Origin of the sequence: Nostoc sp. TCL26-01 (assembly GCF_013393945.1) — a bacterium.
GTDB lineage: Bacteria > Cyanobacteriota > Cyanobacteriia > Cyanobacteriales > Nostocaceae > Trichormus.
This window is the reverse complement of record NZ_CP040297.1, coordinates 1,921,100-1,978,770: the sequence shown is the minus strand read 5'-3', so window position 1 is coordinate 1,978,770 and position 57,671 is coordinate 1,921,100. Positions and strand designations below refer to the sequence as shown.

General features: G+C 41.2%; 51 protein-coding genes and 4 pseudogenes (2 of these 55 running past the window's edge). 24 read left to right on the top strand and 31 right to left on the bottom strand.

The genetic code is table 11. The features are described from left to right. From FD725_RS08430 to FD725_RS08375, 12 genes are all read right to left on the bottom strand, one after another. On the bottom strand, positions 1–68 hold the start of the coding sequence (locus FD725_RS08430) for a hypothetical protein (protein WP_179047706.1). It extends 94 nt beyond the left edge of the window; only the first 68 of its 162 coding nucleotides appear in the window; it begins with the start codon at positions 66–68; its stop codon lies beyond the left edge, outside the window. A 265-nt stretch (positions 69–333) separates the two neighbouring features. Beyond that, complete coding sequence (locus FD725_RS08425; RefSeq protein ID WP_179047705.1) at positions 334–888, bottom strand: pyridoxamine 5'-phosphate oxidase family protein; 555 nt, start codon at positions 886–888, stop codon at positions 334–336. 69 nt (positions 889–957) lie between these two features. Further along, complete coding sequence (gene trmB, locus FD725_RS08420; RefSeq protein WP_179047704.1) at positions 958–1,596, bottom strand: tRNA (guanosine(46)-N7)-methyltransferase TrmB; 639 nt, start codon at positions 1,594–1,596, stop codon at positions 958–960. Positions 1,597–1,777: 181 nt separating this feature from the next. Next, positions 1,778–2,320: a hypothetical protein gene (locus FD725_RS08415; protein ID WP_179047703.1), complete on the bottom strand. Its 543-nt coding sequence runs from the start codon at positions 2,318–2,320 to the stop codon at positions 1,778–1,780. A gap of 336 nt (positions 2,321–2,656) precedes the next feature. After that, positions 2,657–4,306: a mucoidy inhibitor MuiA family protein gene (locus FD725_RS08410; protein WP_179047702.1), complete on the bottom strand. Its 1,650-nt coding sequence runs from the start codon at positions 4,304–4,306 to the stop codon at positions 2,657–2,659. 279 nt (positions 4,307–4,585) lie between these two features. Then, positions 4,586–5,536, bottom strand: coding sequence for a LysR family transcriptional regulator (locus FD725_RS08405; protein WP_179047701.1), 951 nt, complete (start codon positions 5,534–5,536; stop codon positions 4,586–4,588). A 292-nt stretch (positions 5,537–5,828) separates the two neighbouring features. Further along, positions 5,829–6,617, bottom strand: a complete 789-nt coding sequence (locus FD725_RS08400) for a carbon dioxide-concentrating mechanism protein CcmK (protein WP_179047700.1) — start codon at positions 6,615–6,617, stop codon at positions 5,829–5,831. 46 nt (positions 6,618–6,663) lie between these two features. After that, positions 6,664–7,422 (bottom strand): transferase, encoded by a 759-nt coding sequence (locus FD725_RS08395; RefSeq protein WP_179047699.1) that lies wholly within the window; start codon positions 7,420–7,422, stop codon positions 6,664–6,666. A 271-nt stretch (positions 7,423–7,693) separates the two neighbouring features. Continuing rightward, positions 7,694–9,340, bottom strand: coding sequence for a ribulose bisphosphate carboxylase small subunit (locus FD725_RS08390; protein ID WP_179047698.1), 1,647 nt, complete (start codon positions 9,338–9,340; stop codon positions 7,694–7,696). Positions 9,341–9,437: 97 nt separating this feature from the next. Next, positions 9,438–9,740: a EutN/CcmL family microcompartment protein gene (locus FD725_RS08385; RefSeq protein ID WP_179047697.1), complete on the bottom strand. Its 303-nt coding sequence runs from the start codon at positions 9,738–9,740 to the stop codon at positions 9,438–9,440. 6 nt (positions 9,741–9,746) lie between these two features. Then, on the bottom strand, positions 9,747–10,091 hold the full coding sequence (locus FD725_RS08380) for a carbon dioxide-concentrating mechanism protein CcmK (protein WP_179047696.1): 345 nt from the start codon (positions 10,089–10,091) through the stop codon (positions 9,747–9,749). Between the two features lie 90 nt (positions 10,092–10,181). Then, entirely contained in the window at positions 10,182–10,490 is a 309-nt protein-coding gene (locus FD725_RS08375) for a carbon dioxide-concentrating mechanism protein CcmK (protein WP_010995042.1), read from the bottom strand. 655 nt (positions 10,491–11,145) lie between these two features. Here FD725_RS08375 and FD725_RS08370 point away from each other — a divergent pair. The 3 genes from FD725_RS08370 (at position 11,146) to FD725_RS08360 (ending at position 15,922) form a co-directional block, all read left to right on the top strand. Further along, positions 11,146–13,002 (top strand): NAD(P)H-quinone oxidoreductase subunit F, encoded by a 1,857-nt coding sequence (locus tag FD725_RS08370; RefSeq protein ID WP_179047695.1) that lies wholly within the window; start codon positions 11,146–11,148, stop codon positions 13,000–13,002. Between the two features lie 167 nt (positions 13,003–13,169). Continuing rightward, positions 13,170–14,672, top strand: a complete 1,503-nt coding sequence (locus FD725_RS08365; protein ID WP_179047694.1) for an NADH-quinone oxidoreductase subunit M — start codon at positions 13,170–13,172, stop codon at positions 14,670–14,672. 119 nt (positions 14,673–14,791) lie between these two features. Continuing rightward, entirely contained in the window at positions 14,792–15,922 is a 1,131-nt protein-coding gene (locus tag FD725_RS08360; protein WP_179047693.1) for a CO2 hydration protein, read from the top strand. 14 nt (positions 15,923–15,936) lie between these two features. Here FD725_RS08360 and FD725_RS08355 read toward each other — a convergent pair whose 3' ends face one another. The 9 genes from FD725_RS08355 to trpS all read right to left on the bottom strand — a co-directional run bounded on the left by FD725_RS08355 (position 15,937) and on the right by trpS (position 23,298). Continuing rightward, positions 15,937–16,638 carry a Uma2 family endonuclease gene (locus FD725_RS08355; protein ID WP_179047692.1) on the bottom strand — a complete coding sequence of 234 codons (702 nt, stop codon included), beginning with the start codon at positions 16,636–16,638 and terminating at the stop codon, positions 15,937–15,939. A 102-nt stretch (positions 16,639–16,740) separates the two neighbouring features. Next, a complete protein-coding gene (locus FD725_RS08350; RefSeq protein WP_179047691.1) occupies positions 16,741–17,160 on the bottom strand; it encodes a type II toxin-antitoxin system VapC family toxin in 420 nt (139 codons plus the stop codon). Next, complete coding sequence (locus FD725_RS08345; protein WP_179047690.1) at positions 17,157–17,411, bottom strand: hypothetical protein; 255 nt, start codon at positions 17,409–17,411, stop codon at positions 17,157–17,159. Before FD725_RS08345 ends, FD725_RS08350 begins: the two co-directional genes overlap by 4 nt. A 70-nt stretch (positions 17,412–17,481) precedes the next feature. Continuing rightward, positions 17,482–17,658: a hypothetical protein gene (locus tag FD725_RS32395; RefSeq protein ID WP_256871988.1), complete on the bottom strand. Its 177-nt coding sequence runs from the start codon at positions 17,656–17,658 to the stop codon at positions 17,482–17,484. A gap of 7 nt (positions 17,659–17,665) precedes the next feature. After that, positions 17,666–18,625 (bottom strand): hypothetical protein, encoded by a 960-nt coding sequence (locus FD725_RS08335; RefSeq protein ID WP_179047689.1) that lies wholly within the window; start codon positions 18,623–18,625, stop codon positions 17,666–17,668. Between the two features lie 3 nt (positions 18,626–18,628). Continuing rightward, entirely contained in the window at positions 18,629–19,792 is a 1,164-nt protein-coding gene (locus tag FD725_RS08330; protein WP_179047688.1) for a DUF3696 domain-containing protein, read from the bottom strand. Further along, positions 19,789–21,018, bottom strand: coding sequence for a DUF262 domain-containing protein (locus FD725_RS08325; protein ID WP_306296896.1), 1,230 nt, complete (start codon positions 21,016–21,018; stop codon positions 19,789–19,791). Before FD725_RS08325 ends, FD725_RS08330 begins: the two co-directional genes overlap by 4 nt. A gap of 68 nt (positions 21,019–21,086) precedes the next feature. Beyond that, the gene (locus FD725_RS08320; protein ID WP_179047687.1) at positions 21,087–22,016 is read right to left on the bottom strand and encodes a methylenetetrahydrofolate reductase; all 930 of its coding nucleotides are present in this window, start codon (positions 22,014–22,016) and stop codon (positions 21,087–21,089) included. Positions 22,017–22,290: 274 nt separating this feature from the next. Further along, positions 22,291–23,298 carry a tryptophan--tRNA ligase gene (gene trpS, locus FD725_RS08315; RefSeq protein WP_179047686.1) on the bottom strand — a complete coding sequence of 336 codons (1,008 nt, stop codon included), beginning with the start codon at positions 23,296–23,298 and terminating at the stop codon, positions 22,291–22,293. A gap of 337 nt (positions 23,299–23,635) precedes the next feature. On the opposite strand from trpS, the gene FD725_RS32960 reads away from it, so the two are divergent. The 3 genes from FD725_RS32960 (at position 23,636) to FD725_RS08300 (ending at position 26,460) form a co-directional block, all read left to right on the top strand. Further along, entirely contained in the window at positions 23,636–24,595 is a 960-nt protein-coding gene (locus tag FD725_RS32960) for a CAP domain-containing protein (protein ID WP_306296895.1), read from the top strand. A 106-nt stretch (positions 24,596–24,701) separates the two neighbouring features. Next, positions 24,702–25,652: a prolyl aminopeptidase gene (gene pip / locus FD725_RS08305; RefSeq protein WP_179047685.1), complete on the top strand. Its 951-nt coding sequence runs from the start codon at positions 24,702–24,704 to the stop codon at positions 25,650–25,652. Positions 25,653–25,722: 70 nt separating this feature from the next. Next, complete coding sequence (locus FD725_RS08300; protein WP_179047684.1) at positions 25,723–26,460, top strand: DUF429 domain-containing protein; 738 nt, start codon at positions 25,723–25,725, stop codon at positions 26,458–26,460. 209 nt (positions 26,461–26,669) lie between these two features. Here FD725_RS08300 and glgP read toward each other — a convergent pair whose 3' ends face one another. Together glgP and FD725_RS08290 are read right to left on the bottom strand one after the other, a co-directional pair. Beyond that, positions 26,670–29,237, bottom strand: a complete 2,568-nt coding sequence (glgP, locus tag FD725_RS08295) for an alpha-glucan family phosphorylase (RefSeq protein WP_179047683.1) — start codon at positions 29,235–29,237, stop codon at positions 26,670–26,672. Positions 29,238–29,637: 400 nt separating this feature from the next. After that, positions 29,638–29,946, bottom strand: coding sequence for a hypothetical protein (locus FD725_RS08290; protein ID WP_179047682.1), 309 nt, complete (start codon positions 29,944–29,946; stop codon positions 29,638–29,640). A gap of 766 nt (positions 29,947–30,712) precedes the next feature. Between FD725_RS08290 and FD725_RS32385 the strand changes: the two genes are divergently transcribed. From FD725_RS32385 to FD725_RS08275, 4 genes are all read left to right on the top strand, one after another. Continuing rightward, the gene (locus FD725_RS32385; RefSeq protein ID WP_255449162.1) at positions 30,713–30,841 is read left to right on the top strand and encodes a hypothetical protein; all 129 of its coding nucleotides are present in this window, start codon (positions 30,713–30,715) and stop codon (positions 30,839–30,841) included. Positions 30,842–31,275: 434 nt separating this feature from the next. After that, positions 31,276–31,971 (top strand): DapH/DapD/GlmU-related protein, encoded by a 696-nt coding sequence (locus FD725_RS08285; RefSeq protein WP_179047681.1) that lies wholly within the window; start codon positions 31,276–31,278, stop codon positions 31,969–31,971. A gap of 443 nt (positions 31,972–32,414) precedes the next feature. Then, a complete protein-coding gene (locus tag FD725_RS08280; RefSeq protein ID WP_179047680.1) occupies positions 32,415–32,531 on the top strand; it encodes a photosystem II reaction center protein I in 117 nt (38 codons plus the stop codon). A 203-nt stretch (positions 32,532–32,734) separates the two neighbouring features. After that, the gene (locus tag FD725_RS08275; protein WP_179047679.1) at positions 32,735–35,263 is read left to right on the top strand and encodes a DUF3769 domain-containing protein; all 2,529 of its coding nucleotides are present in this window, start codon (positions 32,735–32,737) and stop codon (positions 35,261–35,263) included. A gap of 14 nt (positions 35,264–35,277) precedes the next feature. Here FD725_RS08275 and FD725_RS32955 read toward each other — a convergent pair. The 3 pseudogenes from FD725_RS32955 to FD725_RS32945 all read right to left on the bottom strand — a co-directional run. Next, positions 35,278–35,712 (bottom strand): annotated as a pseudogene (locus tag FD725_RS32955) (FAD-dependent thymidylate synthase); the annotation flags it as partial. A gap of 3 nt (positions 35,713–35,715) precedes the next feature. After that, positions 35,716–36,876: pseudogene (locus FD725_RS32950) on the bottom strand (HNH endonuclease); the annotation flags it as partial. 195 nt (positions 36,877–37,071) lie between these two features. After that, positions 37,072–37,359 (bottom strand): annotated as a pseudogene (locus FD725_RS32945) (FAD-dependent thymidylate synthase); the annotation flags it as partial. Between the two features lie 117 nt (positions 37,360–37,476). On the opposite strand from FD725_RS32945, the gene FD725_RS08265 reads away from it, so the two are divergent. Then, entirely contained in the window at positions 37,477–37,692 is a 216-nt protein-coding gene (locus FD725_RS08265) for a chlorophyll a/b-binding protein (RefSeq protein WP_179047678.1), read from the top strand. Between the two features lie 243 nt (positions 37,693–37,935). After that, positions 37,936–38,517, top strand: a complete 582-nt coding sequence (locus FD725_RS08260) for a thioredoxin family protein (protein ID WP_179047677.1) — start codon at positions 37,936–37,938, stop codon at positions 38,515–38,517. Positions 38,518–38,568: 51 nt separating this feature from the next. Here the strand turns inward: FD725_RS08260 and FD725_RS08255 are convergent, their stop codons facing one another. Further along, positions 38,569–39,084: a hypothetical protein gene (locus FD725_RS08255; protein ID WP_179047676.1), complete on the bottom strand. Its 516-nt coding sequence runs from the start codon at positions 39,082–39,084 to the stop codon at positions 38,569–38,571. Positions 39,085–39,992: 908 nt separating this feature from the next. Next, the gene (locus tag FD725_RS08250; protein WP_179047675.1) at positions 39,993–40,436 is read right to left on the bottom strand and encodes a pyridoxamine 5'-phosphate oxidase family protein; all 444 of its coding nucleotides are present in this window, start codon (positions 40,434–40,436) and stop codon (positions 39,993–39,995) included. Positions 40,437–40,937: 501 nt separating this feature from the next. On the opposite strand from FD725_RS08250, the gene FD725_RS08245 reads away from it, so the two are divergent. Together FD725_RS08245 and FD725_RS33105 are read left to right on the top strand one after the other, a co-directional pair. Then, a complete protein-coding gene (locus FD725_RS08245; RefSeq protein ID WP_179047674.1) occupies positions 40,938–43,904 on the top strand; it encodes a cation-translocating P-type ATPase in 2,967 nt (988 codons plus the stop codon). Beyond that, a pseudogene (locus tag FD725_RS33105) lies at positions 43,901–43,981 on the top strand (S-adenosylmethionine synthetase N-terminal domain-containing protein); the annotation flags it as partial. The gene FD725_RS08245 and the pseudogene FD725_RS33105, both read left to right, overlap by 4 nt. Before the next feature lie 20 nt (positions 43,982–44,001). On the opposite strand, the gene FD725_RS08235 reads toward FD725_RS33105, so the two are convergent. Continuing rightward, positions 44,002–45,071 (bottom strand): ISKra4 family transposase gene (locus FD725_RS08235; RefSeq protein WP_179047673.1). Its coding sequence is split into 2 segments (ribosomal slippage): positions 44,002–44,915 and positions 44,915–45,071, totalling 1,071 coding nucleotides; the frame shifts between segments, so codons are not numbered across the junction. Here FD725_RS08235 and metK point away from each other — a divergent pair. The 3 genes from metK to FD725_RS08220 all read left to right on the top strand — a co-directional run bounded on the left by metK (position 45,070) and on the right by FD725_RS08220 (position 46,984). Continuing rightward, positions 45,070–46,266 (top strand): methionine adenosyltransferase, encoded by a 1,197-nt coding sequence (gene metK / locus FD725_RS08230; RefSeq protein WP_256871873.1) that lies wholly within the window; start codon positions 45,070–45,072, stop codon positions 46,264–46,266. The two genes, FD725_RS08235 and metK, sit on opposite strands and share 2 nt — an antisense overlap. Before the next feature lie 189 nt (positions 46,267–46,455). Beyond that, positions 46,456–46,641, top strand: a complete 186-nt coding sequence (locus FD725_RS08225) for a hypothetical protein (RefSeq protein ID WP_179047672.1) — start codon at positions 46,456–46,458, stop codon at positions 46,639–46,641. After that, positions 46,622–46,984, top strand: coding sequence for a type II toxin-antitoxin system PemK/MazF family toxin (locus FD725_RS08220; protein ID WP_179047671.1), 363 nt, complete (start codon positions 46,622–46,624; stop codon positions 46,982–46,984). The genes FD725_RS08225 and FD725_RS08220 overlap by 20 nt, the downstream gene beginning before the upstream one ends. 49 nt (positions 46,985–47,033) lie before the next feature. On the opposite strand, the gene thrS is transcribed toward FD725_RS08220, so the two are convergent. Beyond that, positions 47,034–48,878: a threonine--tRNA ligase gene (gene thrS, locus FD725_RS08215; RefSeq protein ID WP_179047670.1), complete on the bottom strand. Its 1,845-nt coding sequence runs from the start codon at positions 48,876–48,878 to the stop codon at positions 47,034–47,036. Between the two features lie 344 nt (positions 48,879–49,222). On the opposite strand from thrS, the gene FD725_RS08210 reads away from it, so the two are divergent. The 4 genes from FD725_RS08210 to FD725_RS08195 all read left to right on the top strand — a co-directional run bounded on the left by FD725_RS08210 (position 49,223) and on the right by FD725_RS08195 (position 50,984). Then, positions 49,223–49,540 (top strand): DUF2605 domain-containing protein, encoded by a 318-nt coding sequence (locus FD725_RS08210; protein WP_179047669.1) that lies wholly within the window; start codon positions 49,223–49,225, stop codon positions 49,538–49,540. Between the two features lie 238 nt (positions 49,541–49,778). Beyond that, complete coding sequence (locus FD725_RS08205) at positions 49,779–50,108, top strand: DUF2973 domain-containing protein (RefSeq protein WP_179047668.1); 330 nt, start codon at positions 49,779–49,781, stop codon at positions 50,106–50,108. Positions 50,109–50,357: 249 nt separating this feature from the next. Continuing rightward, a complete protein-coding gene (locus tag FD725_RS08200; RefSeq protein WP_179047667.1) occupies positions 50,358–50,609 on the top strand; it encodes a hypothetical protein in 252 nt (83 codons plus the stop codon). 6 nt (positions 50,610–50,615) lie between these two features. Continuing rightward, a complete protein-coding gene (locus FD725_RS08195) occupies positions 50,616–50,984 on the top strand; it encodes a type II toxin-antitoxin system VapC family toxin (protein ID WP_179047666.1) in 369 nt (122 codons plus the stop codon). Positions 50,985–51,207: 223 nt separating this feature from the next. Here the strand turns inward: FD725_RS08195 and FD725_RS08190 are convergent, their stop codons facing one another. Further along, on the bottom strand, positions 51,208–53,499 hold the full coding sequence (locus FD725_RS08190; protein ID WP_179047665.1) for an amylo-alpha-1,6-glucosidase: 2,292 nt from the start codon (positions 53,497–53,499) through the stop codon (positions 51,208–51,210). Between the two features lie 716 nt (positions 53,500–54,215). Between FD725_RS08190 and FD725_RS08185 the strand changes: the two genes are divergently transcribed. The 3 genes from FD725_RS08185 to trpE form a co-directional block, all read left to right on the top strand. After that, positions 54,216–56,258: a DICT sensory domain-containing protein gene (locus FD725_RS08185; RefSeq protein WP_179047664.1), complete on the top strand. Its 2,043-nt coding sequence runs from the start codon at positions 54,216–54,218 to the stop codon at positions 56,256–56,258. Positions 56,259–56,474: 216 nt separating this feature from the next. Next, the gene (locus FD725_RS08180) at positions 56,475–56,894 is read left to right on the top strand and encodes a photosystem I reaction center subunit II PsaD (protein ID WP_179047663.1); all 420 of its coding nucleotides are present in this window, start codon (positions 56,475–56,477) and stop codon (positions 56,892–56,894) included. 148 nt (positions 56,895–57,042) lie between these two features. After that, on the top strand, positions 57,043–57,671 hold the 5' portion of the coding sequence (gene trpE / locus FD725_RS08175) for an anthranilate synthase component I (protein WP_179047662.1). The gene runs 937 nt beyond the window's last position; 629 of the gene's 1,566 nt are visible here — the first part of the coding sequence; its start codon is at positions 57,043–57,045; its stop codon lies off the right edge, out of view.

Genomic DNA, 57,671 nt, shown 5'->3' with positions numbered 1-57,671 from the left:
CCCAGCGTAGCTGATCGCTCTGATTTGTTTCTAAAACACTTAAGTTGAAAATATGGTAGTTCTGCCATCAAAATAACCGGCTATTTTCCCAAACCAGTATCTATTAGCCTCAGATAATTACAGCAAATCTGCAACAGCTTTTGCTACAAGCGTATAGTTGTCTATCAATGCGCGATATACTGAAATTAGAAAGTATTTAGGTCAACAAGTAAGTGTGAATGTTCTATCATGAGGTAAAAATGTCATCAAAAACTTTGCTAGAGAAAAGGTTCATCTTCATGTATTAGTGGACGAATTACGTAATTCATACGCCCTTTTTGCTCACAATTCTGCTTAAGGTAATTTACTCAATGGAGTAGCTAAACCATCAATACTGACAACATTTTTTTGCTTTTGATATTCTCTGATTCCCTGTTCACCTTTTTTCTCTGCCCAATCAACTAAAATCTGTCTTTGACCTCGATATTCATAAAGTGGTACAGCAAAACCACAGGATGTTTGTACTCGCTCAATATCAGCAACAATTATTTGTCGAGTTCCAGGAATTTGAGGAAATACGCAGTATAAAGAATCCCATTCTGAAGAATTGGGTAAAATTGTTTTTCCTTTGCCGTAGAGACGCAAAATAGATGGTGGTTCTGCAAAAGCACAAAACATTAAAGTGATCCGCCCATTTTCTTGCAGATGGGCTGAGGTTTCATTACCACTACCTGTCAAGTCTAAATAAGCTACTTGATGAGGTGAGATAATCCGAAAACAGTCTAATCCTTTAGGCGACATATTCACGTGACCATCAGGGCTTAGGGGTGCAGAAGCCACAAAAAACAAGTGTTGGGCTGCAATAAATTCTTGCAATTCTTTGGTGATACAGTCAAAAACTTTAGCCATAAAATTTTATCAGCAGAAGAATATTACAGGAAAACATTTAGAGTTAAAGCACAAAAAATTAATTACCTATTACTCACGTTTTTCAAATAACACCCGATAAACAGGTTCACCCTTATTTTGCGTATACACTTCCCTTTCTGTAGGTACTGGAAGAGGATTTTCTGCTAACCATTCTTCTGTACCTACTTTTTGAAAAGCAGGATTTGCCGCAAAGCGATCGCGCATTTCTATCGCTACAAATTCCATATCTGATTGTAGTAATACAACTCCCCCAACTGCTAAATAATTAGCTAAATCTGCCACTAATTCTGGTTGCACTACACGACGTTTGGCATGACGAGTTTTAAACCAAGGATCAGGAAATTGAATCGTCACACGCTGCAAAATTCCTATAGGCAAAGATGATAATAGCGGCTGCAAAGAGTTATTAGCATTGCAATATAAATAATGGAGATTAGTCAATCCCAACTCACAACGCAATTGATTAGCCTCTACTACCAAAGGTTCTCGAATTTCTAAACCCAGAAAATTCCAATTTGGTTCTACCTGTGCCATCTGCAACACAAATCTTCCCTTAGCACAACCAATATCTAAATGTAGTGGTTGATGTGAACAAGCATAAATTTTTTCCCATGCCAATGGGTTCGCTGGCGTGGAGTATTTTTGAGCTAACGGGTTGACGTGTTGACGAACGCGGACAGCAGCCAATGTTGAGCCTCCTTAAATCACAATTATAAATATAGCTTATGAGTCAATAGTCAATAGTCAATAGTCATTAGTCATTAGTCATTAGTCAGTACTCTCCGACTTCTGACTTCCGACTTTCACTCAGCACTCACTCCCTCACTCCCTCACTCTCTCACTCACTCAGCACTCAGTACTCACTCACTCAAGAACATCCTTCGACAAATTCTACTTCTGGTAATTTACCGGCACGAAAGCGAGTCACACGCTTACCATCAGTCTCGAATACTACTCGATAGTTCTTGTCAGTGCGATCGCTGGGTACAAAGATGAGATAATGACCTCCTTGGACATATTGATGGGGTGTGACTTGAATTTGTCCTGGATAAAGTGATTTAATCCGCGCTTCCGTGTCGCCAATTTTTGCACCTCTGAGGGTGGTAATTCTTGTATTTCTCCAAACATCAACCCTCGCAATACGTCCTCCTGTTACCATAAATCCAAAATCTTTTTCTCCCTGGGGTCTGACGTAGTAGCAATTGTTATTTGGTGGATCACCAATTAGTCTTCTACCAGATGCTTTTGCAGCCTGGGAAACTGTCATACCAACTCTCACAGATCCTAGTCCATTAATCACTAGTTTGGACTGATTAGTGAGGGGTGGATACGCTAGAACCGCACCGATAGTTAGGGAACACAAACTAAGGGTGACTGTTGCAAAAGTTCCTAATTTAGCTTTGCTATTCATTGTTTACAAGATAAGATCGATAGATTGGTTAGATACATCTCTCAAACTATAAGTTTCGGACATTTTGTTAACTCACATCTTGCACCTAGCCCTAGCGATTAGAAATCGCGGCTATACAAACAAAGTCCGCCTACGCGGACTAACGTTAAACCAAAGTTTTAACCCGCGTAGGCGGGTTTTGCCTGTGTAGCCGCGACTTCCAGTCGCCTAGTGCAAAATATGAGTTAACAAAAAATGGCTTAATTTTAGAACTTATACCAGTTCACAAAAATCATGATACAGATTTTATCTGTTGTAGTGGCTTACAGCACAAGCCTTTACAAATGTAGATGAAACTTAAATATTTAATCCTATAATGGTTAGTTCAGGTGGATGTTCAATAGTGAATTGATAAAATAATTCCTGTTTTTCTTGGGGAAGAATATTCAAATTCCATTCTAAGATGCCCATTTCTCCTAATTGAATTTGCGGGTTACTGCGGTTGAGCCGCACTTTAATTTGTTCGTTGCGGCTGACTGGTAATTGTTCAGTTAATTGTAAATGGGTTGCTTGATTGAGTAAGTTTGTAATTACTAAGCGATAAGTATAAGTCGTTCGGCGTTGATTTCCAATCAGTTTTTTATCGACTTGACGCTCAACTAAATCACGCTCAATTTTTAAACCTTCATCAATACCTAAATTTAGTTTAAATTCTTGTCCTGGGGCAATATTTTCTAGTTGAGTTGTGCCAACAAACATATCATCACGGAAAATATTAGCGTTGCCGGGTAATAAAGTTGCGCCATCAGCACTGTTTTTGACATTGGCTTCTAAATAGGCAAAACTGACTAAACGTGGTATGGCTACATAATTAAAATTGCATGGATAATCGTCATGAAAAATAGTGATTTTATGGGGTGTGCCATCACTGGGAATATTACCGTCTCCATGTAGTTTAAAAGTAATAATACTGCCAGTTTTGGCAACTTCAGCTACTGTATTTTCCGCAACTATCAAATCATCTGTGGTTATTTCTGCTTGTGCTGCTAGTGCCATTTCTCCAGAAGCGGGAGCAGGCATAGCTGTTATGCTGGGTAGGGATGGACTAGGGGCTAGCTTTTGGCGCGATCGCAATAATTGATTTGATTGATTTGGCGGTGTTAGTGTATCAATATACCAGGGGTTTAATTTTGGTGGCAGTGTTCCCAACCCTGGTTTAGCTGTCGATAGGGTAAGCGCTACACCCAACCAATCTTCACCAGTACTTTGAGTCACTTCAGCTAGATAACTTAAATTTAAACTTTTGTGCGTGCTATCTAAGCGCAAATCATATAAGGGAGTCCAACTTGCTTGATTGACTACATAGGATGCTTCTAGCTCAAATTCACCTGCATCAGTCACCTCAATTGGCACAATCAAGCTAACACTGGCGTGGGGGTGGGGTGACTGAATAATTTGTAATGAATTGCGGAGTGCTTGAATTTGTTGATCTAATTCTTTTTGCTGGCTTTTACATTCACCAGAAGCGATCGCATATTCGCTATACTGACTACCTAAAAAGTTGAGAAAATCCAGAGTTTCACTAGGACTAAGATTTTTCCGCGATAGGCTTTGAGCAAATGGTTCTTCTGTCTTTTCTCTTAAGCCTTCGATAAACTTAGATTGTAAGCCTAGAGCATCAATTTGGGCTTGTAGATGGCGTTTTTCTGCTTCTAATTGCTGAATTTGCCTATTTAAGTGGGCAACTCTTTCTCCTACAGGTTCGGTGGTGTAAATGCGATCGCAATTTACCCCCAATAAGCGCACCCCTACTGTACCTGTACCACTAACTCTGACAGAATCTGTTTCTAGAGTTACCGGCAGTGAAGTAATTACTAGTGACTTTTCTGTACCAATTAACGCAACCTTTCCTTTGCGTGTAACCAAAGCTTTGTCACTGTACACCGTCACAGCCACAATCTGACTTTGTACTGTTTTTTGCCAAGAAGGTGCTTCTGGGTTAACCACTGCCAGTTCTCCCCTATCGTAAATGACTCTGCTGGTTAATTTTCAATTGTTCAAGGTCAGTCCGTCAAGTAATACCAATTCAAAATTCAAAATTCAAAATTCAAAATTAAGAAAGCCAGATATTACCAGGGTTTCTAAGTTTGGATCTATAGCATTGTTTTTTTAAATTGGTACAAGTAGTGAGTGGTGTTAGCGGTAGTGGGGCGATGAGCCGCGTGCTGAGTAAAGAGTATTATTTTACATTCTCTTGTCACCTGTCCCCTGTCACCTATCCCCTTCCTACTCCACTCTACTGTACTCAGGCACAGGTAAAGAACTACTTAAAAGCTCTGTTTGCTCAACAAATTTCTTGGCTGCATCTAGGAGATATTCGTAGTAAGTACGTGCCACTATAGATAGTTGTTTGCCAGATGGATGAACCATATACCAAGACCGTTGAATGGGAAAGTGTTCTACGTCTAAAATGCTGAATTCTGCGGTATCGGTTAATAGGGTATGGCGAGATAATACAGAAATACCTAAACCACCTGCGATCGCTTGTTTAATTGCTTCATTAGAACCTAATTCTAGCTTGACTTTCACAGAAATACCTTGTTCTTCTAGGAGTTGTTGCACTGCCCGGCGAGTTCCTGAACCTGGTTCCCGCATGATAAAAGGTTCATTAGCCAAACGTTGAATGGGGATATTTTTTTCTTTTGCCAACGGGTGATTTGCCGGAGCAAATACTACTAAGGGGTTGTCTAAAAATGCTTGGCAATTCACATCTAAATGCTCAGGCACTTGACTCATAATATACAAGTCATCCATGTTGCTGGTCATGCGTTCTAATATCCCTTCGTGGTTTGTCACTTGCAGGGAAATATCAATTCCTGGATAAAGTTCGCAAAAAGGCCCCAACAAACGTGGTATAAAATATTTTGCTGTTGTAATAACTGACAAACGCAATTGTCCTTGTTTTAGCCCCTTTAAATCTGCTACTTTCATTTCAAATTGGGCTATTGTCTCAAATATTTGCCGACACGTAGCAAATAATTCTCGTCCTGCTTCCGTTAAATATAAGCGTTTGCCTACCTGCTCAAATAACGGTAAACCTACTGATTTCGTCAGTTGCTTAATTTGCATAGAGACGGTGGGTTGGGTGAGAAATAATTCCTCAGCAGCACGAGTAAAACTACCGTGCCGTGCCGCCGCCTCGAACACCTTCAACTGGTGTAACGTTGCTTGGTTCAAGGTGATTCTCCTCTAATAGCGATTTCTTTCAGATATAAAACTAGTATCACTGAATACTTACAAATGAAATAGCTTCACTCATACGAAAATCATGCGTCTATTATAGATAAAACTCTATTCTCGCTATTAGAAGAAAATTAATCTATTTATGGTTGAAGAAGTTATTATCAAAAAAACAAGCAAAGCGTAAGATGCCTTCCATCTGCAAGATGAATGTTGAATACTTAATTCTGAATCGTTGAATCAAGATTTTTCCTAATTCATCATTCTAGAGTTAGTAATTCATCATTCATCATTCATCATCCCAAACTTCCTCAATAACTTTGACGGGTAGAGTGGCTAAATCTGGCAATTGCAACACTTCCCTTTCTGCAACTTGCTCTCTAATGTTTACAGGTAATTTTAATGGCTGACGTTCTTCAATCCAACAACTAGCTATTGGCAGAGTTTGTTCCAATTCATCTAAGGGTCGAGGAATCACCATAACTGCGTTCAATTCGCCAATCCGTTCTGCTTCATACATTCCTGCTTCCACTGCTACGGCAACGTTAGCAACTGAACCACGAATAATGGCTGTACACAAACCCGCACCGATTTTTTCATAGGATGCCAACTGGACATCAGCTGATTTGAGCATCGCATCACACGCACCCACCATTGCGGGAAAGCCTCGTGTTTCTACTAAGCCAATGGCTTGGTTACTCAAGCGGCTTTGTTGCCCCTCCGCCATAATTTGACTGAGGCGATTGGTGATGGGTAGAACGACATCCAAATTGGGAAAAGGTCTGGGAATTACTAGACTAGAAACCAGCTGTCCGAATTGTTCAGCTGTCTGTACACCAGATTCTACAGCTAAACGGACATCAGCAATTCCACCCCGGACGATCGCCGTACAGTGTCCACTGCCAATTTTCTCGTAGCCGACTAGATGAACACCAGCCGATTTCAACATCATATCAGCCGTCCCAACGATCGCCGGAAAGCTGAGGGTAGATACTAACCCCAAGGCGGTATCGCTGAAATCGTCTCGACGATTGGATCTCTGGCTGGTGCTAAAAGAGCGTTGATTATATGTCTCCATGTGAATTACTCCAGGATACTCACAACTTAACACTTACTCAGAGCGATCAGCTACGCTCGCTGGGCGGAACGCCATCGTCAGAGACAGGGTTATTTAGGGCTTGTCTGTGGGGAAACAATGTGACTAAAAGTCGTTGAATGCTTCCTTGCCCATAAATTTGAGTCCCGAAGCTATTAGATGATTCTGTGGCAGGTTGACCAGATTCTGCATTTTCTGGATTGGGTTGTGTCAAGTTAGAGTCAGTCTGATCAGTGTTGTCTCCTACAGTAGCAGAGTCACTCTCAGCTGCGGCTGATTCTGTCACAGAAATAGACTCTTGTTTAAACTCCACAAAGGCCGAGGCAGAGAGGCTAGTGGAAGTAATGACCTTACTCTCACCTGGCTGGGGTTTTTGGGTAGAGGTGGGAACAGCATGATTGTTTGAGGATGGTGGCAGCGCGTTTGTCACAACTGGCCTACTGTCATCTCCCAAAATTGAACCTGGCGGTACTACTGAACTAGCAGCAACGGAACAGTTAAACACAGTTGTCGCTGCACCAATGCAAGCATTTATCCCAATCTTACCTTGACCAACCATCAAAAACCCAGCCCCCAAGCTGGCACTGGCTTCTACTTCAATAGTCCCCCCTTCAGCTTGGAGAATTGACCCCATGCCAATACAGACCCCCGGCCCAATGATAATTTTGCTGTTGGTAGCCGCTTGGAGTATCACCCCTGGTGCAATCACTGCACTGGGATGAATCGTCACCTCGCCACTCATGTAGGAATCAAAGTTGTTGTAGAGGCGCAGTGGCGGCACAGACATGGAAATTTTAACCTCGGAAGCCGAATATCAGTTAGGAGTGCTGAGTGCTGAGTTGTGTTAGCGGTAGCGGGGCGATGCAGCCCGTGCTGAGTTAGGAGTTGTAAGTTTCTAATAGTGAAATGTTTAGCTTGTATCGAATAATTTTAGGCTAAATCATTTGAGTATCACTTGTTCTCAACTTTAAAAGCCACTCAGCACTCACTATTCTTTACTCATTACTCATTACTCAGCACTCATTGCTAATTACTCATTACTCAGCACTCAGCACTCACTATGGACGCTGAATAATTGTTTCCAACACTCGCCGCTTGGCTTTGGGGTCGATGCCAATTAGGCGGACATATTCGCCGGCATAATCAGATAGACTAGCTTCTACGGCAGCGATCGCTTCTCTTTCCGAATTAGCTTGAATTTGCCCAGTGCTAGTCCAAGAACCAGTGCGGAATCTTCTTTGATCTACGTGTTCAATACTCAGTTTATACCCACCAGCCAAAACTTGCCGTAATTGAGCGACTATTTCCGCACTCAGGCGAGTATTTGTCGCTGTTGCTGTTGCCGATGGTGTACTCACTGCCGATTTTTGGCTACCAGAAGGAGCGACTTGACCATTGGGTCTTTGGATAATACTTTCGAGGACACGGCGTTTAGCTTTCGGGTCAATACCAATTAGCCGGACATACTCGCCTTGATGGTTATCAATACATTCTTCTAATGCCGAGACTACTTCACTAGCAGAAGTTGTTTCAATTGGTTTACAGCTAGTCCAAGAACCTGTGCGGAAGCGACGTTCATCGACGTGTTCTGTGCCAATTTTGTAACCACCTGCTAATAACTGGCGAATTTGCTCTACGGTTTCACCACTGAGCTTATGACTATTAGCCGCACCATTACTATAACCATTGCTACTACCGTTGTAACTACTCTTGGTCTGAGTAGGGGCTTTAAAGCTGGTGGAACCTGTCACTGTCCCATCAGGACGATGGATAATAGTTTCTAATACTCGACGTTTACCTTTGGGGTCAATGCCAAATAGGCGGATGTACTCGCCATCATGATCAGCTAAACAGGTTTCCAAGGCGGATAATGCTTCACCAATGGATCTGGCTTCAATCGGCTGGCAGCTAGTCCAAGAACCTGTACGGAATCTTCTTTGATCTACGTGTTCCGTACCGATTTTATATCCTTGCTCTAACAGATAACGTACCTGTTCTATGATTTCTGCACCCAAGCTGTTGCTTGCCACTTCAGTACTCCTTTCTATCCCACTAACATTATTACTTGTATAAGATTTAACTTCTTTCTCGCGTATGGGTGCAATACACTTGCTATCCGCAGCACAAAGATATCCAGCCCGTAATGCTTGATTAATGCCAATTACATGATGGGCAAAGTCCCGATCTTGCTCCTGTACGTCTGGCAAGCGATCAGCTTGCTTTTGGTTGGTAATGATCGCTCCTGAAGGTACATACTTACCAGGGGGAACTTCCACATCCTTAATTAAAGCGTGCATCATCACGATGCAACCTGCCCCTACCTTAGCGTTAAATACCGTCGAGCGAAATCCAATAAACGAATCTTCCCCAACATAAGCTGGCCCATGAATCAGTGCCATATGAGTCAGGGAAGCATTTTTGCCAACCCAAACCGAGTATTCTTGATCGTCATCACCAATGACTCGGCCTTGCTCCAAACCGTGAATTACCACACCATCTTGAATATTGGTATTCTCTCCAATATAAAAGGGTGTACCTTCATCGGCTCTAATTGAAGTCCCTGGAGCAACGATCACATTTGCACCAATCCGAACATCCCCAATAATGTTGGAAAACGAATGTACAAATGCGGTTTCGTGGATTGTGGCTTCAGTTAAACTCTTTGACCACGGGGTTGGGGGTGCCGCCGTGCTGCGGACTGCCATTGCGAGATTCCTCCTGAATTAAATGTCATTAGTCCATAGTCAATAGTCCATAGTCTATAAGTAATTAGACTGTTGACTTTTGACTGTTGACTTTTGACTACCTATACTGATCTTTCTTGCTGTAAATGAGACGATCCTCAACATGAATAGTATCAATTATCGCCACCACCGCAGCATCTAAAGGACGCTGTTCATTGCCAAGTACTTGACGCGCAGCACTGCCGCGACTGATCAGTACCCACTCATCAACCCCTGCACCAACGCTATCTGCGGCTACCTCGTATTGTGGCAGGAGTTTTCCATCTTCATCCACTAATTGCAACAAAAGTAGTTTCACACCTCTTAAACTAGGGTCTTTTTGGGTGCTAACTACCGTGCCACGAACTTTAGCAACTTGCATTAATAATTACGGTCTTCTACCGAAAGGAGGAATTGCGTTTACATTTTCCCGGAATTGTTCTACGTCTTCGGTATAACGAATTGGGAGGACATATTCTAAGTTTTCGTGGGGACGAGCAATAATGTGTGTAGATAAAACTTGTCCACCATTGACACGCTTGACAGATTCTACACCAGCAGCTACAGAAGCTTGTACCTCAGAAACATCTCCTCTGACAATGACTGTGACTCGACCGCTACCAATTTTTTCGTAACCTACCAAGGTAACGCGAGCTGCTTTTACCATCGCATCGGCTGCTTCTACCACTGCTGGAAAGCCTAGCGTTTCTACCATTCCCACTGCAATTGACATTTGTTTGCTTCCTAAATTAAAGTTTCTCGCCTGTGACTTAAATTGATGCTCAAGAAGGCAGCCCCGTTAATGACTTTGATTCATCAGCTTCTAAGTCCGGAACTGTTCCACAGCTTCTGTGTAACGAATCGGCAAGACGTACTCTAGGTTTTCGTGGGGGCGAGCAATGATATGTGTAGATACAACTTCACCACCATTAACTCTTCTGGCTGCTTCGATACCTGCGGCTACGGAGGCTTGTACTTCAGATACATCTCCGCGCACAATCACGGTAACTCTGGCGCTACCAATCTTTTCATATCCTACCAATGTCACACGCGCGGCTTTTACCATTGCGTCAGCAGCTTCTACTACTGCGGGAAAGCCCTTAGTCTCAATCATTCCAACTGCAATTGGCATCGCAGAACTCCTAAAAAATTAATCCAATCAGTACTGTGGTTTGAAAATTTGAACGGGGAGGCTCATCTTGAGCAATCAAAACACTTCCAAACTAAGCATAGAAAAGCTTGGCGTTTCTGGCAATATAAATTACTATAATAGTTTATAATAAAAAAGTTTAAAAAAACTTAACAAAAGTTTATACCAGGGTTTTGTGCAATCAAAGTTAACTAATTCCTAGAGCAACCACTTATGCTTTATAATTTTTTTATGACATTTATAAATAGATATTGATAACCAAGACAATTTTTGTCTGGGGGGAATTGTGAAAGGCTGTATATATTACTGTCTCTATCTTTCCTCGGTTTTATTGTACGGTTCAAAATTGCTGAAAAAACACATAACTTTTTTAAATGTCTTCTATAAAGTTATTTTCTCAAAGCAAAAACAGAAATTTTATTACACATAAAATGTACTAAAAGCTCATTGTTTTCAGCTAGGCAAATTATTTCTAATTAAACCTTAGTATGAGAAGTCCAGGAGAAAAGAATTATTGAAGTTTAGTGAAAAGAAAGTTAAAAAAAGCATATTTTTTTAGATAATTTATTTTTTTTGGTAAATGATTGTTTTAAGAGTTTTAAAAAAAGTTAAGGCTGAGTCATCAAGGGAAATCTAAATGAGTGAGTTTCTATTTGCAACAAGCTGGTGCGTACCTTTTTACAGCCTCATAGGAGCGATTTTGACTTTGCCGTGGGGAATCGGAATTGTCCGACGTACAGGGCCAAGACCTGCGGCTTATCTCAACTTGTTGACTACCCTTTTGGCTTTTGCTCATAGCTCATTAGTGTTTAAGGATATTTGGAGCCGAGAGCCAGAAAATTTGGTAATTACTTGGTTTCAAGCGGCGGATTTGAATTTATCCTTTGCCTTAGAACTCTCATCAATCAGCATTGGCGCAACAGTATTAATTACAATACTGAGTCTGTTGGCGCAAATCTATGCCTTGGGTTACATGGAAAAAGACTGGTCATTAGCGCGTTTTTTTGCTTTGATTGGTTTTTTTGAAGCTGCTTTGAGTGGGTTGGCAATTAGTGATTCCCTATTTCTGAGTTACGCACTGTTGGAAGTCTTGACGCTTTCGACTTACCTGCTTGTGGGATTTTGGTATGCTCAACCGTTGGTAGTTACAGCAGCTAGAGATGCTTTTTGGACGAAGCGAGTAGGAGATTTACTGCTGTTAATGACTGTAGTCACCCTTTCCACCTTAGCTGGGAGTTTGAACTTTTCTGATTTGTATGAGTGGGCGCAAACTGCGAATTTAGATCAACTGACAGCAGCATTACTATGCTTAGGGTTAATTGCTGGCCCAGCAGGTAAATGCGCTCAGTTTCCCCTGCATATGTGGTTAGATGAGGCGATGGAAGGCCCGAATCCAGCCTCAGTCATGCGAAACTCTTTAGTAGTAGCTGGTGGTGCTTATCTGTTGTATAAACTGCAACCAGTCTTGACTCTATCACCAATAGCGTTGAATGTCTTAATAGTCATTGGTGGGGTAACAGCAGTTGGTGCAACACTGGTTTCCATTGCTCAGACTGATATTAAGCGGGCATTATCTCACTCGACTAGTGCATATATGGGATTAGTGTTTCTGGCGGTGGGGTTAGAGCAAGGTGGTGTAGCTTTGATGTTACTCTTAACCCATGCGATCGCTAAGGCTCTATTATTTATGAGTTCTGGCTCAGTCATATTTACCACCCATAGCCAAGACTTAACAGAAATGGGCGGTTTGTGGTCAAGGATGCCAGCAACTACTACCGCTTATGTAGTCGGTGCAGCAGGGATGGTGACTTTACTGCCACTAGGTAGCTTTTGGGCAATGCTAGCTTGGGCTGATGGTTTGGTAAAAGTTAGCCCTTGGGTAATCGGCGTTCTCATTGTAGTCAACGGTTTGACAGCCTTAAACTTAACGCGGGTGTTTAGATTAGTATTTTGGGGTGAACCGCAACAAAAGACCCGCCGCGCCCCGGAAGTTGGTTGGCAAATGGCATTTCCCATGGTGTCATTGACAATCTTGACCTTACTGTTACCCTTGATGCTCCAACAATGGTACTTATTGCCCACTTGGGAAAGTATTGATTGGTATGTGGTCTTAGTTCTAGTTTCCTCAACGGTTGCTGGTGTCGTCATTGGCTCAACTATTCACTTGCATAAAGCTTGGTCTAGGTCAAGAGTATTAGCTTGGAGATTTATCCAAGATTTATTGGGTTACGATTTTTACATAGACCGAATTTATCGACTGACAGTAGTGAGTGCAGTATCTCTATTATCGAAAATTTCTGCATGGAGCGATCGCTATTTAGTTGATGGTCTAGTTAATCTAGTCGGCTTTGCTGCAATTCTCGGTGGGCAAAGTTTGAAGTACAGCATTTCTGGTCAATCCCAAGGCTATATGTTAACCATCCTGGCAGTAGTCAGCGCGCTAGGCTTTTTTATTAGTTGGTCGTTAGGACTACTGGATAAGTTGCCTTTTTGAGAGTGCTGAGTGCTGAGTGAGGGAGTAAGGGAGTGAGGGAGTGGGGGAGTGCTGAGTCATGAGTATTCATTAATTATTCCCCTCTGCTCCTCTGCTCCTCTGCTCCTCTGCTCCCTATCCCCTGTTCCCTATTCCTCATCCCCAATTCCCCATCCTGATGTTTGCTTATGTTGAGCGCTTTAATTTTTGCCCCGTTGTTAGGTGCGATTTTAGTTAGTTTATTACCGACTGGTGTGAATGGGAAAAACTCCCAGAGGGTAGCGTTAGTTTTTGCTAGCTTGACTTTTTTGTGGTCAATAGTTCTAGCTAGCCAGTTTAATCAAGGGGAAGTTACTCAACAGTTTAGTGAGTTTATCCCTTGGATAGATGCCTTGGGATTAAGCTACAATTTGGGGGTAGATGGTTTATCTTTGCCGTTGCTAGTACTGAATGGATTGTTAACTGCGATCGCCATTTACAGTAGCGATGAATCTCTACAACGTCCCAAATTTTATTATTCCCTAATTCTGTTGTTAAGTGCTGGAGTGAACGGAGCTTTTATTGCTCAGGACTTATTGCTGTTTTTCTTGTTTTACGAGTTAGAGCTAATCCCTTTATATCTCTTAATTGCTATTTGGGGTGGTGCGAGACGAGGTTATGCAGCCACAAAATTCCTGATTTACACAGCCGTTTCGGGAATCTTAATTCTGGCAAGTTTCCTCGGTTTAGTATTATTGAGTGGGTCTGGTAGTTTCGCTATAGCTACATTAAATACACAGTCTCTACCATTATTAACTCAACTACCACTCTTAGCCGGGATTTTAATTGGTTTTGGCATTAAGATGCCCCTTGTTCCCTTTCATACTTGGCTACCAGATGCCCACGTTGAAGCCTCCACACCGATTTCTGTATTGTTGGCTGGAGTGCTGTTGAAATTGGGGACATACGGCTTATTGCGATTTGGCATGGACTTGCTACCAGATGCTTGGAACTATTTAGCTCCTTGGTTAGCAGTTTGGGCAGTAGTGAGTGTGTTGTATGGTTCTTCTTGTGCGATCGCTCAAAGTGATATGAAGAAAATGGTAGCCTATAGTTCTATAGGTCATATGGGCTACATACTTTTAGCGGCGGCGGCGGCTACACCCTTAAGCACCTTGGGCGCTGTCATGCAAATGATTAGCCACGGTTTAATTTCGGCACTGCTATTTTTGCTGGTAGGTGTTGTGTATCAAAAAGCAGGTAGCCGTGACTTAAATGTAATCAAAGGATTACTCAACCCAGAACGCGGTATGCCTTTGATTGGTAGTTTAATGATTTTGGGAGTCATGGCCAGTGCGGGTACTCCTGGCATGGTAGGCTTTATCTCCGAGTTTATTGTGTTTCGTGGGAGTTTTGCAGTTTTCCCTGTGCAGACACTGTTATCGATGATTGGTACAGGCTTAACAGCAGTTTATTTCTTGATTCTTGTCAATCGGGCATTTTTCGGACGCTTATCTACACAGGTACTCAATTTACCACGAGTTTACTGGAGCGATCGCATTCCTGCTTTTATCTTAGCCATACTAATTGTCGTTTTTGGTATCCAGCCTGCTTGGTTATCTCGTTGGACTGAACCCACCATTACGGCGATGCTGAGTGTAGAAAATCCAGTAGCAACAGTCTCTTTGGAAAAAGCAAAAAGTAAAACTTGACAATCATCTTAGACTAAAAAGTTAAAAGTTGTCATTCAGCTTTTAACTTTTATCAATTTCCGATCATCACTTTAATATCATTCCTTAATTGTTAATTTTATTGATTAGGAGAACTAAGCATGGTAACGATTAAAAACAAACCGACGAATAACCCCTTAAATGAGTACATAGAACGCCTGCAAAATGGACAAGCCCTACTTATAGACAATCCCGAAAACGTCTTAGAAGTAGTAGGAATTCTGAAAAGCTATGGTGTAGTTTTAGATGCTTACTCAAACAATTTGATTTACATAGCTGAGAATCAATTCTTAGTATTTTTTCCATTTTTTAAATATTTTAATGGAGAATTTTCTTGGGCAAAACTCCTGCGTCACTGGTGGCATGACAGAATCAATTTTGAGTATGCCGAATACTGCATGAAATCAATGATGTGGCATGGTGGTGGAGGTTTAGACTCATATTTAGATACCAAAGAATTTCAAGAAAAAGCGCAAGCCGTTATTCAGGCAAAATTTGCTCAGAATCCACTAGTGATGGGACTTCACCAACTGTTCCCAGACTTTTTAATTGAACACTTGCGTGTGTCTGCTTACTATAGTGGATTGGGTCAATTTTGGCGCGTCATGGCTGATATTTTCCTCAGCTTATCAGACCTTTATGACGCAGGCAAAATCACCACAATTCCTCAAGTCGTAGATCATATTAAAGCTGGGTTAGTCGCAGATGCTTTAAAACCCATTACCTACAGCGTGAAAATCAAAAATAAAGTCTATGATATCATTCCTAAAAATATAGGATTGACATTCTTAGCAGACACAGCAATCCCTTATGTAGAAGCAGTATTTTTTAGAGGAACTCCCTTTTTAGGCACAGTTTCCTATAATGCTCAAGCCTATCAAGTGCCAGCAGATCAAGCTAGATTTCAGTACGGTGCATTGTATGCTGATCCTCTACCGATTGGTGGTGCAGGTATTCCACCAACTTTACTCATGCAAGATATGCGTCATTACTTGCCAGAGTATTTGCATGAAATCTATCGCCGTAGCTTGAGAGGTGAAGATGACTTGCGCGTGCAAATTTGTATGACTTTCCAAAAATCCATGTTCTGTGTGACAACAGCCGCAATTTTGGGATTAATGCCTCATCCTTTGGATACCCAAGAACCAGCAGAACAAGCAGCTAACCAAGTGTATCTAGAAAAATGGATGGATCGCTTTACAACCTCACGGTTAGTTGATGTTAACAGCTAAAGCTGTTTTGATGATTATACCTCTGGTTCAACGCCGAGCGATCGCAATTGGGCAGTCAGGCGATCAGCTCTTTCCTCACCAGTAAGTAATAAATTACCTTGCAAATCCCACCAACGCAACCAAGGTAATTGCATATTTTGGTATTCTCCCTGCCATATACCCAACTCAACCCCTAAAGGATCTATGGTATAATGCCCTCTCTCATTGGCTGGTAAGAGCTGATATTTTCCACCAATTAATTCATAAACTTCCACACTGGCTTTATTTACTTCATAGATGCCATAAAAGGCTGGATGAATTACTTGCTCATAAATCCAAAATTTGCCTTTCCAAGGAGTTTTGTCTCGCTCCTCGCTACCATCGCCAGAGACAAATTCTAAAGCAATCGACGGCGCAATAAACTCTCGCCACAACACATAAGACCTGCGTGTTTGTCCATCGAGCGAGGGTGGTACATTTCCTACATAGAACCAATCCGGTGCTACTGCACCTTTCTCTAGGGGGTCAGTCAAGCGCCAGTAAATACCTAAGTCCTGACCAATACAATATTGACCATCAGGATGCAACTGTTTGAGGATAGGTTGAATTGAGTCTGTTAGTAAGATGCTTTGGGGATGTTCTTGCCAATTTTTCACGAAAGTACCATCAGACTCTGGTAGCTGCGTATGGTCGGGAAATGGGGTGAGTTCGGTGGCTGGATTGGTTGCAGAGGTCATAAAACGCCTTTGCAGGATGTAAGGGTTATTGTTTAGTTTAGCAATGAAGGGGAGAAAAAGAGCGATCGCACCTTCTTTCTCTAAAACTCAAGCGATTACTTTCTAAAGATTCTCAACCCACAGAAGATGGCTTATATAGGTAGTATTTTTTAGTGCGTTGTAAAACTTTTCGTCTGCTGTTATCATTTGGCATTGTTGTGTAATAGCTAGAGCTAAGTAAAGACTGTCATAGACAGCACAACCTGTCTGAAGAGCAATATCTAAAGCAAGCGATATCAATGCCTGAGATAAGTACACTTCCACAGGGACAGCATTCAAATCTGCCAAAGTTTGCTTTGCATTCTCAGCAGTATCCTCGCCACGACGGACTCGTTTCCAAAAGACATTAGCTACTTCTCCAAAGAAGAAATCTGGAACTAAAAAAGTATGGTTACTTGCTAGTAAATGTCTAGCTAAATTAGAGTAAATTTCAGGCACGAACCATTTTATAGCAATACTGGCATCTAAAACATACCTACTCACCGTTCTCTGTCCTCGCGGATGAGTTCAGTACTGTCACTAAAAGTTTTTTCGGCATATCTTACCTGCGCGCGTGCCACTGCATCTCTGACCTGTTCGATGTTACCACCAGTGTGGTAGTGTGTCGCCATGTCTGCTGCTTGTTGTAGGATATGTTTCAATTCTTCTTGCAAAGACCTACCGTGTTGCTTGGCAAGAGTTTCTAACTTTTCTAGAAGAACCGGATCTAAATTATCAACTAAAATTTGAGCCATCTTTGACTTCAATTGAGATAGTCATTTGTGGAGATTATAGCTTGGAGCGCAATGATAAAACGAGTTGTGCCTAAACTAGACTCTTCATTTTCACGAAAGTACCATCGGATTCTGGTAGCTGCGTATGGTCGGGAAATGGGGTGAGTTCGGTGGCTGGATTAGTTGCAGAGGTCATAAAACGCCTTTGCAGGAAGTAAGGGTTGTTTTTTAGTTTAGCAATGAATGGGAGAAAAAGAGCGATCGCCATGTTTCTGCTAAGTTCTATATTTCACAGTCGGAAGATGACGACCGATATAGCCAATAAAGACTTTTCCTGGTTCTTTTGGTAAGAAGTGAATTCGCCAGTTACAAAATTTTAATTTAATATGTCTATCAAATAAACGCTTTTCACCATCGGGACAAAGAAACATCCTTTCATTTCTATATTTATTAAGAGTTGGTTCACTTTCTCCAGACTCCTCAATAGCATAACCTTTTACATTGAATGATCCAGTTTTCCAGTTTTCTGTACATTGCTGAAGCTCACGCAATGTTTTTAATACAGGCTGAAGCTCTAACTGTCTAGTCCGAATATTTTTTAACTGCTTCCCCACAACTTCACAAAATTCTAAGTTGGGAAATAATTCTTTTTTCCGATCCCACATATCTTCCCCATCAAGAACGATGTCACGAATACGCTTTTGTATCCATTCTTTATGTTCACTAGCATGATGGCTGTAGCTAGAGTGTAGAATATCTAAAATTTCATGAACTATTTCCTCATTTTCATTAAGTTGTATTGTATCAATTTCTATATTGCTACAATTCCAGCATTGCTCTGAGTTAAAACTTACTGATATGGTATCAAGTAAATGAGCAATACCAAGTCCAATTGCTAGTTCTCCCTGATAATAGAATTCAAATAAACCAATATTATTTTCAATATCTTGAATATCAGAATTGTCTATATCTATCGATAAGGGAGCTTTTGTTGCAAGAGCTTTTATAAAACCTCTTTCTATTTGATCAGCATCATTAAACCAACGACCTACAGGATAATTAGGTGCAAGCATGATTGTATGAAACTTATCTTTAGAGCGAAGGCTAACCTTAACACCCTGTGCCGTAAAAGCTTTAATAGTTTTAATTAATTCAGACATCCATTGTTGTGCTATTCGCTCATTTGATGCTAGATATCGTAGGGATAGTTCATTTAATATTAAGTCAAGCTCCACACACTAATCTCCGGCAGCAGGTTCTAACAAAGCATCTAGAATTTTTTCCCATTCATCAAAAAATCCATCAGGGCATCGGTCAATTCTACCGTCCCGATCAATACGTGGTGAAACTACTTTTGTGTAGACCTGTCCCTGTTTTTCTTCACGTTGACAGTAATGTAATTGCACGTCTTCTGGTTTAAGCTTACCATCATGAACAGCAAGACGAATCCCATTTAAAACATGATCACTATGAGTTTCTATCACCACTTGAACACCGCAACTAGCGGCAAGTGCTAGTAATTCACCCATTTTAGTTTGTCCTCTAGGATGAAGATGAGCCTCTGGGTTTTCAACTAGAATTAGTGTATCAGGTTCAGAAGCGAGAACCGCAACAATGATTGGCAAAGTATAAGTAATACCAAAACCAACATTAGTTGCACGGTAAGGGTTACTATCTCCATACGCGCATTGCAAATTTATCAAATCCATATCTGGGTTTGATTTTATCCTGATGCGTGTACCTGGGCTAATTTCTCCCATCCATGCTTCCACTTGATCTATTAAAGCTAGTGATTTTTCTTTCGGATCATCGTATTGTGGTTGTGAAATTTTTACCTCCGGGTGACTTAATTTTTGATTAGCAATAGGTTTCTTCTCATTAACTGCAAGAAAATTTAATGTATATTCACATCTAGCACCCAGTGTTCCAAGTAATTGAACTTTGTCATATGACATTTTATTAAATGCTCTTGGCCCTATTCGCTCTGCCTCAATGTAATGAAAATTTTGATTAAAAAGGCTGGAAAATTCATATACTTTATCATCTACAAATTCTGAAGTAAGATGTAAAAAATTTGCTCCTATATCTTCTTCTTGATTTTTAAATTTCCATATACTTTTCGTACCATTTTTCCAATGAATTTCAAATACTAACTCATCTTGTTTAGATGCACCTTCAAAAATAGCATCTTTAGCTGTACCAATATTAATTAAATCACCATTAAGTACCAAACCTTTTTTTAATAACGAGCCTTTTTGATAAGATTGCCTTAATAATAATAATGCTTGTAGAACAGACGATTTACCAGTGCTGTTAAGTCCAGATAAAAGTGTAAGTGGTCTGAATCTAAGAGATTGATTTTGAAAAGGCTTAAAATTTGTGATCGTCAGGGAATCAATCATAGAAGTACCTTCTGAATAATCGTCTCTATAGTACTAAATCTATACTGTACTCTTTCTGCTGCCTGAGATATGGATTCTAGAAATAATTTATCATTACTTACATATTCCTTAAATATATTGATTAATTCTTGTTTTTTTTCTATCAAAACTTGAATTTCTTCGTCACTTAAGTTACTCAAAATTACTGACCAAGATTCAAATAGAGCTTTATTTATAGGGAACTGCTTCTTTTGGGAATTAGATATTTTACGAAAGGCATTTTTACCAAATATGTTCCAAGCCGCTACCATTGTTCTTCTAAAATTATTTTCAATTTTATTTAACTCTGCTTCAGAGAGTTTATTTGTCTTAGATAATGCTTTAGTCAAAAAAGTATCTCTATTATCCGCATAATTTTGATAAGGGGTTAGAGTAAAGGCTAAAAACCCTAGTATAAATTCCCGATCATCCATACGCATTTTCCGGTTATTCCCTAGCTTAACTACCTGCTGAAATTTTGAATCTGCCGCCAGGTGAGTTAGAAATTTTGTTCCCTTACCAGGATTAAGTGCATGACGTAATTCTTGAGGAGATAAAGCAAGACCTCCTGTATTAATTCGTTTAAAAATATTATATTTAATTTCTGGAGGTGTCCCTTTTTCGATCAAATATACCGTTAGTTGAGTTTCTTCAAGACGGCGTTGGTATCTGCGCTCAATTTGATCGAAAGTTTTATCTTCCAGATTGGTAAGATACTCTAATCCAGATAGTTTGAGTTTTTTGTCAAGAATAAAGCGCTTTAGTGCAAATAGACGCTGTAATCCATCGACTACTAACCATTTATCTTCATTCGTAGCATCTATATAAAATGCTGGTATGGGGATGCGAATAATAATAGATTCTATCAGCCTACTTTGAGCATCTTCTTTCCATACGTTTGCATGACGTTGGAAATCAGGTGCTAAATCAAGGGCTTCTTCATTGATTCTTTTTAGCAATAGCTCTATTGTAGGTTCCCTAGTTACAATGTTAATTTTTTCAGGATCATACTGGAAAGTAATTTTTTCCTCTTGCTCTTCATCATTTTCTTCTTCATCTAAAATTTCTTCATCAGCTAATTCTGGGTTGTGGTTATTAAAATCTGCCACTTCGGTTACTCCTTGGAACGGATATCTATTCATCCAGCTAGTATTTATTTTTGGTATTATTACATTAACAAATGGGTATTTTAAACTTAGCTGTTTCAATCTTACTATCTCCCTAAATAGTAGAGACGCAAAATTTTACGCCTCTACCTACCTAGTCTGTTACTGGCCTACTTCACCAACACCTGATTCACCGGCTCAACTCCCGCTAAATCCAGAATTTTGGCAATCAAATCTTCTCGTTTGACGGCCATGATATGCACACCTTGACACAATTGCTGCGCTATTTGTACTTGTTCGGCGGCAATTTTTACACCTTCTTCTAAGGGGTCTTTGGCTTTGGCTAATCTATTAATAATATGCTCAGGTATATTGACACCGGGAACGCATCTATTAATAAATTGGGCATTTTTTGCTGATTTCAACAGAAAAATTCCTGCCAAAATTGGTTTCTTATGAGTAGAAGCTATCTTGTCCATGAACTTTTCTAGTCTTTCAAAATCGGTGATTAATTGACTTTGAAAAAATTGCGCTCCGGCTTCTATTTTGCGTTCAAAGCGACTTTGCAAACCTGACCAACTGGCACATTGCGGGTCTACAGCTGCACCGACAAATAAATCCGTTGAACCATCTGTCAAGGGTTTATCGTTGCAATCGACACCTTGATTCATTTTCCGAATTAGTTGCAGTAGTCGTACAGCTTCTAAATCAAAGACGGCTTTGGCTTCGGGATGATCGCCTGCTTTTACTGGGTCGCCAGTTAAGGCTAAGATATTACGGATACCCAAGGCATGAGCGCCCATGAGGTCGGCTTGTAATCCGATACGGTTGCGATCGCGGCAAGCTATTTGACAAACTGGTTCAATCCCGTGTTGTAATAAAATTGCTGATGCGACTAATGAAGACATCCGCAATACGGCACGGCTACCATCAGTAATATTGACAGCATGAACTCTCCCCTTAAGAGTCGCTGCCATTTCAATCATATGTGCGGGATTTACCCCTTTTGGCGGTGCTACCTCGGCGGTAACTAAAAAATCACCCGCTTGCGCTGCTTTACTAAAATAATTCAAAGGATTATGGCTATGGTTATCGTCCATAATGTGAATATGTTTGTTCTTTTCAAGGGTATAACAGATTACACTTTAAAGAACAAGGGATTGGGGATTGGGGACTGAGGATTGGAGATTGGGGACTGGGGATTGGGGAAGAAGAGAAAAAATAATTTTTGACTCATCACTCCCCAATTACGTAGCTTGCTTCTCGCCTTTGGCGAGAATTAATTACGAATTACGTTAGCGTAACGTTAGCGAGTCTTCTCCCAAGGGGAGACGCTAAGAGCGAACGAGCGTCATTAAGAATTACGAATTATTCTCACACAGGCATTGAGTATCCCAGAGCAGCTTTCACGTCTGTTAGAGTTTGGTTGGCGACAGCTTCGGCTTTTTCGCGTCCATCGCGTAATACAGACTCTAAATAACTTTTGTCTGCGGTGATTTCTTGGTACTTGTCTTGTATGGGTTTCAAAGCATTGATGACTGTTTCGGTGAACAATGGCTTGAATTGTCCCCAGCCCATATCTTGACATTCGGTGGCTACTGCTTGTTTGGTTTTGCCAGACAACAGCATATATAGAGTTAACAAGTTATCACACTCTGGACGTTCTGGGTCATCAAAGGTTAAACCGCGAATTGGATCAGTTTTACAGCGTTTAATCTTGTTAGTGATCTGATCTGGTGTATCTAAAAGATTAATCCGGCTTAACTCTGAGGGATCTGATTTGGACATTTTGCGTGTTCCATCTGTCAGACTCATTACCCTAGCACCTTCTTTGCTAATTAAAGGCGCTGGTAATTTCAATACAGGTTGATCTTTGGCAAATTGGTGATTAAATCTGTTGACAATATCCCGTGTTAGTTCCAAGTGTTGTTTTTGGTCTTCACCTACGGGTACTTTATCAGCTTGGTACAGCAAGATGTCCGCCGCCATGAGTACGGGGTAAATCAACAAGCCAGCACCAACGTTTTCCCCTTGTTTGACGGCTTTTTCTTTAAATTGGATCATGTCTTGGAGCCAATTTAGGGGGGTAATGCAGTTGAGTAACCAAGCCAGTTCACTGTGGGCTGAGACGTGGGATTGGACAAAGATATTGGAGTGGTTTAAGTCAATACCACAGGCTAAATATAGCGCAGCGATCGCATAAGTGTCTGCCGCTAATGTAGCTGGATTATGCGGTACAGTAATTGCGTGTAAATCCACTACACAGAAGAAATTATCATACTGGTCTTGGATTTCTACCCAGTTGCGAATTGCGCCTAAATAGTTACCTAAATGTAGATTACCAGTTGGTTGAACTCCCGACAGAACGCGCTGCTTACCCATAAATCAATAAATTAGTTATCTCAAATTTCCACTGTGTTGAGTGGCAATAGCAAAACACATTTCATTTTGACATTTTCCAGGATAACTCGCAGTCTAGAGGATGAGAAATTGGGGGATGGGGAAAAAAATAGCATTGGGTGACTGTATATTTTAGTTTTTGGAAGTCCTTGAGTTGTCGAGTTGAAAAATTAGCAATTTTGATGATGATTGGCTGTTTATCAAAAGAATGTTTCATTTTACACTAAAAAACTACCCAATCACGTATTTGTCTAATAAAGATGAGTCTGCTTAGATGTTATGGAAGTTCCCCGTCTAGGTCTTTAAGACTACCCTATTAATGATTCGCTCAAAAATCAATAACTTTGTTTTGGGGGCTTTGGTTGTGCTGGGTGGCGTAATCGCTATTTCTGAGCCAGCGCACACTTACATACCAAAGTCTTTGCACAGATCAGTATCTAGTCGTCATCTACTAGCACAGTCTACAATTGACATTGCTAATGTAGAAGCATCTGTGTTTCAGCAAATCAATCAATTCCGTACCTCCCAAGGTTTACCAGCCCTAACTCGCAATGCGTCCATAGACAATCAAGCCAGAATTCATAGTCAGAATATGGCGAATGGTACAGTTCCCTTTGGTCATTATAATTTTGCCCAGCGAGTCCAGGCGATCGCTATTCCTTACCAAGCTGCGGCGGAAAATGTCGCCACAAATCGCGGATATAGCGATCCTGCTACCCAAGCAGTCCAAGGTTGGCTTAGGAGTTCAGGACATCTCAACAATATTCGAGGTAACTACAATCTCACAGGGGTTGGTGTCGCCGTCAATAGCAAAGGCGAAGTTTACCTGACGCAAATATTTATCCGGACATCAAGTCAAACTTCTACTCCCACTAATCCCCAATCGACAATTAACATCGCCAATGTAGAAGCATCTGTGTTTCAGCAAATCAATCAATTCCGTACCTCCCAAGGTTTACCAGCCCTAACTCGCAATGCGTCCATAGACAATCAAGCCAGAATTCATAGCCAAAATATGGCGAGTGGTACAGTTCCCTTTGGTCATTATAATTTTGCCCAGCGAGTTCAGGCGATCGCTATTCCTTACCAAGCTGCGGCGGAAAATGTTGCCACAAATCGCGGATATAGTGATCCTGCTACCCAAGCAGTCCAAGGCTGGCTGAGGAGTTCGGGACATCTCAACAATATCAAAGGTAACTACAACCTTACAGGTATTGGTGTCGCCGTCAATAGCAAAGGCGAAGTTTACTTAACGCAAATATTCATCCGCAAGCCGTAGGAAATATTTGTTTTTTCTGAGCAAAAACTATATTCTTAAGTTACCTACATTGTATCTCATATACGGTGTAGGATTTTTAATAAATAGAAAATTATTAAACATAAAAATGCGTGAACTTTATCCACCGATTGAACCTTACCAAGAAGGAAAATTAAAAGTTTCGGAATTACATACAATTCATTTTGAAGAATCAGGAAATCCCCAAGGTAAACCCATAGTCCTACTACACGGTGGCCCCGGTGGTGGCTGTCCACCAGTTTATCGACAATATTTTCATCCTGATAAATGGCGATTAGTCATGTTTGATCAACGTGGTTGTGGTCAAAGTTTACCCCATGCCGAATTACGAGAAAATACAACATGGGATTTAGTAAATGATATTGAAAAATTGCGAGAGTATTTAGGAATAGAAAAGTGGGTGGTTTTTGGTGGTAGTTGGGGTAGCACTTTATCATTAGCTTATAGTCAAACTCATCCTGAGCGATGTTTGGGGTTAATTTTACGCGGTATATTCATGCTGCGACAAAAGGAGTTACGCTGGTTTTATCAAGAAGGTACTAGCTATATATTTCCTGATGCTTGGGAAGAATATCTCAAACCAATTCCTGTAGATGAGCGTGATGATTTACTCAATGCTTATTACAAACGTTTAACTAGTCCAGACTTACAAATCAGACTAGAAGCAGCGCGTGCTTGGTCGATTTGGGAAGCTAGTACGAGTAGATTATTTCCTGATACTCAGCTAATGCAAACTTTTTGTGATAATGACTTTGCTGAGGCTTTTGCTCGAATTGAATGTCATTATTTTATTAATAAAGGTTTTTTTGAAGTTGAAGATCAGCTACTATTAAATGTTCCGCGAATTCGACATATTCCAGCAGTGATTGTCCAAGGTCGTTATGATGTCGTCTGCCCCATGATATCAGCTTGGGAATTACATCGTGCTTGGCCAGAAGCAGAATTTATTGTAGTTCCTGATGCTGGTCATTCCATGAGTGAAGTAGGAATCTGTAGTGCATTGATTGAGGCGACGGATAGGTTTGGTGAGAGGGGCTAGAGGCTAGAGGCTAGAAAAGAAAATTTGATGATTCTAGCTTGTGTATTGAGGAATTTTTATTTTTAAAAAGATGAAATTTATTGGTGTTGATTTAGGGTGGAAGTCTCAACCAAGTGGCTTATGTTGCTTACAATTAACTGAGGGCAAATTAGAGATACTTGATTTAGATCGTCAAGATGCGATCGCTCACATTTTCACATGGCTAGATACCTGGGTACAACCAACTGAACCAGCCCTCATCGCTGTAGACGCACCAACCCTAATTCCCAACCCCACAGGTAGCCGTCTTCCTGACAAACTCACCCATAAATATTTCGGTAAATATCACGCCGGTTGTTATCCTGCAAACCAAAACCTCCCCTTTGCAGAACGTACCATCAATTTTGGTTTAGAGTTAGAATCTCGTGGCTTTGTTCACGCACCCACAATTGAACCGCAAAAACCAGACAGATATCAAATCGAAGTCTTTCCCCATCCAGCGATAGTCCATTTATTTGGCTTAGAACGCATTCTTAAATATAAAAAAGGACGCATTAGTGAGCGTCGCTTAGAATTAATTAGACTTTATCAATATATTATTGATATGCTACCTAGCTTTGAACCTGCTTTGTCTGTCAGCAATTTGTCCTTAATTGAAATTCCCCACACAGGTACAGAATTGAAAGCAACTGAAGATAAACTGGATAGTTTAATTTGTGCTTATGTAGCTGCACACTGGTGGTATTGGGGAGAACAGCGTAATCTTGTATTAGGCGATCGCACTACGGGTTATATTGTTATTCCTAAAGCAGGGCTGAGTGCTGAGTGATGAGTAGTGAGTAGTGAGTAGTGAGTGAGTAGTGAGTAGTGAGTGCTGAGTAGTGAGTGAGTAGTGAGTAGTGAGTTGATTTCTACTCAGTATTTATATACTAAATAGAAGCCCGCCTCCTTGTGTAAGTTCTTTTAACTCCTAACTCAGCACTCATCACGGGCTAAACGCCCCGCTACCGCTAACAGCACTCATCACTCCCTCACTCTCTACTCCTCCGCCCAAGCAATCAAGCGAGGTTCATAAGGACTAGATAGATGTGGGTGTTTTGGTAACACGCGCAAAGACAAGCCTTGCAAACCAGAGGTGCTGTAGATGATATTGGCGGTGTAAACACTCAATCCTTCCGTATCTTGTCCTTGATAGTCCATGACTACGGGGATAGCGTTGACAATATCGCCATTAGCATCGATGGAACCTTGATATAGTTCCACTTGCACATCATCGTTATTTAAAGTTGCTAAGTCTACCTTAGCTTTAACGGCAACAGTTTGATTAACTTCAATATCTGCGCCTACGGATACGTCAATATCTTTGATTTTGATATTAAACCAGTGGTCACTCAGTTTTGCTTTCCAAGTTGCTAATTCTTTCGCTGGGGCAAAGTTATCAGAGATCAGGGTATGATAGCGATCGCTGGCTGGGAAGTAAGCCCTGAGTGCATATTCTCGCACCATTCGCGCGGTATTGAAGAATGGACAATTCAGCCGAATTGCGTCCTTCATTTTGGCAACCCAAGGACGTGGTAAACCATCGACATCGCGGTGGTCATAGAATAAGGGTACGACTTCTTTTTCCAATAAATCGTAGAGAGCATTGGCTTCTACTTCATCCTGGTAATTGGGATCTTCGTAATTTTCTCCATGTCCTATCGCCCAGCCTGTGCGGACATAATCAGCTTCATCCCACCAACCATCTAAGACACTGAGGTTAGGTAGTCCATTCATGGATGCTTTCATCCCACTAGTACCGGAGGCTTCTCTGGGACGACGGGGTGTGTTTAACCAGATATCACAACCTGCAACCATGAGGCGGGAAATATGAATGTCGTAGTTAGGAACAAACACTATCTGTTTTTCTAAGTGTTGTTCGCGGATAAAGTGGTTAATATCGCGGATCAGTTCTTTACCGGGAATGTCTTTGGGGTGGGCTTTCCCAGCGATAACAAATTGTACCTTGCGGTCTTTGTCACCTAGTAAAATACGCTTGATGCGTTCAATGTCCCGCATCCACAGGGTAGCACGTTTGTAGGTAGCAAAACGACGAGCAAAGCCAATGGTCAAGACATTGGGGTCGAGAACTTCTTGCGCTTGGGCAATTTCTGAACTTGAAGCACCGCGATCGCGCAAATGTTTGACTAAATGATCACGGACATACAATACCATGTCCAGGCGACAGCGTTCATGATTGCGCCATAATTCTTCATCGGGGATTGCATCCATGCGTTCCCACAATTGGTTATCTGGTGGGACTGATGACCAATTTGGCCCTAGATAGCGATCGTATAACTCCTGGGTGGATTTGGCAACGCAACTCCGGGCGTGAACACCGTTAGTAATTGCGGCGATGGGTACTTCTTCTACGGGAACTTTCTTCCATAACCCTTGGAACATTTGTCGTGATACCACACCATGCAGTTGGGCTACTCCATTAGAAAATGTTGCCATCTTCAAAGCTAGCACCGCCATACTGAAAGGCCCAGACAAATCTCCCGTATTTTCTCGCCCCAGTCCCAAAAATTGCTCTTTGGGTAAGCCAAAGATATCTGCATAATATCCCAGATAATGCAGAATTTTTTCAGGGGGGAATAAGTCAATACCTGCGGGTACTGGGGTGTGAGTGGTAAAGATATTGCTGGAACTGACTAGCTGTTTAGCTTCTGCATAACTCAACCCCTGTTCTTGAATCAACAGGCGGATACGTTCTAAAGCCGAGAAGGCAGCATGACCTTCATTCATGTGATAAGCCGTGACTGTATAACCCAAGGCTTTCAACAATTGTACACCACCAATACCCAGCATAATCTCTTGGTGGATACGCATATCGATATCACCACCATAGAGTTGGTCTGTAATATCGTGATCGTAGGGGTTGTTGGGTTCAATATTTGTATCTAGCATATACAGGGGTACTGTTCCCACCTGTACACGCCACACCCTAGCGTATACCTTGCGTCCGGGATAGTCTACCGCAATCCGCAGTTCTGAACCATCAGCATTGCGCTCCAGGTGCAAAGGCATATTATAGAAATCGTTAATGGGGTAACGTTCTTGTTGCCAACCATCGGCGTTGAGATACTGGGCAAAATAGCCTTGTTGATACAGTAAACCTATACCAACTAAGGGTAAACCCAAGTCACTGGCAGATTTGAGATGATCTCCCGCCAGAACGCCTAAGCCACCAGAGTAGATGGGTAGACAATCTACTAGTCCAAATTCAGCCGAGAAATAAGCGTAACATTCTTTTGGCTTTTGAGAGCGCTGTTTCTGATACCATGTACGCTCTTGGAGATAGTCCTCTAACTGACGGTTGGCACGATCCATTTGTGCCAGGAAACCTTCATCTTCCACCACTTCTATCAGTCTTCCTTGACTGATTGTACCCAGCATTAGTACTGGGTTGTGATGAACAGATTCCCATAAATCTGGGTCTAAGCGACGAAATAAGTCTTTAGTCTCAACGTTCCAATCCCAATGTAAATTATACGCTAGTCGCCGCAACGGTTCCAGTCGCGGCGGTAGAGACGGAGATACATTGAATGTGCGAATTGGCTGCATAGGTTAGCAACGCTCCTAGTTTAGCTAAGGCTATTGTTGACTGTCTTTACCCAATGTTGCCAATTCTTTATACTATGTTTGTAAAATTGCCATGACTTTGTTAAGGATGGAAAATCATTCTGGTTGGTAGATTGTAAACTGTGTACTGTCAGTCTTTGTTTTACGTCTCTTGTTCTTCATAAGGAAACTCAAGATATACAAATTTAAAGATTTTCTTAAAGATTCGTTGGTATTAAATCTTGCACAATACTGAAATTTATGAGAGTAGTAATAATTAATGGGTAAGAACTTGGGCTAAGATGAGCAATTGAGCGATCGCCCAAAAATTGTAGCGATATTTTCAGGTTTAATTACCCTAAATTCTCTCAGGCGATCGCTAGTCTCAGTTATCATCTTCTAGTCAGCCTAAAGATGGTTGATCATGATGATTTTTTTGCCTAGTCAAGGCGACAGCTGCGGCAAAAGTCATTTCTGCAGCTATTTGATAAGCGCGTTGAATACTAGATTTATTGTCTCTACCACTAGATGATAAGTAGGATGACTCTCGCTTGACATCACCGGCGGCGATCGCACGCTGTAAAATAATCAAGGCATCTAAATCTTCTGAATCAAAATTAGTTTTCAGTAATGCCTGGATTTGGTTGTAGTCTGAATTACTTAAATAACCTATATTTATAGCTTTTTGAGCAATATTTTGAATTAGAGCCATAATTCTCGCCCAGTGAGGGAGTTAACAATAATACCTTTGAGATATCATCAAGTGTTGATGAATGCAAAGTGATATTTAGATAGAATCTACGCACTAAACACCAGCCAACTGATGAGGGTTGTCAAAAATCAAGCCACAAGGCGAAAGGAACGCACTATTTCACTCTTGACAATTGACTATCGACAAAACAGCATGAAAAATCTGTGATACTGCGTAAATCTTATTCGATTGTTTCCAAAATTTATAATGACTGACACCAAGTACACATCCCCCAATTGGCTCACCTGATTGGGGGATTTACAAATTTTGTGTGATAGATAATAATTATTAGCCTAGTTTTTTACTTGTAATCTATTTAATAGTATCTTAAATATCATTTTGAGTTTAAATCAAGTTAAGTATAAAATATAGATGTCATATTTTGCACTTATAGCGATTCCTAGTTAAGTGAGCTACAGGGAGATTTTTTTTCAACACAGAGGGGCGAGGAGATTGCCCAGTTTTATTAGCAGGTTAATCAGGACTTCAGCAGGTTAGTAAATGCTATATTTAACCAGCCAATAATGTGAATATTTAATTAGTGAAACTCTGATAAATTAAATAATACTGAGTGACAGATTTACATAGAGTTAATAATATCAAAATAAACTTACTGCTTAGGGTTGATTCACATCAAATAATGTGTGTTATGCTGGTGAGCAATTATTGTCAAAAGCCATTCATGTAAAACAATCGTGATTTGGTTTGTAAGTCATCTGTGTGCAACATGATGAGAGCAGCATACTCTAAAAATTCGTTGCCGGAAAGTCGTCACAGCAATCGGGGAAGCGCTTACTTGTTTGCACCGATGGTTAATTTTAATGTGATGGCTGAAGTTGGAGATACTCCACCTTAACTTGGTTATATTTAGGTAAGTCTTACCAAGTAAGGATTAACATAAATTATATTTTGCTGTCCAGGCAAATCGTTGCACTGACTTTGAGTTAGCCTGTGCAAAATGTAGTTTCTTGCAATCAATTTTACAATTTCATATTCTGGGTTAGATACGCTACCTATCTAGCATATTGGCGCTGAAATAATTATCGAAAAACGCCGTTGCTAAATATGGTGTTTACCAACGTAGCTAATCATTAAAGTTGCTAGTGATTGAGATGTAATCTCTGATATTGGTAATAGCTAATTGCTCATAGGTAATCGAGAGGAAATTCTTACCAATTAGTAATTAATTCATTACCTAAATATCAGCAGAAGTATGATTACCAAAACACAGGATATAACGCCAATACCACTTCAAGATTATTAACACCATTCATCTCTTGTAATTTGGTCATGACTAACAAGCAATATTCCTCAAAATGGCACAGATTTCCAGAACTGCTAGCGATCGCTATTTTCGGTGATATCTCTACCCTCGCCTTCGGCCCAAAATTAAGAAATCTCGTATATCGGCAAATTTTTGCTCACATGGGAAACTCAGTATTTATTCAACACGGCGTTGAATTTATTAATGCTGCGAGTATGGAAATTTGTGACGGAGTACACCTATTTAAAGGTGTGCGTCTTGATGCCAAAGGACACCCAAATAATAAAATTTATTTAGCAGATGGAGTAGCAATTGAGCGTAATGTCGATATAGGTTGTTTAGAAGATACCTGTATACACATTGATATAGAAACTTTTATTGGCCCTGATGTTTGTATTGCTGGCCCTGGTGATATTAAAATTGGTAAGCGCTGTATGATAGCTGCTCATTCAGGCATATACGCGAATAATCACAATTTCACAGATACCACACGACCGATGAAAGACCAAGGTGTAACTAGTAAAGGGATTGTGATAGAAGATGATTGTTGGCTAGGGCATGGAGTCACAGTTTTAGATGGTGTAACAATTGGTCAAGGAAGTGTAATTGGAGCAGGTGCAGTAGTCAATAAAAACATTCCTGCCTTTTCTGTAGCTGTGGGTGCGCCTGCACGAGTTATTAGAAGCCGTAATGCCAAGGATTTAATTAATACTCAAGTTTAACTTAACTACGGATTTGCCAAAATCTAGATTTTGCTCTAGGCAGATAAATTGGGAAACCTCTGTCGAGAGTAAACGTCACAAGATGAACGAGTTAAGAACTTAACTGATTCAGGGATAGCTACCAAAAACTGAGCATCAGCTGGTAAATCCATAAAACCGATAAATTTGTAGTGAGGTGGCTATTAAATCAGTGAACAGTGAACAGTGAACAGTTATCAAAGTTTCAGTCGAGGATTTGACCCTAACTGTTATCTACCATTTCGCTTGAAGTGAGGGATTCTGACCCCAGGATAAATACATCACTGATAACTGATAACTGACAACTGATAACCAACGTCCTAGCCCTCTCCAAAAGGAACGAGATATGGGTAATATAAAGTAACTATCCTTTTTCTGCTTTGCAGATACTAAAAACAAAGCCCTAATCTCTGGAGATATCGCTGATGCTAACTTTAAAAATCGCTGTTTATATTGTTGTTGCCTTCTTCTTGACGATTTTTATCTTCGGATTTTTGTCTAATGACCCAGCTCGTAACCCTGGTCGTCAGGATTTAGAGTAGAAGTTAGACAAATCATCCACGACTGCCAAAAGCTGGCAAACACCAGATTTAACAGACACAAGCTGTGAAAATTTTATTTTTAGCCGCTTGTGTCTCCCTCCGGGGGCTAACTGCATACAGGCAGGAAGCGGCAGTTGGAAGGCAAAAACTAAATTCTTCCGGCTCTTAATTTGGCTATTTGTTAGGTTGATTGTGTCCAAAATATGCTCCATCCAGTTCTGCCGCCTGCACCGCCTTCTCTTGTTGAACCCATACAACCTGCAAATTCCCCTCTATCTGCTAGTGATACCCAGTTTCATTTAGTTAGTGAGATTGACTATAGTCCTCAGAAAAAACAAGAAATTGATAACTTACAACAGCAAACATCGCCCAGATCGATTGTCAAGCCAATAGATAATTTTCGGCCAGCAGCTACCCTGGGCATAACGCCATCACCCACACTATCCCAGCTAAAATTAGCCACTTCCACCCCTACACCATCCACTACTAAGCCAGAAACTTTTCCGCCAGAATTTTCTCTCCCGCCCACACCCACTAGTGCAGTGAATTTGGGACAACCTGTGGCAATTGGTTATCCCATTCAAGCAACAACCAAATCTCCCACAGTTCCCAACATTACAAATCAGCAGAATTTTCCTGCCTACCAAGAGCCAGTTAGCCAAGGGAATTTTACGAAACAAGCCAAGCAAGATCAGATTACTGTACAAAAAACTGCGGGTAGTGTGAATATTTCTGCATCTGCTGCTGATCATCCACCGATTAATCGACCAACAGCAAATGTCATTGAGTTTAAGTCCCGCAACTCCATCAATAAACTATCAGTATCATCCACCAGCCCACAAGCCCAGACAACCCCAACGACACCCAACAATACTCCCCCGACCCAACCGCGAATTGTCGAAGTTACATCAGATCGGCAAGAATATGATGAACAACGGCGAATTATCACAGCAGAGGGGAATGTTATAGTCCGATTTGATGGGGCAGTGCTAGATGCTGATCGCGTACAAGTCAATTTAGATAACTTAATTGCTGCCGGATCGGGTAATGTCGCCTTAACACGCGGGGATCAGGTATTACGGGGAGAAAGCTTTACTTATAACTTTATTCAAGACAGTGGCGAACTCGCCAATGGCAGGGGAGAAATCTACGTACCCTCAGCCCAGACAGATTTTGCCTTCTTACCTACAGATATTACCGCCGGGGGAGTCCCACGAGAACTACCAAGCGATCGCATCCGTGCCAATCAACCCCTGACTGGTGTCAGTAGCCCCGGTGGCATTGATTTTGCCTTTGGGGGCAGACAAGCGAGTAACCTACCAACACAAAAATCAGGGGGTCAAGTCAATCGCATCAGATTTGAAGCCAAGCAAATTGAATTCTATCCCCGTGGTTGGCAAGCTCGAAATGTGCGACTTACTAATGACCCATTTTCGCCACCAGAATTAGAGATACGAGCTGATAAAGTGACGGTGACAAGGCAAGCTCCCTTAATTGATCGGGTCAACACACAGCGACAGCGTTTAGTCTTTGATGACAAGTTTACTCTGCCTATCCCAGTGAATGAGCAGACAATTGATCGGCGGGAGAGAGACACCACACCATTTATCGTTTCCCCTGGCTTCGATGGTGATAAACGGGGTGGTTTATTCATTGAACGTGGTTTTACACTCATCAATACAGATAATGCCCGCCTACAGATTACACCACAGTTTTTTGCCCAGAAAGCCATCCAAGAACAAGATGATATCGCAGGGCTATTTGGTGTAAAAGCTAGGTTAAACGCTGTTTTAAGTCCACGAGCAGTTCTTCAGGGTTCCGGTGAACTCACTAGTTTTAACTTAGACGAAGTAGACGAAAATTTAAAAGCGAGTTTGCGGTTACGCCAAGCTTTAAGCGATCAGAATCCCTACGTCGTCAATTGGGAATATAGCTACCGCGATCGCCTCTACAACGGTACACTGGGCTTTCAAACCGTCCAAAGTAGTTTGGGTGGTGTAATTATTTCTCCGGCGATTCCTTTAGGCAAAAGTGGCATTAACCTCAGCTATCAAGCAGGCGCACAGTATATCGAAGCGAACACCGATCGCCAAGACTTGTTAGAGCCAATCCGCGACAACGATCGCATTTCCCTTGGGCGCTTTCAAAGTAGTGCGGCTCTCAGTACTGGGGTGTCACTGTGGCGAGGCAAACCGCTAGCAGCTACCGCAACGGCTGGGTTAAAATATACACCTACCCCAGTAGTTCCTTACTTGCAGGCGATCGCTGGTCTGACAGGTACTACTAGTTTTTATACTAACGGCGATAATCAAAGTACCCTCATCGGCACAATTGGCTTAGTCGGGCAGATTGGTCATTTTTCTCGCCCCTTCCTAGACTACACTGCTTTCAATATCATTTATTCCCAAGGTTTAACTAGTGGTCTATCACCTTTCTTGTTTGACCGATCTGTTGATAATCAAGTGCTGAGTGCTGGTATATCCCAACAAATTTATGGCCCTGTGCGCTTGGGTTTTCAAACATCGATTAACTTAGATACAGGTGAACAAAGTAGCACTGATTACACCATTGAATACAGTCGGCGTACCTACGGAATTACTTTGCGCTACAACCCAGTATTGGAATTAGGCGGTATTAGCATCCGCATTAGTGATTTTAACTGGACAGGTGGCACAGATCCGTTTACTGATGTTAAACCCGTTGTTGGTGGTGTGGTGCGTCCGGGTAATTAAGGTTCGGACATTCATTAAGGTGCTAACCTGGCTCTACCTAAACGCTGCTTTTCATACCATTGAGCGATCGCTGGTGTCCATGCTTCAAAGTGAGGCCACATTAATTCGCACAGCTTTTGAATTTCTAATTGTGCATCTTTTTTATTTCGCAAATCACAAAAATGCAAAAATGAACGCACATTCAAGCTGACGACAAAATGCTGGCGATAATCAAAAGGTACTTTTCCCCGTGCGTGTTCTTCCGACATTCCCCCTTCAAAATCAGCTTTGTATCGTTTAGCTGCTTCTAGACACCACTGCAAATCTGCGGCTCTTTGTTCTGGTGAATAATAGTATTTTTTACCTTGCCTGTCAGTGTAATAGCCCACAGGACGCAGGTAAATCACATCTTCTATATCTTTCTTTCCTTCTACCACTTCAATAAATTGGTTCCCTGTATAACGGAAAGAGTTATGAACTACAATGCCATTAGCAACAAAATTATGCCAATCACCTTCAACTTCTAAGTCATAAGTCATTTGTTGCCCCATATATTCTACACTCTTAACTTTAAGGGGATGTGTCCTTAACTTTCGGCTTCTTGGTTTGGGTTTAGGTTGCCAGTTTTCAGTATCTAGTATTGGGTTATAAAATTTAGCAAACTCAGCTTCTTGGTTATGATGATGAATATATTCATGACACTCTTTACATAGAGTCACTAGATTATCAAATTTGTATGCTAACGAATCATCAACATAAACTGGGATTAAATGATGAGCATGAAGATTACCACCACGAACCCTACATTTTTGACAAATGTAGTTGAACTTTTCATGTACTCGCGGTGCAACTCCTCTTGTCCATGTACCTATTAACTCCCGTTCATCAGATGTACCTCCTTTCCAGAAATTAGACTCCTCTTTTCTTTTTGTAAATTTTTTCGCGTTTTCTATACGTTTTTGACGACTTTCTGCTGATAAGTTTAAGCGATAACCACTTTTACCCTGGTTCCAAGGAGTTTTGGAACCAGATGGTTTTTTATTTAACGATAATCCGTAAGTGTAAACCCATTTTTTGATTGCCTCTATTGAACAGTTAGCCAGCCTTGCTATTTCATCAGCATGGAGTCCTTTACTAAGTTGTTCCTCTAACCAAAACTTATCCCGGTATAGGGCATCAGGATTATAGTTCCAAGGTTTGTTTTCTTTAGTAAATTTAGTATCTTTGTGATTTAAAGATAATCCATATTTGATAGCCCAACTTCTAACAGTGTTAACAGAACATTCAGATAATTGAGCAATTTCTAATGTAGAAAGTCCCTGTGCAATCTGCGATTCTAGCCATTCTTTATTTCTGTAAAGTCCATCACTTACAACTGCTAGACCATTACACATCAAATAGCACTCTTTAGCCATTTTGACCACGCTACCATCAGCATTGATAACTAAGTCTACAGCATCACCCATTGTTTGCCAGCCTTCTGATGTCAATAGGCGATGGTTAACAGTGCAATCTAGAGTCTTTCCATCTTCTAAAGTAACTCGGTAGACGGGCTGAAGACCACTACACATCACATCTTTAATATGTCCAACTTCAAATAAGCCTGTTTTTTCATTTAGAATTCGCAGACGCATCTTACGGATACGTTGTTTAATATCACGTCGGTATTCACCAGGTGGCTCTCCATTTCTACCACGAATTGACCTTTGACGAATTGCTTTTTCCCCGTTAGTCCAGAGATCGTATAACTCACCTATAGTTTTTTTCAATTTTCGGCTGGTTTCGCCTTGACAGTTAACGAAAGTAATTTCAGTATTAGCTGATAGGCATTGTACATCAAATGATACACCAACTCTGTGAGTACGCGCCTGCTGCATCACACTATGAGGAAAATAGCCACAATTTAAGACAATTTGCGGATGTTCTAGAGGCCCATAGTGTCCCCTCTCGCCTGCTAAAAGTCGCTTGACAATAATTTCACCGCATTCGGACTCGGAAGGCCAAGAGTCACGCTCGTCAAATACGAACCCATCAGTATAATCCTGGTGCATCGCCGCATAAATCACCTGCTGGGGATTGGGTGTTTTAGCAATAACTTCTACTCGGAATCGATCCATTGGCTTGAGATTTTGAACTCGATTCACCATGATATCTCTTTCGGCAGATTCAGATACTTTACAAAAATTAATATCTTTGTTACAGTTCTTAACAAGAAACAAAACGGGGAAAATCAAATGCGTACAAGTAGTGCAATCATCGATGATCAAGGTAAGCTAAACAACTTTGCGATCGAGCCAAAAGTATATGTAGATGAGCAAGGCGATCGCACTGGCTTCACACCCTATGCAGAACTACTCAACGGTCGTTTAGCAATGATTGGTTTCATCTCCCTAATAGCCTTAGAAGTCTTTACCGGACACGGCATTCTTGGTCTTCTAGCAAGTTTATAACCAGCAAATTTTAATATTTGTAAAATTTAAGTTAACAAACCTCAGAGACGGGAAATTTTCCCGTCTCTAAATTTATGAAAAAATAGCAGTCCCCAGCCCTACCACAAGACTACCTCCCCCTTCTGGATGGCTGACTTTTCCCAATCCCCTGTCTCCTGTCCCCTGTCCCCAATCCCCTATCTATGCTATTTTGACAGTGACAGATTGCAAGAGCCAAATTCAAAAATCAAACTACTGAAAACTATGGCTTTAACTGCTTCTACAATGTTGCCATTAGGCACACAAGCACCAGATTTTCATCTACCAGAAGTAGTATCTGGCAAAGTCATTTCACTGGCCAGTTTTGCTGACAAGAAAGCACTATTAGTCATGTTTATTTGTCGGCATTGTCCATTCGTCAAACACATTCAAAACGAATTAACACAGATAGACAGAGATTATTCTGCCAGCGATTTAGGAATCATTGCTATTAGCGCCAATGATGCCAAAAATTATCCCGATGATGCACCAGATTCGCTCAAAGCCTTGGCGACACAACTAGGCTGGCAGTTTAGCTTATGCTACGACGAGACTCAGGAAATAGCCAGAGCTTACACAGCAGCTTGCACACCTGATTTTTTTGTGTTTGATGGAGAACGCAAACTCGTTTACAGAGGGCAATTAGATGATAGTCGTCCTAGTAATGGTAAACCCGTAACTGGTGTAGATTTACGCGCTGCCATTGATGCTGTATTGGCTGGTAAACCTGTCAACAGCGAACAAAAACCTAGTGTGGGTTGCAATATTAAGTGGAAACCAGGCAATGAACCTAGTTATTTTGGTTGAGATATAGCAGGGAATAGGGAATAAGCTGCTTATTCCCTAATGTGTGAACTGTCAATGCTGAATTTCCAGATTGAGTATGTATCGTCCTATTTGGACTTTCTCTGCCCACAATTCGTATTCCAAGCGCAAATGCTGTGGTAGTGGGTGTCCACTGAGATTTAAGCTATTTGTATAATTGCGTAAGCGGATAGGATCATTAGCTTGTAATGACTCCGTTGGTAACCAGTATCGACTAACGCCATACACACCCTGTTCCCAGAAGTGGCGATAACTGACTTGATTGTTACCTTGCATGGTCATAATGACTCGATAAGGCGAAATCTCTAACCACAAAATTCGTGGGCTAGTAGGTACGTAAGCTTGATTACTCCTACTTGAAGAAAGTGGATCTTCTGGACTGTCAAAGTCGGCTACTTCACAAGTGATTAGCGGCGGTGCAGTCAAAAGTAAATGAAATCGATCAATGTCTTTTTGATAAAGTGTACCAGCAGTTTCGACAACAGACCAGAATGGCAGGTCTGTGGAAACAAGTGATAAGCACACGGGCTTGCGGTGATGGGTCAGCATGGGAGCAATGAGAGCTAAAAGCTATGGAATAAGATGAAATTAATACGAGATGATCTAGTAGGTCAGAGTGAGCAACTAAAGAGTAAAACCTGCTTAATATTAACTGAAGATGCTTATTTAGGAGGCTAAATAAACAAACAAAACATAAGTTTGATATAAGTTTAAACGGCTAAAACTACACTTACTCTACAATGAAAAAACTTTTAAGTAAGATTAAGTGAAAACTTATACTTATGTAAATATTTAACCCTAATGGCTTCAACATCACAAGAGTCATATAGTAATCCGATTTGATTTCTGAATCATTTGTAGAGGTAAGAGACTGGGGACTGGGGACTGGGGACTGAGGAGAAAGAATAAAGTAAATATTAAGGTAGTGGCGTGTCTAGACTAAAGTAGTACATTAGTAGGCTGGGTGGAGGCTTTGCGTAACCCAACATAATCTAAGGAACACAACGTATATCTTAGTTTTGAGTGAAGCGATCGCCATACTCAACCTACAATTTTTTTGCAACATTTTAGCCTTGCCACGCCAGTAGGTGTGTTACGGCTGTGCAAGGATTTGGGAGTTTGAGAAAGTAAAAATGAGCCGCAGGTCACCATGTTTCTCGGTGCGTTAAGCGTTGCTATAACGCACCCAACAATTTAAGGTTTACTTTATAAATCACCTTTAATACCATTTCACGTTAATCATGATACACATAAATATAAATTATGTAGAGACGTTGCAATGCAACGTCTCTACTGTTCACATTTAAAGAAAGTTGGTATAACAATTACTATTTTTTCTGGCGTTGCTGAATTGAGGGATGATTTAGCAAGTTATAAAATTTCCCCCCTGCTTCCCGTGCTTGCCTAAATTCGTACCCCTGTTCTGCAACGCCTTTTTTCCCTCCTAGTTAACGGGTTTACAAACTAATTATCTGTGGATGAAAATTTGATATGTTATCCCAATAAGCAGCTTTGTCAATATTTATCTCCAGTAAGGCAAGATCAGGATCATCTAATCCTTGAGGAAACCAATTCGTTAGCTCTGGCTGCCATTTATCTTGATTTTTTTTACGGTCTTTTACTAGTTTTGCTTTGCCAGATATAGAAATAAATAGTATTTTTTCAACTGAGGAAAAACTCACATTAACTTGCTGATGTTCTTCAATTTCTAGCACTTTATGAGAACTAGCAGCAGTAAAGAAGCAAAGTATACCATTATTATCAATACTACTATTTATATACATTGGACGACTATGCAAACTGCCATCTTGATCGACGGTAGTCAACATACCATAATCAATATTTCTCATTAATTGTTGTAAATATACGATTTGTTGATTACTATCTTGAGGAGGTGTCATATAATTACTCACTTACTTTATTTGGTTATGACAATATTTATTACTATTAACATTTTCACTTTTAAAGTATGTCTACCGCTAGAAGTAATTTAAATTCGCCAATTACTGATGGATGGGACTGATAGAGGTATTTTAAACCTAAGATTGATGGCATCAGTGATTTATGCAACTAAGGTTGGATATAGGAATCTGCTTTGATTACGGAACGGATTTGTTTAGGTAGGTAACAGGCGACAGAAAAGAAGGGAATTAGCAGGGTAATGACTTTTTTTCAAAAATCAAATATGAGTCCTATATAGCCGATGATGAGGTGAGAGATTAATTAAAAAATTGTCTTTTAGACTAGGCTATCTTGATCAAAATCAATAGTTATAGCGAATTGGATTAGCTTTTAAGTTTTAAAAACTATAGCTTTGAAAGTCTTAACAATCTGTGTAGATATAAATGCGATCGCCAGGATTTATAATTGAGTATAAGAAGATGACAGGAGTGTAAATTGCTGTGATTAAAGCAATTCATACTAGTGTTAAAGGGAGAGCTAGATACAAAGTAAAAGAGCTTGATCGTTCACTATCTCTGAAAAATCATTTAGAGCGATCGCTGGTGAGTCAGCCAGAAATTATTGCTGTATCTGCTAATCCATTAACAAGTAATGTACTGGTGATTTTTTGTCAAGAATATAATTACCAGCAAATTGCTAATCTGATTGCAGCAGCTATATTTAGCTATCAAAAAAACCATCAGTTAGTTGCACCAGCAAAAACAACAAAACTTAGTCAAAAAAATCTTGCCAGCAGTGAAAAGTGGCACTTGATGTCAGCAGATAGGGCATTAGACAAATTAAAAACCTCTGCCAAATCAGGACTATCTAGTGAGGTGGCTACTACTAATTTGAGTAGATACGGGTTGAATGTCCTGGCAGACACACAAGTCCGTTCCCATCTGAGCATTTTTGTTGACCAGTTTCAATCCTTACCAGTGGCTTTGCTGGGTGTGGCTGCTGGGGTGTCACTCTTTACCGGGGGGCTGATAGATGCGCTGGTGATTTTGGGTGTCGTCGGTCTAAATGCAGTTATTGGATACACTACAGAAACCCAATCGGAAAGAATTATTCATTCCCTCAAACACCAACAGCAAACCTCCGCTTGGGTAATGCGAGATGACACTGCTAGAGAAATACCTGTAGAAAATGTAGTGATGGGTGATATTTTAATTCTCAAGCCAGGTAGTTATATAGCCGCAGATGCTCGATTAATTGAGGCAGATAACTTGAGTATTGATGAGTCGGCTTTGACAGGCGAAAGTATACCTGTGAGTAAAAATACTGCACCTTTAATGGGGGAAGATGTACCTCTAGGCGATCGCCTAAACATGATCTACAAAGGTACATTGATTACTGGTGGTCAAGGATTAGCGGTAGTCGTGGCTACAGGGCAATTCACCGAAATGGGCAATATCCACCAACTAGTCGGGGAAGCCAAAGCGACAGAGACACCCCTCGCTAGGCAGTTAGATGAAGTGGGTAGCCAATTAGTGTTAATTAGTATGGGCATTTGTGGCCTGGTTTTTGGCTTGGGATTGCTGCGGGGATATGGTTTAGTGCAAATGCTGAAATCATCTATATCTCTGGCCGTGGCTGCGGTTCCCGAAGGATTGCCGACAATTGCCACCACAACCCTGGCTTTAGGTATCCGCGATATGCGGAAAAATCAAGTCCTCGTCCGTAGCCTCAGCGCCGTGGAAGCTTTAGGGTCAGTACAGACGATTTGCTTAGACAAAACTGGGACAATCACCGAAAATAAAATGTCTGTAGTGGAGATTCATATAAGTACGCGAGAAATCAAAGTAGCCGATGGGGAATTTTTAGCTGGGGCAGAAAATATCAACCCATATATGTACGATGAATTATTAAAGCTGATTCATGTATCAGTTCTCTGCAATGAAAGCGAAGTCAGCCAAGACAGAAATGGAGAATATGCGGTTACAGGTTCAGCCACAGAAAATGCTTTAATTCATCTGGCGATCGCAGCTGGTGTGGATGCGATCGCCCTCAGAGAAAAATATCCCCTATTACACACCAATCTGCGTTCCGAAAACCGCAACCTCATGAGTACCATCCATCAGACGCAGAATACCGACAAATTTGTCGCTGTTAAAGGCAACCCCAAAGAAGTGGCGCAGATATGCCAAAGTTGGATGAAAGATGGACAGCTAGTTACCTTAACAAATGAAGACCGACAAAAGTTAGAAATAGAAAACGATCGCATGGCTGGTAAAGCTTTGCGAATATTGGGTCTAGCCTATAGCTATCTTGATGAATCCGATCACGGCAACCATGAATCAGGCTTAATTTGGTTGGGGTTGGTGGGTATGGCAGATCCCATCAGGAAAGGCGCTAGAGAATTAATGGCGAACTTCCATCAAGCAGGTATTAATACTGTGATGATTACTGGTGATCAAAGTCCCACAGCTTATGCGATCGCTAAAGAACTAGATTTAAGCCGAGACTCCCAGTTAGAAATTCTCGACTCTAACAACCTCAACAACCTCACCCCAGAAGCTTTAACCGCCCTCAGTGATAAAGTAGACGTGTTTGCCAGGATTAGTCCTAGCAATAAACTGCAAATAGTCCAAGCCTTGCAAAATGCCGGTCAAGTCGTCGCCATGACTGGTGATGGAATTAACGATGCACCTGCCCTAAAAGCAGCCCAGGTTGGTGTAGCTATGGGTAAAGGTGGAACCGATGTAGCCCGTGAAGTTGCAGATATCATCCTCGAAGATGACAGACTCGAAACCATGATTATCGCCGTCAGTCGGGGACGGACAATTTACAACAACATTCGTAAATCCGTGCATTTCCTCTTAGCCACAAACTTAAGCGAAATCATGGTGATGACTATTGCCACCGCTAGTGGTATCGGCGAACCCTTAAACGCAATTCAACTTCTCTGGCTAAATTTAGTCACAGACATCTTCCCTGGTTTGTCTTTAGCAATGGAAGCGCCAGAACCAGAAGTTTTAAGCCAGCCACCACGGAACCCAGAAGAACCAATTATCAAAAAATCAGATTTTGCCAGAATTACCTGGGAATCTGCCACCATCTCTGGCAGTACCCTAGCTGCCTATGGTTACGGCATCCTCAAATATGGTATCAGCCCCCAAGCCAGCACCATCGCTTTTATGAGTCTCACCACAGCCCAACTACTACACACAATTAGTAGCCGTTCCGAAAAACACAGCATATTTCATCCCCAAAAACTTCCGAATAATCCTTATCTCAATGCGGCAGTGACTAGTTCATTTGCCATCCAACTATTAGCCATAACCGTACCACCATTACGCAATCTCTTAAAAATTACGCCAATTAATCTATTAGATAGTGCTGTTATCGGCAGTAGTGCTTTATTACCTCTATTAGTCAATGAAGGTACAAAAGAGAATAGAGACACAAGAGAAGGTAGACCATGAAAAAAGACTTCATGTTTACATCTGAATCAGTGACAGAGGGACATCCTGATAAACTGTGCGATCAAATTAGGGGAGCATCCACTTTTGGCAGAAAGACTCAAATAGCTAATAAACCATTGAGATAAGCACAACGAATAGAGAGGATGTGATTAACACTATCAACATTCCACTGTGCGCCAGAAATTTTAATCCTCGCACCAATTTGTTTAATAGCAGATTCAACTGCGCCAGAACCAATAGAACAAAGTTGTTCAGCCTGGTAATAGGCATAATTGACAAGACGAGAGCGATGTTTTTCAAGATAAGCAATGAAGTTCTTCGCTTGTTTACCTCGGCAATGAAGAAATAAAGCTTGAGTTTCTTCTATCTGACCTTGCCATAACAGCGTTTCAGCAGCTTTAAGCCGTTTTAAAGAACCACCAACTTTATAGAGATTTTCTTTGAGGTGATACCAATCCAAGATTTCCCAACGCTCAAAATTTTCTGTTTTACCAAACTCTTTGACTAGATTCCACACGCCATCATGACCATCCCCCAAGCACACTAACGGGTTAACCAGACGTTGGCTATTGACATAATCAACTAATGATTGGTTGTCATCAAAAAACGCACCATAGTAAATCCCTTGCAGACGAACGGTTTTATAGTCTCGCCAGTAACAGCCTGCTTTCGGTTTACCTCTGAGTCGGACTTTTCCTCCATCTACACTGACTTCTGAAACTGCTTGTTTTGCAAATGGTAGTTGAAAATCTTGTGACAGCACTAATTTTTGTTGCGTTGAGTGACCCACTTTGACTCCTGTCAATGCCTCAACTTCAATTTCTGCTTTTTGGTATGATTCGTTAGCTGACAGCCTTAAACAACACTTTTGAAGTAATGGACTTAACCGGGTTCTTGGCTTCAAACCCAGTTTCTGTAACTGTTTGGCTTTAAGAGTCAGTTCCCCCACTAAGCTTTTAATTTTCCTGGTTTTACCTACTTTTGTTCCAGTTTTTTGTTCGATAAAAAAAGGGCTATTTCTGGACTGACTAGTTCTAATATTTGACTCCGAACTGTTTTTTCTATACTTTCGAGGTCTGTCAGCTTACTTTTATCTGCTTCTTCATACAGTAGTGTTGACAATTCTTGTAAACAGGCTTTGATTCTTTCTTGTTTATCCTGGTTCATGGTAAGTCATCCACACTGTTTTATCTGTTGTTATATTCTCCCAGAACCTGTATATCTTCCAAAAGTGGATGCTCCCCAAATTAGTGATGCGATCGTTGATCGTTTTTTACAACAAGACCCCTACGCCAGAGTTATTACCGAATGTGCTGCATCTACAGGAATCGTATTTATTGCTGCCAGATTTGCACCCAATACTAATGTAGATTTTACGAATATCGCCAGACAAGTTATTGATCATGTAGGTTACGAACAAAAAGAATTTAATGGGAGAAATTGTAGTATTTTAACTAGTTTAAAAGAACTACCTCTTGACCAATATCATTTATTCGATGAACATAAATTATCTGATGCAGAAATCGAGCAAATTACAGTCACCAACCAAGTTACCGTGTTTGGTTTTGCTTGCAATCAAACCTCTGTACTCATGCCATTACCAATATGGTTAGCGCATAAACTAGCTAGACAAATTAGTGAAGTGAGAAAGCAGAACATTTTAAGTTATCTGACTCCTGATGGCAAAACTCAAGTCGGAGTTGAATATAAAAATCGCCGACCTGATAGAATCCACAGTATCACAGTTGTCGCTAGTCAACGTAAAGCAGGAAAACCAGAACTCCAGCAATTACATGATGATATTAGAGATACAATTATCTATCCAGTATTTGCAGATGAAGAAATCAAACCAGATGACAAAACTAGAATTTTTATTAATCCTGATGGGGAATTTATTGTTGGCGGCCCGGCGGTGCATTCTGGTTTAACAGGTAGGAAAAATGCTATAGATACTTATGGCGAATATTCTAAACACAGTGGTTCGGCTTTAAGTGGTAAAGACCCCATTAGAATCGATAGAGTCGGAGCATATATAGCCCGTTATGCTGCCAAAAATATTGTAGCTGCCAACTTAGCTGATGAATGTGAAGTACAACTAAGTTACTCTATTGGACTTTCTCGACCTGTAAGCGTGCAAGTAGAAACTTTTGGCACAGGAAAAATATCTGATGAAGACCTAACAATTTTATTAGAAAAACACTTTGATTTCCGACTAGCTGGGATTTTGCAACAGTTTAATTTACGACATTTACCATCATTAACTAAAGGGGGATTTTATCAAAAACTAGCCGCTTATGGTCATGTGGGGAGAACAGATATCGAGTTACCTTGGGAAAAAACAGATAAAGTAGGTGTGTTTTAACCAGATGAAATAAATGGCGATCGCACTAAAATAAAACCAGAGTTCAATAGCTATACGTCAGGGTATTTGCATCTTGGTATACCAATACAGTTAGCATTTGGTCAGATCAATAATGCAGTGTTAGCTTATCGCTGTATACCTTACGATAGAATATAGAACAAAAATAGTATTGTTTTGTAGAAACTTGAAATGGATACTCTAATTCAAGAACTCGACACTAAACTTCGCCAATGGCAGCCTGACATAGTTAAACAAGTGAGAGAGAGCCTTGTACAGATTATTGAATTAGCAGATCAAGATGCTCTAGATATCCTTCGTTCTAGAGTAGTTGAGCAAGAAGTATTGGATCTAATTGATGAATCCGAAACTTGGTGAAGTTTGGTTGGCAGATTTGGGGCTTGCAGCCAAAACACGCCCTGTCATCATTGTGTCTCGCTATGATCCAAATCCACCAAGAGCTTTGGTTCTCTATATACCTGTAACGACACAAAATCGAGGAAGCGCATACGAGATTGAGCTACCCACCTTAGCATTTTTGCGGCAAGGCTCTGTTGCGAATGTGCAAGGTATAGGTTCCATCCCATCTATGAGACTGGAGCGTAAACTTGGGGAACTTTCCGAGGAAACAATCCTCAAAATCAAACAAGCTTTGAGATTTGCTCTAGATTTAGCAGATGATATCCAGGAGGATGAAACCTCAACTAGATATGATGTGTAGTCTAGTTAATTTGGTTTTCTCGGCTGGGAAATATCCAGCCGATTTTTGACTAGAAGTTGCTATAGTTAGCGATCGCTCCCTTTAATTTATCCACCACTTCATCTACAGATATAGCGCCTAATTCCCCAGATGCACGGGTACGGACACTCAAGGAATTAGTTTCGACTTCCTTCGCTCCGACAACTGCCATTACAGGTATTTTATCCTTTTCGGCGTTGCGGATGAGTTTACCTAAGCGATCGCCACTGACATCAACTTCAGCACGAATCCCTAAAGCTTGCATCTTTGTTGCCACTTCTTTAGTAAAATCTAGTTGCAGTTCACCCACAGGCAACAACCTGATTTGCACTGGCGCTAACCACAAGGGGAAATCACCTGCATACTCTTCGATTAAAATCCCAATCAACCGTTCCAAAGAACCAAAAGGCGCACGGTGAATCATCACTGGACGTTTACGGGAACCATCTTCAGCCACATATTCTAAATCAAAGCGTTCTGGCAAGTTGTAATCTACTTGTACAGTTCCCAACTGCCATTCTCGCTCTAGAGCATCGCTAACGATAAAATCGAGTTTCGGCCCATAAAATGCAGCTTCCCCAATACCTTCAAAATGTTCCATTCCTAAGGTTTCTACAGCTCGACGGATGGCATTTTCCGCTTGGTTCCAAGCTTCATCCGAACCAATGTATTTATCGCTAGCTGGATCTCGGAAACTCAGCCGTGCTTTAAAACTCCCCAATTGTAGAGTCTTAATCACTGACAAGATCAAATCCACAACTTTGAGAAATTCACTATCCAACTGTTCTGGAGTGACAAAAATATGCGCATCATCTTGAGTAAAACCACGCACTCTCGTTAAACCGCCTAATTCTCCTGATTGTTCGTAACGGTAAACAGTGCCAAACTCTGCCAAACGCATTGGTAGTTCCCGGTAAGAACGTAACTCACTCTTATATATTTGGATGTGGAAGGGACAATTCATCGCTTTAAGAACAAATCCTTGTTCTTGTGCTGCGGCTACTTCATCCTCTGCCATCATCGGAAACAAATCATCTTTATATTTCTGCCAGTGTCCAGAGGTTTTAAATAAATCCACTCTGCCAATGTGCGGTGTGACAACCTGCTGATAGCCACGTTTAATTTGTTCTTGTTTGAGAAAGTCTTCTAAAATACTCCGCAACAAAGTCCCTTTAGGAGTCCACAAAGGTAAACCAGGCCCCACTTGCTCGGCAAAGATAAATAATCCTAATTCTTTACCAAGTTTCCGGTGATCACGTCTGAGTGCTTCCTCTTTCCGCCGTTTATACTCAGCTAGTTGTTCGGGAGTTTCCCAAGCAGTAGCATAAATCCGTTGCAGTTGCGCTTTAGTTTCATCTCCACGCCAATAAGCACCCGCCACACTTTCTAAGTCAATAGCTTTTGGGTTGATTTCACTGGTATTTTCTACATGAGGCCCCGCGCACAAATCCCACCACTCGTTCCCCAAATGATAGATGGTGATTGGTTCCTGTTTAATGTCCGCCAGGATTTCTAATTTATAAGGTTCCTTGATTTCTTGGATGCGGCGTTCCGCTTCTTCCCGACTCACTTCTTCTCGAACTACAGGCAATTTGCGGTTAATAATCTTCACCATCTCTTTCTGGATGGCTTTGAGATCCTTATCACTAAATGGCTCTGGATTATCAAAGTCATAATAAAATCCATTTTCAATCCAAGGGCCAATTGTCACTTGTGCCTTGGGAAACAGCTTTTGTACTGCCATGGCCATCACATGAGAGGCGGTGTGACGAATCTTTTTTAATGTTTCTGATTCGCTGGTACGCGGTAAATACATTTTTACAGGTTGTTCTGGCTGATTGGAGTCTTGATTAGGCGACATCGGCTGCTGAACCATTAGCGAAGTAATTGCAAATGTAATTTATCAATTTAAGTTCTAAAAATCTACCCAGATGTTCTGAGTTGTCTACATTCTAATCAAAAGAGGATGGGGGTGTGGGGGTGTCGGGGTGTCGGGGTGTGCGGGAGTGCTGAGTCATGAATATTCATTAATTATTCCCCTCTGCTCCTCTGCTCCTCTGCTCCCCTCCTCCCTATCCCCTATCCCCTATTCCCCATATAAGTTTGTATTCATGACTACAGAAAATCATTAAATATTTCTAAAGAGAGAGCGTATACTAATATTAAGAAACGTAAATAGAGTTAATATTAGTAAAGAAATTAGAAGTATCCTTCTCATTTATGCCAGACTCAAATACATCAGGAGCCGATCTAATGAAGACGGTTCTGGAACCACTGTTAGAAGATTTTCAGTATTGGTTTGTGCGATCGCGTGACTTTCTGGAAACTGAAAAGCTCTCATTTATGGATGAACAAGCGCAGTCAGAATTGTTATCGCGCGTTAAGCAAGCTCAAGAAGAACTAAGTGCGGCCATGATGCTGTTTAATGCGACTGAGGGACAAGTCGGAATTGATATGACAACACTCATGCCTTGGCATCAATTAGTCACAGAATGTTGGAACGTAGCAGCACGCTTTCGTTCTCAGCAAGCTGCATAATAGCCAGCACACACATCTCGTTTGTTGCCATGTTACGAAATTCTTAACATTGTTTTAATAAAACAATAATGTATCCTATGCTACAATAACTTGAATAAATGTTGACAAATTTCTCTACATATACATAAGTACACTCTGGAAGTTTCAGGTATTTACACTCGCCAATGTTGAAAGCATAGGCGAGACAAAGCGTTAAAGTATAAAGTTTTAAAATTTGCTGCCCCTGGAGGAAAATCTGATGTTACACCTGCTTTACATTCTGGCTTTCACAATTCTTGCTGTCGTAGCTGTAGCTAACTTGATTCGTAACTTAATTATGTTTAGCTTTGACCGTGAACGGAGTTATCCGACACGAAACTACCAAGGGGGAAATCAGGGTGGATTTGGTTATTTAGGAGCAAATAGACAATTTACACCACATCCAGAGTTATTAGATAACACAGGTAAGTTAATCAAAGAACCTCTGTTAGTAATGCGTTCAATTAATGTTGAAGATGCACGTCAGCAACTTGATGCTATTTATGAATCTTCTCCAGGGCGGAAAAGTGAAAATTCAGAAGAAGCGTAAATTAAGCAGATGTAGCTTAGAACTCCATTTAGATTAAGTTTATTTTTGTGATTTTTTAAGCATAGTATTTGGATTCGATCTAATCCTGAAGTTGTTCTAGCAACAACTTCAGGATTTTTTGTGTCAGCAAAAATATCAGTTTAATATTTTGAACTTTTTTATGTAGAAAGATTTCTCATATCAAAAAGAAGTTTATTTCCCAAGATATTATCAAGTAAGCTAGAAGTTAATCATACAATTGACTCAACAATGTTAAAGACATTTAAGGCTTGGTTAAAAGGAAACAATCTAGAATGGATTGATGACATACCCGAAGTGGAGGATAAACTAATTCAAGTTCATGTGACATTTCTGGAAAATGAACTTGCCTCACAGAAAAAATCTCGCGGACAAAAAATGGCACAGATATTAGAAAATTTGGCTGTTAGTGAACCTCTAACTAATATTGAGCCAATTGCTTGGCAGAAAGAAACCCGCCAAGATCGTTCACTTCCAGGATGAGAAACAGTGCTTCTTGATAGCAACATCATCATCTACTCTGCTCAACTAGAACATATTCAACTGAGAGAACTAATTGCTGAGTATGCACCAGCAGTATCAGCATTGAGTTATTTAGAAGTATTAGGTTATCACTTGCTGACAGAGCTACAGCTTCAGTATTTTGAGGATTTTTTTGAAGTTGCTTCAGTTTTACCAATATCTCAAGACATTTTAAACCAAGCAGTAATTTTACGACAACAAAGACGAATGAGTGTGGGAGATGCGATCATTGCTGGGACGGCATTAGTCTATAGAATAACTCTAATAACTAGAAACACTGATGATTTCCGGTGGATTACGCAACTTGAATTATTAAACCCATTTGAGACTAGATAATAATATCCTGTACGGTTAAAGACTTACCATTAATGTAGGTTAGGTGTAAAGCAGTGAAATCCAAAGATGATGTTGGGTTACGCTCCGCTACACCCAACCTACAAGAGAGACTACAAGAGAGACTACAAGAGAAAATGACTTTATTTACTGTGCGTTTCAGTTGTTAATTCCTAACACTAGAAGGAGTAGAAAATAGAAAAATTACTACTCCTTAGTGCTGAGTTTAAGCTTCAATCACTACTCTTAAATTGCCCCGTTTTTTAGCTACGCGACAAGCTGTAGTCCCGCCAGAACGCTCAAATTCCAAATCTAAGACAGTAGTACCGACTTGCAGATTGTGTAATGATAAACGATTGATTGATTCTGGTAGAGCTGGATCGATAATTCGCAAGCAATTATTTGGCGCATCTGGGACTAAATTGACAATCATTTGTAAAAGTTGGAAAATGCTGCCAGTAGCCCAAGCTTGAGGTGTACAAGCTACAGGATATTGTACAGGAGCGCGATCGCCATTGCGTTCGTAACCACAAAATAGTTCTGGGGGACGCTGGTAAGGTTGCTGGCTAGTCATGTCAAACAAACCTTGGAAGATTTCTAAAGCTTGATCAATTAAACCGAGCGATCGCAATCCCATCGCAATTAAAGCATTATCATGGGGCCAAACTGAACCAATGTGATAACCCATTGGATTGTACGCTGGCGATAAACTACTCAGAGTCCGAATACCCCAACCATTAAACATATCTGGTGCGCGTAACCTTTCCGCCACACTGTAAGCTCTTTCCGGTGTAAAAATCCCTAAAAGCAAGCAATGTCCAGGATTAGATGTAATACTTTCCACGTGCTTACCTTCGCCATCCAAAGCCAAAGCGCAGAAATCCTGTTCTTCTATCCAAAAATCTTGGTTAAAACGCTCCTTGAGACTTCTGGCTTCTTCTTGCCAACGATCTGCTAAATCCAAGCGTTTCTTCATCCTAGCAATTTCTGACAGGCGAGTTTTAGCAGCGTAAACATAAGCTTGTACTTCACTCAAGGCTATGGGGCCGTTAGCTAATTCTCCCTTACGGTTGACAATACAATCACCAGAATCTTTCCAACCTTGGTTATCTAGACCTCGTTTCGATTTACGGTAGTAGGTAAGATAACCACTTTGGCGCATATTCCGATCAATCCACTCCATCGCCGCTAAAGCATTCGGCCACAGTTGCTCTAGAGTTTCTCTATCATGTGTCCAAGCATAGTATTCAGAATACAGCATCAGCCAAAGGGGTGTGGCATCCACTGTACCATAGTAAGGTGTATGAGGAATTTCCTGACACCTGGCCATTTCTCCTAAACGTAACTCGTGGAGAATCTTTCCTGGTTCCTCCTCCCGCCAATCATCCTCATTTTTGCCTTGGTAAGTTGCCAACAACATCAAGGTTTCTTTGGCAATTTGGGGATTTAGCATCAGGGTTTGGGAAGCGGTAATCAGGGAATCTCGCCCAAATAAAGCTGAAAACCAAGGTACACCGGCGGAAACAGTCTTGTATTTACCAAAAGACTGACGTAATAAATACATATCCTGCTCGGCTCTTTCAATTACCAGATTAAAAATGCTTTTATCAGCACGAATATTGGTAATTTGTTGCACCCAATTTTGTTCTTCCATCAACTCGGATGCTTTCGCCTGTACTAAAGTCAACGCCGCACCCACACTAGAACTAGCGGTGTTGTTAGTTAACATATTTACCCGATAACCTAGCTTTTGGGTAGAGTGAGAAGGTAACTCTAAGCGCCAAATGGCTGTGTAACCCTTGAAATCGTCTGGTTGACGGTGTTGGAATTGGATACGAGATTCCATCACAAACCCTTCTAAACCTTGATATGCCAAAGTTAGAGATTCTTCTCGATGAGGTGAGGGTTGTGTATATACAGGTACGCTATCGCCGTTAAAAGTTGCTCCTTCTTCAACAGCTGGTTCCACTAGGCGTAAAAGTTTACCTCTTTTGTCTCTGTCGTAACCCCGAACTTCAAACAAATCCACAAAATCAGCATCAAAGCTGATACTAAGTTCAAAAGTTACAGTAGTGGTGCTGTAATTTGCTACCTCAATTTCTTCAAATAGAGCGCCATTGAGAACCATTTCCCGCCGGATACCCAGAGTATCAGCTTTCATTCCTTCGTCTATTCTGGGATTGGTACACAAAACCGACAGGGAAAAACCTTTCTCCGCAGTACTACTGAGAAGCACAGGCGATCGCCCATCAATTTGTAACTCCAAACGACTAAGAAATCGTGTGTCACAGCAAAATAGTCCCATACTAGGGTTGCCCCCATCACTGAGGGAACAACCAGATATATTGCCTATGGTGTCTGTGACTAAAAATAAATCATCATCTTTTACTGTCAGAGTGGGTTGTGGTCTTTCGCTCACCACACAAGGCCACTCTGGAATCGGTAATTGCTCGGCAGGAATAAAAGTTTTGCCATCCAAAACGATTTTGTCCGGGTGAGTCAGCGTATCCGGTGTCATTAGCCAAAATTCCCTGTACAGGTCTAAATTTTTACAATGTCAATAGTCAATAGTCAATAGTCATTGGTCAATGGTCATTAGTCAGTAGTCAATGGTTAGAGGCAATAGGGAATAGGCAATAGTCATTAATCAGTAGCAATTCTTATTCTCTCCTGCTCTCCCATTCCTCACTCCCTCACTCAGTGAGAAGTTGCAAGGAGGGTTTCCCTCCGGGCAAACTTCGGTGACTCACCACTCATTACTCAGCGCTCCCCACATCATGTCAATGGAAAATCTAACTTAAAATTACATTACAAATCTTTATAAATTTATATCGTCTGCGTCTCAAGTCAAGTCTGAAAAATCAGGATTTTGACTGGACTTATCCTCAAATCAAACAACAAGAACCTTAATAGCAGGCAATTATCAACTAAGATACAACATTATCTAATTTGTGGCTGACGACTAATCAAATTCTCAATAGCCTGATAGCAGAGCTGTTCGAGAATGTATATTGGGCTTAGTAGTATATTTGAGAAAAAATCACGATGTTAGTCCTGCCGTCTGCTCTCTACCTGCCGCTATCCCAGCAAAATACTACTAATGCCCTTGTGGATGGGTAATTCAAAATTATTTACATCTTGCAACTGCCTATTTTAGTTTAGAGTCCGTTGTAATTTGTACAATGCAGCTGTGACGTGGATCTTATTCAGATTGCGCTTCTTTAAAAGATATTCATGAGCATATCGACTTCCGTGCTGAGTGATCTGCTAGAGTCCTTACCTTACCTGCGGCCCCAGCTATATTTCAAAGCTTCACTAACGGCGCTCTCCCACGCAATGGAAGACCAGGTTTTGGCTGCGACTTTAGACCAGCCTCTAGTAATTGCTAGCTTTCAACGAGAGAGATTCTATCGCCAAGAAGCTCACCGTTATCAGCGTCTGGCGCAACGAAGTAATCAAATATACGTTCTGTCAGCACCAGAAACTGAGTTTACCAATAGTTCGGAATACTATGAAAAGGTAGCTTTTGAGCCAGAAGATGCTCTGACTCAAGAGTGGCATTTAGTGGTTGTAGCTGATAATTATGCTACTTGCCTAGTTTGTCGGGAAAGCCTTGGCTCCATCGCTAAAAATCAACAAGTACCGGATTTTAGCCCCAGCCTTTTAGATATGGATACAGGGCGACGATTTGAGGGTATTTGGACATCAGAACGAGGGGTGAGCATCAAAGCAGCTCAACTCTTACTAGAGAGAATTTTGGTTTATCGCCCAGACTTGGCAAAAAAAGTTACACAGGCTTGCCAACGGTTTGGAATTGGTCAAACTAAAATTTACTCGACTGCAAATGTCCTCACTGAATATGCTTGTGATATCGATACTGACCCCTTTGTCCAGCGCTTAGTTACTTATCTACAAGCGAGTCAGTACAAATTACACAAAGCTTATCGTTCAATTGCGGCTCAAGCACGAAAGGAACGTTTAGTCAACTCAATTAGTACAGCAATTAGGCGATCGCTCGACCCCCATGAAGTACTACAAATCGCGGCGCAAGAACTGGGACAACACTTAGGAGCCAGTCGTTGTTTAATTTATCGCGCTCAAGCGACAGATGCCGCAGCGACAATTGAACATGAATTTTTGACTCCTGGTGTAACCTCAATCAGTGGTCAAACTTGGCAGTTAAGTGAAAATCCTTTATTTGCAGAAGTTGTAGATCATGGTGAAGGTGTCTGTATTAGTGACACACTAAACGACTTCCGTGTCAATAACTCCCCAACGCTGTCCTTAATTGCCAAAAAATTGGCGATTCGTTCTTGGTTAATAGAACCAGTGTTATTTCAAGGACGAATGTTAGGCATTGTGGAACTGCATTACTGCAAAGTACCACCACACCAGTGGCATCAAGGAGAACTGGATTTAGTCGAAGCGATCGCCACCCAAATCGGTGCTGCTCTAATTCAAGCAGAAGCTTACGCCAACCTAGAAGAACTCAACCAGCAACTAGAAGCCCTAGACCGCACGCGCAGCAACCTGATCGCCATCACAGGACACGAACTCCGCACACCTCTATCCACAATTCAAGTGTGTCTAGAAAGTCTGGCTACCGAACCCGATATGCCTGTGGAGTTGCAACAGGTAATGCTGAACACGGCTTTGGCAGATTCAGAACGGATGCGGAAACTAGTACAAGACTTCTTAACCCTATCAAATTTAGAAAGTGGTCGCGTAGAATGGCATCCCGAATCCTTAACCCTACAAGAGTGCGTCGATTTAGCCCTCAGTCGCCTCCGCACCAGGCCACCAGCAGAAAAACCACCCGCCATCAAAACTCAACTAGACCAAAACTTGCCTTTAATTAGGGCTGATGGTGATTGGCTTGTAGAAGTATTAGCAAAACTCATAGATAACGCTTGTAAGTTTACGCCATCACAAGGCGAAATCCACATCAGCGCCACTCCCAACCTGAATCAGATGCTAAAAGTCACAGTAGCCGATACGGGGCGAGGAATTGAACCAAACCGCCTAGAAATAGTTTTTGACCGTTTCTATCAAGAAGAGGGTGCATTACGCCGTACAGCAGGCGGTACAGGGCTAGGTTTAGCTATTTGCCGCCAAATCGTCACCGGCTGGGGCGGAGAAATTTGGGCAGAGTCAAGCGGTAAAGACCAAGGCAGCCAATTTCATTTCACCATCCCCATTGTTCAAGGTAGCCAAGAGGAAACGCGCCCTGTCAAAAGTAAAGGAGTGGGAAAGAAGGGGACAAGGGGAAAAGAGTGAGGGAGGGAGTGAGGGAGTGCTGAGTGCTGAGTGCTGAGTGCTGAGTAGAAGTCGGAAGTCGAATGACCAATGACCATTGACCATTGACCATTGACTAATGACCATTGACTAATGACCATTGACCATTGACCAAGAACTGTTACAGACTATAACGCGATCGCAATATGATGGTGATGGCGGTGTTACGATGCCCTAAAAACGTTGAGAGAATCCCTTATGGCAGAAACCCTTTCTGGAAAAACTCCCCTATTTGCTGGTAGCACCGGCGGCTTGCTCACAAAAGCAGTAGTAGAAGAAAAATATGCGATCACTTGGACTAGCCCCAAGGCGCAAGTTTTTGAACTGCCCACCGGTGGCGCGGCTACTATGCACCAAGGAGAAAACCTGTTGTATATAGCTCGGAAAGAATATGGTATCGCTTTGGGCGGACAACTCCGTAAATTCAAAATCACCGACTACAAGATTTATCGGATTTTGCCCAACGGTGAAACAACTTTCATCCATCCTGCTGATGGCGTATTCCCAGAAAAAGTGAATGCTGGCCGGGAAAAAGTTCGTCACGTTCCCCGCAGCATTGGCGAAAATCCCAGCCCTGCAAAAATCAAGTTCTCTGGTAAGGCTACCCATGACGTGTAGAAGCTAGGGACTGGGGACTGGGGACTGAGGACTGGGAACTAGGAAGAAGCAGGGAAGCAGAAATATTACATTCTGATGCAATCAATGCTCATACCTAATCTCCAGTACCCCATACCCAATCCCCAGTACCCAATACTCCAATTAACCTATGATATTTCCTAATTTCTCCGAATTCTCTCAGTTAGCTTTGCAAGGTAATTTTGTGCCAGTGTATCAAGAATGGGTAGCAGACCTAGATACACCAGTTTCGGCTTGGTACAAATTTTGTGCGGGACAGCCTTATAGCTTTTTGTTGGAATCGGTGGAAGGTGGGGAAAATATTGGTCGCTACAGTCTGGTTGGGTGCGATCCTGTTTGGGTTTTGGAAGCAAGAGGTGAGACAACGACTCAGACAAACCGCGATGGTTCACAAGTGGTTTTTTCTGGTGATCCTTTTGCGGCTTTAGCTCAATGTCTTGCACCATATCAACCAGTTAAATTACCCCAATTACCCCCAGGAATCGGTGGTTTGTTTGGGTTTTGGGGTTATGAGTTGATTCGTTGGATTGAGCCACGTGTACCTATACATCCACAAGACGATCGCAACATCCCTGATGGATTGTGGATGCAGGTAGACCACCTGTTAATATTTGATCAGGTAAAGCGGAAAATTTGGGCGATCGCCTATGCGGATTTACGCAACGTAGAGGTTTCAGATAATGGTGATGTAGAGACGTTGCATGCAACGTCTCTACGGGACGCATATCAACAAGCGTGCGATCGCGTCACTCAAATGGT

Bases quoted from the DNA above. Each gene is read 5' to 3' on its own strand.
- FD725_RS08225 (WP_179047672.1), top strand. From the start codon at position 46,456: ATGGATACTCTAATTCAAGAACTCGACACTAAACTTCGCCAATGGCAG.
- FD725_RS08360 (WP_179047693.1), top strand. From the start codon at position 14,792: ATGGTAACGATTAAAAACAAACCGACGAATAACCCCTTAAATGAGTAC.
- FD725_RS08380 (WP_179047696.1), bottom strand. From the start codon at position 10,091: ATGTCAATTGCAGTGGGAATGGTAGAAACGCTAGGCTTTCCAGCAGTG.
- FD725_RS08285 (WP_179047681.1), top strand. From the start codon at position 31,276: ATGACTAACAAGCAATATTCCTCAAAATGGCACAGATTTCCAGAACTG.
- FD725_RS32395 (WP_256871988.1), bottom strand. From the start codon at position 17,658: ATGGCGATCGCTCTTTTTCTCCCATTCATTGCTAAACTAAAAAACAAC.
- FD725_RS08370 (WP_179047695.1), top strand. From the start codon at position 11,146: ATGAGTGAGTTTCTATTTGCAACAAGCTGGTGCGTACCTTTTTACAGC.
- pip (WP_179047685.1), top strand. From the start codon at position 24,702: ATGCGTGAACTTTATCCACCGATTGAACCTTACCAAGAAGGAAAATTA.
- glgP (WP_179047683.1), bottom strand. From the start codon at position 29,237: ATGCAGCCAATTCGCACATTCAATGTATCTCCGTCTCTACCGCCGCGA.
- trpS (WP_179047686.1), bottom strand. From the start codon at position 23,298: ATGGGTAAGCAGCGCGTTCTGTCGGGAGTTCAACCAACTGGTAATCTA.
- FD725_RS08425 (WP_179047705.1), bottom strand. From the start codon at position 888: ATGGCTAAAGTTTTTGACTGTATCACCAAAGAATTGCAAGAATTTATT.
- FD725_RS08275 (WP_179047679.1), top strand. From the start codon at position 32,735: ATGCTCCATCCAGTTCTGCCGCCTGCACCGCCTTCTCTTGTTGAACCC.
- FD725_RS08385 (WP_179047697.1), bottom strand. From the start codon at position 9,740: ATGCAAGTTGCTAAAGTTCGTGGCACGGTAGTTAGCACCCAAAAAGAC.
- FD725_RS08190 (WP_179047665.1), bottom strand. From the start codon at position 53,499: ATGACACCGGATACGCTGACTCACCCGGACAAAATCGTTTTGGATGGC.
- FD725_RS08255 (WP_179047676.1), bottom strand. From the start codon at position 39,084: ATGCTGACCCATCACCGCAAGCCCGTGTGCTTATCACTTGTTTCCACA.
- FD725_RS08300 (WP_179047684.1), top strand. From the start codon at position 25,723: ATGAAATTTATTGGTGTTGATTTAGGGTGGAAGTCTCAACCAAGTGGC.
- FD725_RS08390 (WP_179047698.1), bottom strand. From the start codon at position 9,340: ATGGCAGTCCGCAGCACGGCGGCACCCCCAACCCCGTGGTCAAAGAGT.
- FD725_RS08205 (WP_179047668.1), top strand. From the start codon at position 49,779: ATGTTACACCTGCTTTACATTCTGGCTTTCACAATTCTTGCTGTCGTA.
- FD725_RS08365 (WP_179047694.1), top strand. From the start codon at position 13,170: ATGTTGAGCGCTTTAATTTTTGCCCCGTTGTTAGGTGCGATTTTAGTT.
- FD725_RS08250 (WP_179047675.1), bottom strand. From the start codon at position 40,436: ATGACACCTCCTCAAGATAGTAATCAACAAATCGTATATTTACAACAA.
- thrS (WP_179047670.1), bottom strand. From the start codon at position 48,878: ATGGTTCAGCAGCCGATGTCGCCTAATCAAGACTCCAATCAGCCAGAA.
- FD725_RS08400 (WP_179047700.1), bottom strand. From the start codon at position 6,617: ATGGAGACATATAATCAACGCTCTTTTAGCACCAGCCAGAGATCCAAT.
- FD725_RS08280 (WP_179047680.1), top strand. From the start codon at position 32,415: ATGCTAACTTTAAAAATCGCTGTTTATATTGTTGTTGCCTTCTTCTTG.
- FD725_RS08345 (WP_179047690.1), bottom strand. From the start codon at position 17,411: ATGGCTCAAATTTTAGTTGATAATTTAGATCCGGTTCTTCTAGAAAAG.
- FD725_RS08260 (WP_179047677.1), top strand. From the start codon at position 37,936: ATGGCTTTAACTGCTTCTACAATGTTGCCATTAGGCACACAAGCACCA.
- FD725_RS08290 (WP_179047682.1), bottom strand. From the start codon at position 29,946: ATGGCTCTAATTCAAAATATTGCTCAAAAAGCTATAAATATAGGTTAT.
- FD725_RS08220 (WP_179047671.1), top strand. From the start codon at position 46,622: ATGAATCCGAAACTTGGTGAAGTTTGGTTGGCAGATTTGGGGCTTGCA.
- FD725_RS08210 (WP_179047669.1), top strand. From the start codon at position 49,223: ATGCCAGACTCAAATACATCAGGAGCCGATCTAATGAAGACGGTTCTG.
- FD725_RS08320 (WP_179047687.1), bottom strand. From the start codon at position 22,016: ATGGACGATAACCATAGCCATAATCCTTTGAATTATTTTAGTAAAGCA.
- FD725_RS08185 (WP_179047664.1), top strand. From the start codon at position 54,216: ATGAGCATATCGACTTCCGTGCTGAGTGATCTGCTAGAGTCCTTACCT.
- FD725_RS32385 (WP_255449162.1), top strand. From the start codon at position 30,713: ATGATGAGAGCAGCATACTCTAAAAATTCGTTGCCGGAAAGTCGTCAC.
- FD725_RS08375 (WP_010995042.1), bottom strand. From the start codon at position 10,490: ATGCCAATTGCAGTTGGAATGATTGAGACTAAGGGCTTTCCCGCAGTA.
- FD725_RS08180 (WP_179047663.1), top strand. From the start codon at position 56,475: ATGGCAGAAACCCTTTCTGGAAAAACTCCCCTATTTGCTGGTAGCACC.
- FD725_RS08265 (WP_179047678.1), top strand. From the start codon at position 37,477: ATGCGTACAAGTAGTGCAATCATCGATGATCAAGGTAAGCTAAACAAC.
- FD725_RS08395 (WP_179047699.1), bottom strand. From the start codon at position 7,422: ATGTCTGTGCCGCCACTGCGCCTCTACAACAACTTTGATTCCTACATG.
- FD725_RS08415 (WP_179047703.1), bottom strand. From the start codon at position 2,320: ATGAATAGCAAAGCTAAATTAGGAACTTTTGCAACAGTCACCCTTAGT.
- metK (WP_256871873.1), top strand. From the start codon at position 45,070: ATGGTAAGTCATCCACACTGTTTTATCTGTTGTTATATTCTCCCAGAA.
- FD725_RS08200 (WP_179047667.1), top strand. From the start codon at position 50,358: ATGTTAAAGACATTTAAGGCTTGGTTAAAAGGAAACAATCTAGAATGG.
- FD725_RS08330 (WP_179047688.1), bottom strand. From the start codon at position 19,792: ATGATTGATTCCCTGACGATCACAAATTTTAAGCCTTTTCAAAATCAA.
- FD725_RS32960 (WP_306296895.1), top strand. From the start codon at position 23,636: ATGATTCGCTCAAAAATCAATAACTTTGTTTTGGGGGCTTTGGTTGTG.
- FD725_RS08355 (WP_179047692.1), bottom strand. From the start codon at position 16,638: ATGACCTCTGCAACCAATCCAGCCACCGAACTCACCCCATTTCCCGAC.